Genomic DNA, 57,671 nt, shown 5'->3' on the forward strand with positions numbered 1-57,671 from the left:
TTGCCTTCTTAACTCCAGGAATTTGCCCTTTTAGTGCTAATTCTCGAAAATTCAGCCGCGACATCTTAAACTTTCGTAAATATCCATGCGGACGGCCATCAAGCTGATCACGATGATGCAGCCGAACAGGCGAACTATCTCGTGGTAACTTAGCTAATCCCTGATAATCACCGCTTACTTTCAAAGCTTGTCGTTGAGTTGCATATTTGGCTACTAAAGTTTCTTGACGTTTTAGTTTGGCTATTTTTGATTTTTTTGCCATAAATAAATTTCTCTCCTTTTAAATAGTAATGATTACTTTTTATAGTATAAACTCAATTCAAACAAATGTAAATAGTAATAATTACTTTTTAATTAAGTGAATAATTTGCCTGATAAAAGTTTTAAAACATTACTAATATGTAAAAAAGCGAGTTAATTTCAAATTAACCCACCTTCTGTGTTTGTTAGATTCATTAACTTTTGATCTTCGTGACATTTTCAAGCTAACCAATAGCAACATTTGAATTACTATTTAAAATTAATTTTTTGCTGCAAAGAAATCATTTCCAATAAGCCCAATGCACATTCGCTACCCTTATTTCCAGCTTTGCCGCCAGCTCGATTCAGTGCCTGTTCCATCGTGTCCGTCGTTAAAACACCAAACATTACCGGAACCGGACCATTTAAAGAAACCTCGGCAATTCCATTAGCTGCAGCTGAACAAACATAATCAAAATGAGCTGTCTCACCACGAACAACTGCGCCCAAAGCAATGATGCCAGTCACGCGTTGGGACTCACTTAATAATTTAACAACTCGTGGAATTTCAAAAGCCCCGGGTACCCAGAAAATTTCGATATTTTCAGTTGCTATCCCGGCTTGATTTAAAGTTTGACAAGCTCCTGCCAATAACCGCTTGGTAACCAAATCATTAAACTTGGCAACCACAATTCCCACTTTTTGTTTACGACCGATGTAATCTCCAGTATATTCGTTCATTAATTGACCTCCCTGAGTAAATGTCCCATCCGTTGTTTTTTTGTTCGTAAATACGATAAATTCTCTGGATAAACCTGTCCTTCTAGACCGATGCGTTGTCTAACCTTAATCCCAAAAGATTCAAGTTGTGCAATCTTATCAGGATTATTGGTTAACAAATCAACTGCTGCAACTCCTTTTTGATGTAAAATCGCGGCAGCAATCCCATAATTGCGTTCATCAGCGGCAAAGCCGAGAGCTAGATTAGCCGCAACCGTATCCAAACCTTCTTGTTGTTGCAGCTGATAAGCCTTTAATTTATTTAAAAGACCAATTCCCCGACCTTCTTGCCGTAAATAAAGAATTGCTCCGCTTTTTTCAGCAGCAATTTTTTTCAACGCCAAATCCAATTGATCACCACAATCACATCGCTTCGAGCCCAACAAATCTCCAGTCAGGCATTCTGAATGCAACCGGACTAACAAAGGCTGGCCAGCTTTAACTTCACCCTTAGAAATCAGCAAAGTTGGTTCTTGATTGTTATAAGTTGTAAAAGCTTCAACTAAGAAATTCCCATAACGTGTTGGCAAATTAACTTTTACAGCTGAATCAGCAACTCCAATATTTTTCAAATAACGATATTTTTTAAGATCAGCAATCGACAATAATGGCAGCTGCATCCCTTCTGCAAAAGCTTTTAAGTCTTTGCGGCGTGCCATTGTTCCATCCTTTTTCAAAATTTCCATAATATAAGCAACCGGCTGAGCTCCAGCTAATTTGGCTAAATCAACTGCTGCTTCAGTGTGACCACCACGTTCAAGTACGCCATTTTTTCTTGCTATTAAGGGAAATATATGCCCTGGCTGGTAAAAATCAGCCAACTGAGCATTAGGATCAGCTAATTTTTTGATAGTTGCTGCTCGGTCAAAAGCTGAAATTCCAGTTGAAGTCGTCTTAGCATCGACACTAACAGTAAAAGCGGTATGAAAAGCATCGGTCGAATCTGCACTCATCGGCAGCAAATTCAAGCGCTGGGCAACTTTTGGATCCATCGGAACGCACATTAACCCACGTGCTTTGGTAACCATTCGATTTACAGTTTTGGCGGTGGCAAATTCAGCTAAACCGATCATATCACCTTCAGCTTCCCGATTTTCATCATCAGTTACAATTACTAATCCACCTTTTTTTAACGTCGTCAAAGCTTGTTCTACACGCTGTATAATCTTATTTGATTTCATTTTTAAATGCCTCCTGTCTTAAAAGGTAACGGCTCAAAACATCTACCTCAATATTTACCTGATCCCCAATCTGCAAAGCTCCCAAATTAGTCATTTTTTGAGTCAATGGAATTAAACTGACACTAAAATTTTGTTGAACAGTCATGGTTACTGTTAAGCTAACGCCATTAACAGCAACTGAACCTTTTTCTGCTACATACGGCAAATATTTATTAGGTAACTGAAAAGTCAAAACCAGTGCTGTTTGCTCCATTTTTCTTTCCACCACCGTAGCGGTCGTATCAATATGCCCCAAGACAAAATGACCCGCTATTCTTGTTGTCGGCCGCAAAGCTGCTTCAAGATTTACTTTTTGACCCCTTTTTAGTTGCTGCAGGTTAGTTCGGCGTAAAGTTTCTGGCATTAAATCAACCTTGAATTCTGTTGCAGTTAAACTCGTGACAGTTAAACAAATACCGTTGACCGCAATACTATCTCCAACTTGCTCTGCCAGTTTTTTAGCAAGTGGTGTTTTAATTGTCATACGAATCTTTTCTTGCTGGTTGATCAAGTCAGCAATTTGTCCCTGACCACTGATAATTCCACTGAACATTTAATTCCTCCTTAATTCAAAGCGATAATCATTTCCCAGTTGTTGTTGTTTTACCAGCTGATAGTTTGCCAAAGATAGTGCCTTTTCACCATATACTGCCGGCAAACCACCACCGCCGTAAATTACCGGAGCGATATAGACAATAATTCGATCAACCAAACCGGCCGCTAAAAACGTCGCTTGAACCCGTGATCCGCCTTCAATCAATAGCGACTGAACACCACGTTGATAAAGCAATTGCATCACTTGTTTGGTAGACCAATCATAACCAGACTGAATTTCGACTTGCTGTGGCCACTGCCGAAAAGATCTTCTTCGACTGAGCAGCAAAATTGCTTCATTGGTCTGAAAAATCTGCTGCCTTAGGTCTAGTTGATCGGCATCATTAACCAGCACGATTCGTAATGGTGGGTATGCAGTCGCAATTGTTCTAACCGTTAATTGCGGATTATCAACCTTCAGTGTCTGTTCTCCGATTAGAATTGCCTGCTGCTGTGTTCGCAGCTGTTGGCTATCTTGGTAAGCCGCTTTACCCGTTAATTTACTGCGAATCCCAGTTTTGGCATTGATTTTGCCATCAAGGCTCATCGCGTATTTGAGTGTCACTAATGGTCGATGGTGACGATAAAAGAAATTGTAGCTGGGATTCAGCTGTTCTGTTTGCTGCAAAACGGTAACTTGAATACCCGCATGCCGTAATATTTGGCAGCCCTTGCCAGCAACCAAAGGATTGGGATCAAGCTGGCCGATTACTACTCGAGCAATACCTACTTTTGTTAGTTTTACTGCACACGGCGGTGTTTTACCATAGTGGCTGCATGGTTCTAAAGTCACATACATGGTTGCTCCACGAGCTAATTTAATATCGGCTAGTTGAGCTAAGGCATCGATTTCAGCATGCGCTTTGCCGAATTGATGGTGATAGCCACAAGCTAATATTTTGTCACCCTTAACAATTACTGCACCTACGATAGGATTAGTCCAAGTATGACCACGACCTTTTTGCGCCAGTTCGCTAGCCAACTGCAAATAATTTATGGTAGTAATTTAACTCACCTCACAAAAAAAGCCCCGCAACTAAATGCGGGGCAGAGTTTTATTTTTAAACCAAATAAGACTTCAACTGGGTAGAAATATTTAAAATATTCCCGCCAGTAAATCTCACCAGTAAATTAAAAATTTTCTTCTCTCATCCAGACTTTACTGTCGGTCCCAGACTCACACTGGGTCCACCGCAATACGCGGGTCACGGACTTCAACTTGCTAATAGTTGTCACCGTCGGTCGGGAATTTCACCCTGCCCCGAAGAAATCTATTCAGTTATCATGTTGAGAATACTATACTTAATTTAAAATTACAAGTGTTCTTCAACGTATTTCTTTAAAACAAGCGCCTGATTATGCTGTTGATCCTTGGCACCATACAAGAAAATTACAGCTTGTTGTTTTAATTGTTCAGCAACTAACTGCATAAAAATCGGTGTCTGCGGATTTTTCATCAATTCAGCCGTGTATCTTTTATTGAACTCGGCAAATTTAGCTGGATCATGCCCAAACCATTGCCGCAATTCATTACTTGGACCAATTTCTTTAAACCATTTATCCAAATGTGCATTCTTTTTAGAGATCCCTCGCGGCCACAATCGATCAACCAACAACCGATAACCAGTCAGGTCAGCTGGCTGCTGATAAATTCTTTCCAATTTGATTTCCATTCAGCTTTGCTCCTTGTTGTAAAAAATTATTTTAGTATCATTTTGATGCGCCGCTGCAAGTCTGGAACAACCTGTTCTTCAAACCAAGGATTCTTCTTTAACCAGCCATAGTTTAGTGGTGACGGATGAACTAAGGTAAAATATTTCGGCAAATATTTTTGATAATGCTTAACTGTCAAAGTCAATTTAGTTGAACTTGGTTGTTGCAGATAAAATCTTTGCGCATAACTTCCAACTAATAAAGTTAATTTGATATTTGGCAAAAAATCCCATAATTGCGGATGCCACTTAGCGGCAAAATCCATTCTTGGTGGTAGATCACCACTTTTACCCCGACCTGGATAATAAAAATCAAGCGGTAAAATCGCAATCTTAGTTGCACAGTAGAACTGTGCCGAACTGACTCCCATCCACTGACGCAGCCTTTGACCGCTGGCGTCGTTCCACATTTTTTGCGTTTTTTCCGCTTTAATTCCCGGTGCTTGGCCGACAATTAAAATTTCAGCTTGCGGATCAACTGAAAACAACGGCTTAACTGAACGCTGTGTATAAGTTCTGTTAGCCGGATCTTGTATAATTGCCTGTGTTAAATCATTAAGATCAGTTTTCACTTTCAGCCTGCTCCTTATTTCTAACTATCTTTATCACGTCAATTAAACCAAAATCTCCTATCGGGTGCAAGCCCATTCATAAAAAAATAAGACTGCAACAAAATTAAGATTTTGTCCAGTCCTATTTTTATGCATAAATACGTAATCTCTTTAACTGACTAATGTCTGATCAATTTAGCCTGTTTAACATCAGCAATTGTCTTAGTTCCGGCCAACTGCATATCAATTTTCAATTCATCATTTAAGTGGTTAACTACTGATGCAACTCCTTGCGCACCACCTAGCGCCAGCCCATAAATTATTGGACGAGCTAAGGCTACTAAGTCAGCACCATTGGCTAAAGCTTTAAAGACGTGCGATCCACGCCGAACACCGCTGTCAAAAATTACTGGTACTTGATGATCAACCGCTTGAGCAACTTCATGCAAAACATCAAAAGCTGCTGGCCCACCATTGAGCTGTCGACCACCATGATTAGATACATAAATTCCTTGTGCTCCGGCACCAATTGCTAATAAAGCATCTTCTGCACTTTCAATTCCTTTAACAATTACCGGCAAATTAGTGTATTCAGCAATTTTACGAACATCATCTGGACCGATCTTTTGTGCTGCTGCCGCATAGATTTCCATAATACCTTTACCCTTGCCGTCACCTTCAGAAAACTTAGCTAAGTTAGCCATTGGAATAGGAAATTGAAATTGGTTGATAATGTCGGCTTCGCGGTACCCATCTACTGTGGCATCAACCGTCAAAATAATTCCTTTAGCACCAGCTTTAACTGCTTCATCCAGCAAACTACGATTGAAATCCCAATCTTTACTCATATATAACTGGAAAAATTGCGGAGCTCCTTTTCCAGCTGCTGCTGTAGCAGCAATTGATGTTGAAGAGTAAGTACTTTGTGCCATCAACCCACCAGCTTGTGCCAAACCTTCAGCAGTAGCTTCTTCACCACGTGAATGAGCCAAACCTTGAGCTGCAGCAGGAGCCATCATGATCGGTGTCTTTAGCTTGATTCCAAAGACAGTTGTTTCCGTTGTCGGATGCTCCATTTCCGTCAAAGCCCGCGGAACGATTTGCACATGATTAAAAGCTTTGGTATTTTCGCGTAAAGTCCATTCATCTTCAGAACCACCGCTGATATAACCAAATCCACCCTTAGGGATAATCTTTTTTGCTTCAGCTTCTAAAGCCGGTAAATTTAAAATATTTAATTTTTGTTCACGATCACTTTGTTCATAGCCATTAATTGTTGTCATAATTTTTCCTCCTTATTTGTTACCTTTTTGATTACAAATACATCTTAGTTTCATTTCACTAACAAGTCAAGAACTTTTTTTAATAACTAAAAATCAGCAAATCAAATTCTTTTATTTGCACTATTAGAAGCGTATACTAAGCGTAAATTCAAAAAGGAGTGAAATATTATGTTAGAAATAAATTACCAAGCAAATGGTGAAAAGCGTACCATTTCATTCAAGTCTCCGGCTGATTTTGTGGCTGATGAACAATTAGAAGTTCCTTCATTGCAAGATTATTATCGTGTTATAGCAGTAAAAGTTGCTGGCAGCCAAGATGTTAACTTCAAAGGAACAACTATTGGTGACCTATACAACTACTTTTTAAATTAAAAGCAAGCGGCAGCATAAATAATCGAAAAAAAAATAGTCCTTATACCGGACTATAATGAATAGACTGTTTATCACGATTGTTAACTAAGACAATTAGGTGATTTCATTAATTATATCTCACGATTAGGTAGTTTAAACAAATGCGGTTTCCCATAATAATAACCTTGACGCAAAGGCAAAGCTAATTCGTCCAGCAATTCTTCATCAATTGGTGATTCAATTCCTTCAACGATTAAGCGCAAATTCTGTTTGCGCGCTTTTTGCCGCCAAAAAATTAATTGACCAGGAATTTCCGCTTCACGATGTTCTTGACGAAAATTCTGCAAAGGAACTTTTATCTCAGAAGCAATCGGCAGTAAAAACTTGATCTTCTCATAAGTGTTTTCTCCGGTGCTGACATCATCAATGCTTAATTCCATCCCATAATGAAGATACGTCATTGCTCGCCGTTTTAAAGCTTGCTGGCTAATTGTTCCCGCGGTCTGATCTTCAGTCAATTCAACTACCAAAGTTATTGGATAGATCTGTTGCTGTGCCTGACATAAAGCCTCAGCCATTTGATCATTCATAAACTGTTTTTGATTCAAGTTAAAAGAAATCGATTCAACTTTTAATGCCAATTCACTGCCGGCACGTTTAATCAAACTTATCTGTTCAGCTAATGGTATAGCCGCAAAACTTTGCGGCAATTGCCATCCTTGGTCGTTGCCTTCGCGAATCAGCATCTCATAACCAATCAATGATCTTGTTCGTGTATTGACTTGCGACTGTGCAAAAAAACGATACATGATCTTTCTTCCTTCCCTTACTATTGCCCTTAAAAAGATTTTATCACATCAAATCAGCTTAGCATATTTTGACTTTCTGAATATCAGCAAAAATTATATAATGAAAGCTGACCTAACTATTAAATTCAATTTTAAAAACGTGATTGGAGCAAAAATGAAAGTAATCATTATTGGTTGTACTCATGCCGGCCTTGTTGCCGCTAAAGAAATTTTAGCTATTCATCCTGAAACAGCAGTAACTATTTATGAACGGACCAATGGCTTTTCTTTCGCATCTGCTGGAATTTTTCTGTATCTGAACCATTCGATTAACCACTTAGCTGACACCTTTGCTTCTTCCCCTGAAAAACTGCGAGCATTGGGAATTAAGGTTTGTGATAATCACAATGTCTTACAGGTCGATCCAAAACAGCAAACAATTTTAGCTGCTGATATGGCTAAAGAAACCATTATCGCTGATCATTATGACCGGCTGATCATTGCAACTGGAGCCAATGTCCGGCTGCCGGCAATTAAGGGCATTGATAATCCGCATGTTTTATTATGTAAAAACTACCAGCAAATCAAACAGGTTATTAAATTAGCCCAAAATCGTCAACGAATCGCGATCGTTGGTGGTGGTTATGTCGGTATCGGCTTAGCAGAAAGTTTCATTAATAATGGACACCAAGTTCAACTTTTTCAATCTCATCAACAAATTTTAAATAATTACTTTAATCAATCTACCGCCTTGCGTATTACTCATTTATTAGAAGAACATGGCGTTAAAATTCAATTAAAGACCCAAGTTGCCAAGTTTTTTGAAGAAAAGGATCAGACGTTAAAAATCGAAACAGATAAAGGAACTTTTTTAGCAGACATGGTAGTCGTTTGTACTGGTTTTGTTCCGAACACCCGTTTACTTAAAGATCAGCTCAAAACAGATAGCCGTGGTGCCCTGCTGCTAAATAATTATTTGCAGACATCAGATTCTAAAATTTATGCCGCTGGCGATTGCGCGGCAGTTCATTTCAACCCAACCAATGAACTAACATATATTCCGTTGGCATCTAATGCAATTCGCCAAGGTAAAATCGTTGCTCACAATATTTTTAAAAATAGCTACCCATACGTTGGGACCCAAGCAACATCAGCTTTAGAACTTTTTGACCATTACTGGGCTACGACCGGTTTAACCATCGAAAATGCCAAACGTCATCAATTAAATGTCTTTGAGGCGACATTAACAACTAAATTATTGCCGAATTATTTGCATAGTGAAGCTGAACTTACTATTTCGTTAGTTTATAATCGTGATAATCGCCGAATTTTGGGGGCACAGCTTGACAGCAACACTAATTTGATTCAAGCAATCAACACGATATCTTTAGCTATCCAAAACCATAATACAATCGATGACCTGGCTTTTGTGGATATGTTTTTCCAACCGGTGTTTAACCAATCATTCAATTATCTTAATCAAGTTGCTCAAAAAGCAATCCGACAAGAAAGAGAAGCCGGCTTTGACCAATCACGCTTTACCTTTGATTTTTAAAAGCATGCGCATAATTTCTCAGCAATAACTAAAACGCAATAAGTTGAGGTTGCAGAAGCTGTACAAAATTTATTGCAGCTAGTATTATGACAATAATAATAATCAAACAAATTAAAACATTAAGAAAGGAAAAACTATATTTCTTCCTCAAACATGATTATTGCAAATAACCATGTCTGTTCACACTTTATATAGTAGGTGCGAATATGTATCATATTTTAAAATTGATTCGTGGGATTTTTTTACTACTACGAGATTTAACCTTGCATCGACCACTGATTTCAATTGTAATTGCACTTTTGCTAATCATAATTGCAATTTGGGGATTTTGGCGGCAAAAAAATCGTTTCTAAGTCTTTTGATAAGATTCTTTCAAGAAATTTTCGAATGCGTTTACAGCTTATCAAAAGTCACGGATAACTTTTAAATGTTTATTTATCAGCAGCTTTACTCAGCACAATTGTTAGCTTTATCCAGCCTTTAACTAGGCATATTTGAATAAAGAATATAGAATAGAAAAAAGGCTAGGTGAGTTTATGGCAACTACACGTTGGTGGAAAGATGAAATTGTTTATCAAGTTTATCCGCGATCATTTCAAGACACTAATAACGATGGAATTGGTGACCTTCAAGGTGTCATTCGACGACTGGATTATCTTAAAACATTAGGTATAACTATGATTTGGCTATCTCCTGTATATCGATCACCAATGGTTGATATGGGGTATGACATTTCTGACTATCAAGCCATTGATCCACAGTTTGGAACAATGGCTGATTTTGATGAGTTGCTGAAAGAAGCTAAAAAACGTGGGATTAAGCTGATTATGGATTTAGTTGTTAACCATACTTCTGACCAGCACACTTGGTTTAAACAAGCTTTAGCTGATTCCAACAGCCCTTACCGCAATTATTATATTTTCAAAAAGACCACTGATGGACAAGTTCCCAATAACTGGCGTAGTATTTTTGGCGGTTCAACTTGGACAGCCGTGCCCAATGAACCCGGAACTTATTATTTTCACACTTTTGCTCCCCAACAGCCTGATTTGAATTGGGAAAATCCGCAATTGCGGCAAGCCATTTATCGTATGATCAATTGGTGGCTGGATAAAGGCATTGCCGGCTATCGAATTGATGCCATTACCCATTTAAAAAAGGATCTCGACTGGGCTAGTTTGCCGCCTGATGGAAAGGATGGCTTGGTTTCTGTAATTAAAAAAGGCCAAAATCGGCCCGGCTTAAATAAATTTTTAGATGAATTAAAAACAGCAACTTTTAAGAAATATAATGCTGTAACAATTGGTGAAGCTTATGGCGTTCCTGCCGCCAACCTGCCACAATTTATCGGACCTGATGGCTATTTCTCAATGATCTTCGACTTTAGCTACCTTAATATCGATATCGCTAATGTTGATGAATGGTATCGTGGCAAGGCTGACTGGACTATCAAAGATTTGAAAAAAACTATTTTTTCAGCTCAAAAAGCAATCAAACAAGCGGGCGGTTGGACAGCTAATGTATTGGAAAATCATGATCAACCACGAGTACTTTCAAAATTAATCAAAAATTCAGCCGAACAGACTCCACAAGCCGCCAAAGCTTTAGCTGCTATGTATTATTTTTTACCTGGCGTCCCCTTTATCTATCAAGGCCAAGAAATCGGCATGAAAAATTTCCAGCGATCCAGTATTAAGCAATTTAATGACGTCTCTTCAATTAATAATTATCAAACGGCATTAAAAGCCGGGCTTCAACCTAAACAAGCATTAAAATTATTGAATGACCGTTCGCGTGATAATGCGCGAACACCGATGCAGTGGGATAATACGCAATTCGGTGGCTTTTCGCAAACCCAACCATGGTTAGAATTGGGCAACGACCGCCAAGGGATCAATGTCGCTGCTGAAGAACAAGACTCCGCATCAGTGCTAAATTTTTATCGTCGCATGGGAAAGCTGCGCCAAGACAAGCGCTATCACTCAACCTTTATTGACGGACAGTTGCGCGAACTGACGGTGCCTAACGAGGTCATCGGTTATCAACGCCGATCAGCTAATCAGACAATTACCGTTTTAGTTAATTTAGCAGCAACTGTTCAAAATGTGTCACGACCAGTTGGATCTGTTTTGCTGAACAGCCACACCAAGCTGCAGTTAAACCAAAACCAGTTGATATTAAAACCATATCAAGCAGTGGTTTTCGGCTAGTAATTAAGCAAGTATTCCGATAAAAGCTGCAAACCCTTTTTCAAGGTTGCTTTGTCTGTACAGTAACCTAAACGAACATGATTTAAGATAGCGAAACGATTTCCAGGTACCAGTAACACTCCCGTTTCTTGTAGCAACTTAACACAGAATGTTTCAATATCACCATTAATTTCAAACTTGGGAAATGCAAATGGGATGGCAGGAAAATGCTTTAATTCAACCTTGTCTTCCCTTTGAACCCAATTAGTTAATATCTCAGCATTTTCTTTAACAATTTGCTGATTGCGTGCTAAAACTTTAGCTTGATTGTTCAATAATGCCACTGCCAATGTATCATTTAATACCCCAGCACAAATCATCGTATAGTCACGGTATTTTCTAAAAATATCCGTGATTTTTTGATCGTTAGTCGCAATCCAGCCAACGCGAATTCCCGGAACCGAGTAAGTTTTTGAAAGTGAATTAGTTGAAATACCTTTTTCATACAAATCAACAATTGAAACAAATGATGCGTCCGCAGACAACGGTTGGTAAACTTCATCAACTAAAACATAAGCATTTACCTGCTTGGCCAGTTCGACCACTTCATTTAAAAAATCACGCTGCAATAAAGTACCAGTTGGATTATTAGCATTATTTAAACAAATCATTTTCGTTTTTGCTGTAATCAATTGTTTTAACCTGTTTAAATCCGGATACCAGTTATTTTGCGGATCTAAGCGCCAATAAACAGTTTCTATCCCAAAAGATTTGGGGATATCAGATAGTTGCTGATAAGATGGATATTCGGCAACTATCTGATCCCCCGGTTCAAGCAAAGCATAAAGTGCCAGATAATTGGCACCAGTTGCTCCATTTGTTTGTAAAACATTTTCCGGTTCAACTTGCTGATAAAGCTGCGCAACAGCTTGTTTAAAAGCCGGTGAGCCTTCGATCCAACCATAATCCAATTTTTGCTTACCAAATAACTCAGAAAGCGTTAAGCCGGTTAACTTCGAAATTTCCGCTAAACTCAATGATTCGATAGTACTTTGAGAAAGATCATAAACAGCACTTTTTTCATATTGATTTAGCCAAGCCTCAACTCCAAATCCAGCAATTTTCATCTCATCACCCCCCAAAAAATTATTCAAAAAAATCATTGTTAAAAATTGCACTTTAATGAATTCTATTGTTTTTTTGAAATAAAAGCAATCATTTTTGCTTTAGTTAGATTTATTTGCTTATCCCCCAAACTATGTTACTTTTATAGTGAAAACGGTTGTTTTGGTTAATATGTTGGATTTTACGCTGTTTTTCAATAGAAAAGAGGGACAAAATGATGACATCAATTTTAACTATTTTACAGCAACGATCAACAGCTATTCAAACGGAATTAATTCGTTTTCGCAATAACCCTTATGATCCCAATCGTGCTCATGATCTCCGAGTAGCTATCCGGACACTCCGCAGTTTACTGAAATTTTTGAAGCCTCAGCTGGATTCGGCAACATTTAATGAACTTGATCAAACGCTTAGTGAAGCTGCTCAAACTTTTGGCCCGCTGCGTGAACTTGACGTATTGTTAGCAGAAATCGGCAGTTACGCTTTTGAGCATCCGCAAGAAAACACCGTTTATTTTCAATTGTTGAAAAAACTACACCATAAACGAACAGCTGAAATGCAGCGAATCTTAACTCCCGCCGTTTGGCACAAATTGACTAGCGAACTGACTGCAGCTGATATTCAACTAAATCAGCTAAAGTTTAATCAAACAAAAAAATGGTCGCAATCAGTTAACTACGAATTAACCAGACGAAGCAAAAAGCTCAGTTGGCAATTCCGGCAAATCGATCCTGCACAGTATCAGCAAACCCATCAACTTCGTAAAAAAGCTAAAACACTGCGTTATGCTGCCATTTATTTTGTGAAATTTGCTTCAAAAAAAGCCAAAAAAAGCCGCCGACAAGCTGAAAAAATTCAAAATGTCTGCGGCGTGGTCACTGACGCTCACGTGAACGCAGCTTTACTGCAAAATCTGGCACAACAAACTGACAATTCTGCTGAAAAACAATTATTAGTTGAAATCAAACAAACACAGCAAAAAAGCTTCCACCTAAAAAAATAATCTATTTAATTGTAGTGGCTGCAGCAACCATTCAATTCTTTATCACTTTCTATTAATTAACCCTCAAGGTTGGATTTGATGTCCAATCTTGAGGGTTTTTCAATCCTGAAAAAAGATAACTTAAATATACAAGAACTATCCATTTCAATCTTTTCGAAAATTAATTTCCTATGCTATAGTTAAAAAATCGTGTAAAATTATTTTTTCTCGTCATACAGTAAACTGTCCTTAAAAATTCCATCACCCCAGATTTCTCTTTCGGATAATGTCGTTGCTATTAATTCAATTGGCTGTTGGTTTACTAAAATCATTGCACACTTATATCCTTTAAATGGTTCATATAAAGGCATGATGATTTCCTGATCAATCAATGCTTTTTCGATATTTTCACAGGTGAAGGCCACATGTGATTCTGTTTGAATTCGCAAGTCCAATGAACAGTCCTTACCAAAAGCATGCATCTGAACTGGCAAAGAAAACTTATTTGGCACATCTAACGTATACATATCATAAATTTTGGCATATCTTGTCTGAGGATTTGACTCAATTTCCGATAAAGGTACGGGTTTCCCAATATGATGAAACTGCAAATTTAACTTCACTGCTTTATTATTCATTCGTTTCTCCTTATCAAAGCTGTTCACAAGCAATCAATAAATCAGTTATCCAAAATATGCTTTCGTTCTGCTCTGGTATAAAAAATCCAAGCAACAATTCCAAAGAAAACTGGTCCAAATGCTGTCCAAAAAGCCGTCAAGTAATCTCCGCTAAGTAGCGGCTCGATACACGTAAAGACGATTCCAATCGCAATTACCAACCAAACAACAATGGAAACCGTCCAAGTCCATTTCATACTTCTGTAAAAAACAAACGGGCGATCTAAATTTTGTTTCATTTTAAAGAATGGAAATGCTCCCACCAAAAATAAGTATGGTGCTGAAGACGAAACATTCATCATATCGGTCAAAATTGTATAAAATTCATTAGCAGCATCTCCACCAAGGGCAATAAAAATTGTAATTAAGCTGACAATTACCGTCTGGGTCCACATAGCCGTTGCCGGCATATTAAATTTATTCATTTTCGTCAATTTTTTCGGCAATAATCGTGGGTCGCAACCTTCAATAAAAGATTTAATTGGTGAATATATCATAACAAAAGCTGCTCCCAAACCGCCCAAAACATCACTCAGCGCAGTAATTTGAGAAAAAATCCGCCCCAAGCCGATTGAACCGGCATGGCTCAACCCAAATTTAGCACCCACAGTCAATCCCATATTATTGATCAATACATATTCGACGTTAGCCAAATTAACATTCTTTTTCCCAAGAACTGCCTGCCAATTAGTACTGACTCCACAAAGAAAGATAGCTAACACATAAATCAAGGTCATCAACAACATAGCAACAATCAATGCTCGCGGAAATGTTTTTTCCGGTTTGTCTACTGAATCAATTACTCCCGCCATTGTTTCCAATCCACCATAAGCAAATAATGAATAAATAATAAATGAAATAATTGCAATTGGTGAAATAAAATCAGCATTTGGCGATTTAATCAAACTCATTTTAGTTAAAGGTTCAGCCAAAGTTCCATGGTTCAATAACCATATTAACAAACTGCAAACGATGAAAATCACTGATATTCCCAAGGTAAAAATTCCGCAAAAAGAAGCTATTTTTGCAATATTTTTAATTCCGCGACAAGCTATCAAGGTTACAATACATAAAAAAATAACTTCCAGCAACCCTAGCGTTTGGTCTGAGTTCAAACCAAACAAATGCCAAGTCTGAGTTTTATCTTGTCCTGAAATCATTGTTGAAACAGAAACCAGTAAAAATTGTGTTGACGATACCAACCAAACGACCCAAGCTGCTAACCAAATGAATGTACCAATAAATGCTGGCTTTTCTCCGATTGAACCGCGCAGCCATGAAAAAATACCTCCTTTGGCAGCTTTAAAGGAGGCTCCATATTCAGCAAACATTAGGGCTGAAGGTACAAAAAAGAGCAGTGCGGTAATGACATACCAAATAATACTGGAGTAGCCCATTTGATAAAATGCCGTCAATGAATTACTGAATCCAAAAATTGATGAAAAGATCATCAAAATTAAGCCGCTGAGTTTAATCTTAACGGCTACTTTTTTATCCATTTTAAATCCAACTTCTTTCTGAAAATTTAATAATAATTATACACGCCAAATATGTGGATAATTGTTATTAAAAAGTTAATTATTGATTAAAACGTTAAATAACAACAATAAAACTGAATAAAATTTTAATTTTATCCAGTCTCTGATTTGTAAAACATTATTTAATTTTCACATAGTTGGAATTCATCTGGGAGGGTACATCGCAACCGCACATCATCTGCCGGATTAAATATTAAGTTTATATCCAAAAAGAATGTTCATTTTCATTAATTTTCTCAAGCTTATTTAACCGGTGACCAATATTCGGAATATTTCTTGAAACATCACGCATTAATAAATTTATTAATGTTAACGGCGTACTGTAGACATCGAAAACTGAAGAAATAGTTATTGGGCTTATCAGTGACAACTGAGAATAATTAACGATTGGTGACAATCTACTGTCAGTAATTGCTACAATATTAAATCCTTTTTCACTTAGCTTTTTCATTTTTTCAAGTAATGAGCGTGAATAACGCGGAAATACCGTTGTAAAAATCAAACAATCTTCTGGCGCCTCTAACTCAACATTTTCCCATGCCGGTGTTCCATAAGCTAATTCAAAAACATTAGGCCTTAAACGACTCAAAATATAATACATGTACGGTAATAAAGTTGCGGACATGCGATTTGACATTAAAAACACTTTCTTTGTCTTTACTAGTAAATGTACAACACTTTGGTAATCCTGGGACTGAGATAATCCTTGAAGCTCCTTTAAATTATTAATTTCTTGATTTAATATATTGAGATTTCGATCATTATCTCCTTCTTTATCAATAATCGAATGCCGTTTTAAAATCGTCATTTCTGAACTAATAATTTTTTGCAAATATCTTAAAAAATCATTGTAGCCATAGTAGCCCATTTTAATACAAAACCTCGAAACGCTACCTTGGCTTACCCCAATTTCGCTACTAATTTTATCAGCCGTCATAAATACAATTGAATTATAATTTTTTTCAATATACATTGCTATTTTCTGATTAACTTCAGATGTTTTTCCCGCAACCATTAAACGATCAAATAATTCTTTTTTATCTCTTATTTCTTTAACTTTCTTATCCATAGGCTTTCCCTTTTTTCAATTTAAAAATTACGATCCGATTATTATTATCTAGCGAAAATTCAAGTAGCAGTTTTTCCATGCTAAAATTTTTAATCAACAAAAATTCTTTTTCCAAAAGCTTTACTCGTTCTTGATCAACCAAGACTTCATTACTTCCATTTAATGAAAATATACCTACAAATTCAGCAGTAGAAAATATTTTTGACGATTCTTTCATGACCTGCATACTTGCATGCCACTGTGATTGATATATTAAATTAACGTCTTCTGATTTTCCAATGGACGTTGTTTGCTCGCCGCCATTAAAATAGAAACTTTCTTCTAGTTTTAGATTATGCCTTTTAGAATTATTCAGCAACGTAATTCCCTGTTTAGTTGGGATAAGTATTCGATTAAAGCCCTTTAGCAATGTAAAAGTACTTTCAGCCAGCTCCACGCTAGCGTAGGAAAACCTAAATTCAAAGTTTCTTTTTTTATATTCTGTATTCTCAGGGTATATGTATACCTCCGAAGTTTTTCCTCCCTGCCAATTACTCAGATTATACAATTTTTTATTCTTTTTAATAAATTCAACCATAATCTCACCTTATTATTTTAAAACTCCTACTATTTAAAAAAACGGATAAATTATTACTTCTGGTATAATTTATCCGTTTTGTCATTTTAATTAACCTTCATAAACTAATTCACCATTTTTAATAACCTTAGAAACTAAATTGCCGCCCGTATTGTATAACAAGTAACGGAAATCAGGATATTTTAAAAATATAATATCACCGACTTTGCCTGGTTCAAGAGTTCCCTTCTTATTTGCTAAATCTAAAGCAGCTGCTCCATTTAAAGTAAGGGCCGTTAAAACTTCATTCATGGTCATTTTCATTTCAAAGGTTGCTAAAGCAATAATTAATGGAATTGAACATGTAAATGAACTTCCCGGATTATAGTCGGAAGCCAATGCTACCCCACAATTGCTATCAATTAAATCACGCGCTGGAGCGAAGTTCTCTTTTAAGCAAAATGCTGTACATGGCAACAAAGTAGCTACAGTATTTTCTTTTTTGCTTAATTCTTTAATTTCTTCTGGAGATATTTTTATAAGATGATCCGCTGAAACCGCATCTAGTTTTGCTGCTAAACTAACTCCATTTAAATTAGCGATCTCATCAGCATGCATTTTTAATTTAAAGCCCAGCTTTTTAGCTGCTTTTAACAACTGCTCAGCTCTTTTTAAATCAAATACGCCTTTATCACAAAATACGTCTACAAATTCTGCCAGTTCTTCATGTTTTATTTTAGGCAACAGTTTACTTATCATTAAATCAACGTAATCATCAGCTTTGTCCTGATATTCACGAGGAATAGCATGTGCTCCTAAATACGTCACTGAAATATCAACTGGTTGAATGAGATTTAACTCCCGGAAAACTTCTAATTGCTTCATTTCATTTTTTTCATCTAAGCCATAACCACTTTTTCCTTCAACTGTGGTAATTCCTTGCTGCAGCATTTCATTTAAACGTTGCATCCCGGAATCTCTTAATTCTGTAAACGATGCTTTGCGAGTTTCATCAACAGTTGCTTGAATTCCTCCACCGTTTTCCATAATCTTCATATAAGTGGATCCGCCAACTCTTTCGCAAAATTCCTCTAAGCGATAACCAGAAAAGAGAAAGTGAGTATGCGAGTCGATAAATCCCGGCAGAACTGCCGAACCAGCGGCATTTATAATTTGATCAAATTTGTTTATGTTATTCTTTTTTAATTTTTCTACTACATCATTGGTCTTACCTACTTCTTTAATTGTTCCATTTTCGACATAGATCGCACCATCTGATATACACTTAATTTGATCCATCTCTCGGCCATGCTTAATTGAATTTCCAGTCGGAGTGGCAATTTGACTTGCATGCAGTATTAATAAATTTTTCATTTAATCACTCTTTCGGAAAGGTATTTTCAATTGATTCATCTACCAAATTATCACTGACTAAATATGGCTCTGTAATATGTGCTTTACCTTGGAATTTCTGATTGAATTCTTGGGTCGTATCCATCGCGTTTTTATTTCTAGCCCAATTTCTTCGAGCAACGCCTCCCATAACATCCCAAAGAATCGCTTTTTTAATAATTTTATCAACTCTTTGACTGCCATCAAGAACTAAACCAAATCCGCCATTAATTGCGCGACCGATTCCAACACCCCCGCCATTATGAAGCGTAACTAAACTCATCCCGCGAGCTGCATTTCCGGCAAAACACTGAACAGCCATATCTGCCATAACGTTACTGCCATCATAAATATTGGATGTCTCTCTAAAAGGAGAATCTGTTCCACTAACATCATGGTGATCTCGACCGATCATTACTGGACCAATTGCTCCTTCACGTACTAATTCATTAAACTTCAAAGCAATTTTTATGCGGCCCTCAGCATCCTGATAAAGGATCCTAGCTTGTGTTCCTACAACTAACTTATTCTTTTCTGCATCTCGAATCCACTTATAGTTATCTAAGTCTTGGTAACGACGATGACGATCAATGCAATCCATTGCTGCTTGGTCAGTTTTAATCAAATCTGCTTTTTTACCTGATAAACATACCCAGCGAAATGGACCATAACCATAATCAAACAAGTGCGGACCCATAATATCTTCAACATAGGAAGGCAGGATAAATCCATCTTTATCATCCACACCATTCTTGGAAACTTTTTTGACGCCTGCATCATAAACTGCTTTTAAAAATGAGTTGCCATAATCAAAAAAGTAGGTTCCCCTTTGATGCAACTGTTTAACCAGTTCAAAATGCTTGCGCAATGACTGATCAACTAGTTCAACAAACTTTTGTCGATCATCTTTTAATAACTTTGTCCGTTCTGCAAAAGTAATCCCTTGTGGACAATAACCTCCTTCATACGCAGCATGACATGAAGTTTGATCAGATAACAATTCAACCTGGATATTGTTATCTATGACATATTGCAATAAATCGACAACATTCCCAAAATAGGCAATCGATAAAGCCTCGCCGCTTTTCTTAGCATTTTCGACTTTTTCTGCAATATAATCAAGATTATCTGAATAAGTATCTACCCATCCCTGATCTAATCTGGTTTTAATTCTTGAAAGATCAACTTCAGCAATTACTGAAACTGCATTAGCTATTTTAGCTGCTTTGGGTTGAGCACCACTCATTCCGCCAAGACCAGAACTTATAAATAATTTGCCAGTTAAATCACCTTCGAGCGGAATTCCTAGTTTTTGACGTCCGGCATTCAGTAGGGTGTTATAAGTTCCATGAACAATTCCTTGCGGTCCAATATACATCCAACCACCAGCTGTCATCTGTCCATAATTGGCAACGCCCATTTCCTCAGCGATTTCCCAGTCTTTAGGATTATCAAATTCACCAACCATCAAAGCGTTTGTAATAATAACTCTTGGGGCAGTCTTTTCAGAAGGAAAAAGTCCTACCGGATGTCCCGACTCAATTACTAAAGTCTGCTCATCAGTTAATCGCTGTAAATACTTTTTTATTAGACAATATTGCATCCAATTTTGGCAGACACTGCCCGTTTCACCGTAAGTTACCAGTTCATACGGATATAAACCTACTTCAAAATCCAGATTGTTATCGATCATAACCTGAAAAGCTTTTCCTTCAAGGCTATTTCCTTGATAACTATCAATTGGATGACCAAATATTCGGCCTTCTGGGCGAAAACGATAACCATAAATTCTCCCCCTGGTATATAATTCATCTAAAAATTCAGGGATCAACGTTTTATGAAATTTTGAAGGAATATATCTTAAAGCATTTTTTAAGGCTATTTTTGTTTGTGCCGGCGTTAAACGAAATCCACGGGAAGGGGCCCGCCGAATACCTTCGACAAACTTAGGGTATTGAGGTAACTCGCCGTCAGTAATCAAAGACAATTCAATCGGTTTTTCATGTAATTGCACTTTACTCAAAACATCTGAAATAGCTTCTTCGTTGTTTTTTACATTGCTCATAAAAATAAAACTCCTTCCATTAATCTAAAGTTGCAAAGTAATCCATTGTTTGATCAACTTTTCCCATCACTTTTTCTTCGCTAACTTTAACTAATTCACCGTCTTTTACTGTTTCTTCGCCGTTTACAATTACCGTTTTTATTGCATTTGGCTGCATTGAATAAACAATATTTGGTAATAGTTGTTCAAGATTCCCGCTCAGAGGTTTCATTGAAAAATCATTTAAGTTTATGCCAACAAAATCTGCCAGTGAACCTGCTTTTATTTCACCAATATCTAAATCAAGCTGTGCTCCACCATTGATCGTTCCCATATCAAAAGCCTGTTTGCATTTTACGCACAACGCATCGTGTGTGGTCGCTTTTTGTAACAAGGCAGTCATCCGCATTTCTTCAAAAACACTAATTCGATTATTCCCACAGGCACCATCACTGCCAAGTGCAATATTAATTTTATTTGCTGCCATTTTAGGAATATTGGTAACTCCATCTGCTAAAAACATATTACTTGATGGGCAATAATTCAAAGCTGCATGTCTTTGACCAAGTAATTCAATTTCTTCATCATTCAGCCAGACCCCATGGACTAAAACTAGTGAAGAATCAACTACTCCTAATTCGTTCAAGTATTCAACTGTCCTTTTGTTGTGTTTTCTTAATGTATCCTTTACTTCAAATGGTTCCTCGGCAACATGTATATGAAACTTGGTCCCCATCTCAATAGCTAATTTATGACCTGCTTGGATCATTTCTGGACTAGCACCATGTAAACTATGTGGTGCTGGAATAACAGTAACCATTGAATCACTTTGATATTTAGCAGCTAACTGTTTCGTATTCTTCACTGCTTCACTGACTGACTCTAAGTAACCCTTGGGTGCACCATCCCAGTCATACATCGTTCTTGCAAGCACTAAACGAATTCCAACATCTTTAGCCGCCTGAACGATGGCTTCATCAGATTCATTGCCATAATTATGCAAATAGAAAAAGTCGCAAACAGTCGTTACACCGCACTTCATCATTTCTGCATATGCGAAAAGAGCGCCATTATAAATGTCTTCCAGTCTCATTGCAGGTGAATACTTGTACAACGAATTATCTCGCCATTTTAAAAAAGGCTGATCAATAGCAATTCCACGTAACAGACTCTGAAAAGAATGATTATGCGTATTTACCGTTCCGGGCACAAAAACCATATCATCATAACGTTTGATTGGAACTTCAGGATACTTGTTTAAAAGTTCTTTTTGTTTTGCTACCTCTTTAACCAAATTACCTGATATTAGAATACCGAAATCTTTTTCAAATTTTTCATGAGTATATAAATATTTTGGCAATAATATTTTTTGCATTATTCAAGCTCCCTATCTAAATTCAACAATGTTTTCAGTAAAACATTCCCCGCTACCTCAATATCTTCAATCTTGGAATACTCTTCCTTACAATGGCTTTTCCCATCAATACTTTTAACAAAAAGCATCCCTGATTGACCAATTTTTGCCATATTAGCAGCATCATGTCCCGCCATACTTGTAAATACTTTCAAATTAAGCTTCGAGTCTTGCTCAATAGTTGTCGATAAAGCATTTATAATTCGCGAATTAAGATCAACCGGTTTTTGATTTAAAATTATCTTTCTAGTGGCAGCAATTCCCTTGTTTTTTAATTCAGAAAATAATGAGTCCAGATATTCAACGACCTTTTCCACTAAATTCCAATCACCAGATCGCAGATCAATATTAAAGCGTACACTACCAGGAATAATATTGGCCGCATTGGGAATTACCTCAGCAAAACCGATTGTTCCCACTACTGGTTCACTAATATTTATTTTTTTCAGATATTCACGTAATTTAATATTCAACCAACTCAATGCTAGAAGTGCATCTTTGCGGTGAAATACATCAGTAGTCCCGGCATGATTAGCCTGACCGTGAATAATTACCAACTCACGATAAATTCCCGTAATCTTTTTTACAACTGCAACAGGATCTCCACTATCAAATAATCTTCTTCCCTGCTCAATATGACATTCAATGAAAGCTGAAAAACTATCTTTGGGCCACTGAGCTTCCTCTAATTTTTCGAAGTTTCCACCCAAGCGATTAATTGCTTCTCCCAGTGATTCACCCGTTTCAATATGCTTAAATTGTGCTAAATATTGCTTACTGACAACGCCGGAAATAGCTTTGCTGCCCAATGTAGAAATTTGATATGGATTTGGTTCTTCACCAGTTAATGAAATTAGTTTTAAGGGATGTTTTAAATAAACATGATTTTCCACCAAAGTTTGAAAAATCTCTGTTGCCAGCAATACGCCTAATGCTCCATCATATTTTCCTCCCTCAGGCACACTATCATTATGGGATCCAATAATGATCGGTTTTAAATTTTTTTCATCAACATAAGGATAATCTCCCCATAAATTTGCTGCCGCATCAGTAAAAGTACCTATCTCACAATATTTTTTCCAGTAGGCTTTCAACCAATTTCGGGATTCAGCATCAGCTTGAGATGCTAATGAGCGGTTAACGCCTCCTTCTTCACTTAATCCAATTTCACCCAGTTCTTGTATATTGTTTTGAATTCGGCTTTTATTAATTTTTAACTCAAGCAACTCACCTTTTACCAAACTATCAACCTTCTTCATATGTTACTTAATTATCTTCTCCAAAAATTCCTTAGTTCTTTTTTCGCTAGGGTTATTAAAAATTTTTTCAGGTGTTCCTTCTTCGACCACATTTCCTTTTTCCATAAATATGACCTTATTGGCTACTTCTCGTGCAAATCCCATTTCATGGGTAACAACGATCATCGTCATTCCCTCATCAGCCAATTTTTTCATAACTTTTAAAACTTCACCAACAAGCTCTGGATCTAAAGCTGACGTTGGTTCATCGAACAACATTATATCTGGATTCATAGCTAATGCTCTGGCAATTGCCACTCGTTGTTGTTGACCACCTGACAATTGAGAAGGATAATAATCTCCTCTATCAGACAGGCCTACTTTAGCAAGTAAATTTTTTGCCTTTTCACTAATTATAGATTTATCAATTTTTTTCACTTTAATTGGTGCTATCATGACATTTTTTAAAACTGTCATATGGGGAAATAAATTAAAACTCTGAAAAACCATGCCCATCTTTTGTTGCACTTTTTTAACAGATTTTTTGTCGTCTGGGTTCAGCTCAATTCCTTCTACATTTACGGAACCCCCATCTCTTCTCTCGAGATTGATCAAACATCTTAAAAACGTACTTTTTCCTGCTCCAGATGGTCCAATTATTGCAACCACATCTCCCTTTTCAACACCTAAACTAATGTTTTTTAATACCGTTTGTGAATTGAAATTTTTCTTTAATTCTTTAATTTCCATTAAAGGCATATTTTCACTTCCTTAATAAATCGATAACTTACTTTCCATTTTGCTAAATACATATGAAAAAACTGATGTTAATAATAGATAAATTAAAGCTGCAGTAATATATACTTCGGTATATTTAAAAGTAGCTGAACCTACAAGCTGAGCTTGCCGCATAAGTTCGACCATCGCAATCGTTGAAACCAGCGATGTATCTTTGAGCATTCCAATAAACTGATTTCCCATGGCAGGTAAAATATTTCTTATAGTTTGTGGCAAAATAATCTCAAACATTGTCTGTCTATATGTCATTCCAAGTACATTTGCTGCTTCATACTGTCCTTCGTGAATAGAAATTATGCCACCTCTAACTATTTCAGCCGTATATGCAGCGCTGTTTAAGGACAATCCAATTACTGCAGCTGCAAAGGGGCTTAATGTTATTCCCCATGTTGGTAACGCATAGTAAAGAAAGAAAAGTTGAAGTATTAACGGTGTTCCTCTAAAGATCCAAAGATAAAATCTAGCAATATTTTTAATTAATTTATTCTTTGATATTCTCATAAACGCTATAATTACTGCTAAAATAGTTCCAAATATCAAAGAGAGAACCGTTAATTCTATAGTCATTAAACTGGCTGTCAACATGGTTGGAAGCTTGCTTAAAGTAAACTGTAAATTCATAAAGTAATTTCCTCACTTTCATTTATAAACATCATATTTAAACCATTTCTTTGAAATTTTTGAAAGAGTTCCATCTTTTTTCAGTGAATCCATCGCTTTTTGAACTGAATTCTGTAATTTTTTATCGTTCTTTCGGAATGCAATACCATAAGGCTCTTTTATATTCAAAACCTTTTTAGAATAGGTTCCCGGCACTTTCTGCATGTAGTAGTTAGCTACTTCAAAATCATCAACATATGCATAAATACGTTTATTAGCCAAATCCTGTAAAGCTAACGTTGCCGAATCATATTTTTTAACTTCTTTGACACCTGGTATCTTGCTAACTCGATCTACAATTGCCTGAGCTCCTGCTTGTACTCCAACTATTTTCCCTTTAAGACTATTTAAATCTTTAACATTTTTTATATTGCTAGTCTTTTTATTAAGAATGATCGTCACCCCACCATTAAAATATGGTTTAGAAAACGAAACTGATTTTGCTCTTTCTTTTGTAATTCCCATAGCCGACAAAATCATGTCAAATTTTTTTGATTGCAAAGATGGAATAATTCCATCCCAATCTGTCGGTGTATTTTTTATTTTTACTCCTAATCTGGCTGCCAAGGCTTTATCCACATCAATATCAAAACCTGTTAAATTTCCATTTCCATCTTTAAAGTCCATTGGGGGATAAGCATCATCAATTCCATTCTTTATTTCACCAGCATCTTTTATTCTTTTTGGCAATAATGCATGTAATTTTTTATTTTCTTTTACACTACCTACCTTTTTTATTGAAACTGTAGAATCTTGGCGGCTACTCTTAGAACTGCATCCGGCTACAAAAATGGTTAGCAGACACATGGCAACCATAACGATCAGAATTCGCTTTTTTTTCATACGCATTTTCTCTCCTTCTAAATACCCTTAATCATTTTCAATCTCACTAGTCACGAGATCTATAATTTTAGAGTTACTCAACATCACTTTTAATCGCTCAATGTCTTCATAAAATAATCTATCATTCTTTATTGGAGACACTTTTTCTGCCATCAAACCCAAAACTTTTTGAATTATTGGAGCTAAACTTTTTTCATCCATAAACGATAAACCTTGTTTACAAATCAAGAACCATATTGCTGTTATGTACTCCAACTTTTCAGTCATTTTATAAAATCTTTTAGCAACTGAATATGCAAAAGTTACAACATCTTCTTGATCAGCAGACATAGTATTATTTGAAATATTGCTTGGTGTAGCCAAGGCCTTCATATCATTTAATAAACCCGCTAATGTGTAATGAACAATCATTAATCCATTATTTAAACCAGGATTATTAATTAAAAAAGCTGGAAATCCACTTAGCTCAGTATCTAAAAAACGATTTGAAATTCTTTCGATATAATTTGTCAGATAAACTGTTGCAATCGATAAGGCATTTAAATGCAAAGAAACATATGAAGCATCAAAATTACCGTTCATTCTGACGTAATACTTATTTTCTTTTGAGATTATAACTGGATTATCGCTGACACTTGTTAGTTCTTCATAAACGCTTTGAATAGTTTCTTTAAAAATCCTGTCAAAAGCACCTAATACTTGCGGAAGGGTTCTCAAAGATAACGGATCCTGAGTTCTTTTATTTTTCGTTTTAGTCAAGTTGGAACTTCCATGTAGTAATTTAGTTATAAAACTGGCAACTTCAACTTGTTCAGCATGATTTTTTAGACTAAGCACATCAACATCCAACTCATTAACAGAACCTTGCAACCCTTCAAAACTTAGAGCCGAACCAATTTTAATATTTTCAAAATTAATATACATATTGTAAATGGACAAAATAGCAATACCAGTTACAGAAGTAGTTCCGCTTACTAACGAAAGAGCTTCCTTTCGCTTTAATGAGGAAAGCTTAATTTTATTTCTTTCAAAAACTGTTTTACTGTTTACCAACTTCCCTTTAACATAAATTTTTCCTTCCCCAATCAATGTCAAAAACATATGCGCTTCAACTGATAAATAGCCGACAGAACCTTCCGAAGGTGCGTATGGATATATACCTTTATTCAACATATCTTTTATTACTAGCAAAGTTTCAATCGATACTCCTGAATATCCCCTTCCAAGGTTTAGTAGAACCATTAGCATAATTGCTCTAGTTTCTAGAAAACTTAATGGTTCACCAATTGCAACAGCATGGGATCTTAAAATGTTTTTTTGAAATGTCTCCTCTTGTTTACTTGTTATTATTTCTTCGCAATTATCTCCTAAACCCGTGTTAATACCATAAAGTTTTTCTTTTCTTCCTACTTTCTCTAATGCTCTATAAGAACTATTTACTTTTTCGATGTATTCATCCGAAAAAGATACTTTTGCCTTATATTTAGCCACCGCTATGAATTCAGTTAATGAAATATTTGAATTTTTTAAAATTACTTCTTTTAAATTCTTTTCTTGTCCATCAAAAAGTGACTGAAACTCCAAGTTACCACTCCTTTGCTGTTTCACAACTGTCTTCAACAATCTTAGATAATTCATTAATGAAGTTATCATTTATAGAGCTTGATTAATGCTTTCATTCTTTGATTATTGATCATAATCTACTTTTATACTTAAATCAATCCAATGATTTGATTTTGATTAAAAAGAAATTAAATATGCATTTGCTGTTAATTAAAAAAAGTAATATTGACATATACTTACTAAAAGAAACATCAAAAATATCATTTACTAGCAATTAAAAGCTTTTATTATTTAATCCAACACTTAGCAATTGTTCTTTGTTAGCTTGCTGAATCAGCTTAATTCAAGCCTCTTTGCATAAAAATTGCCCAGTAACTTTAATTAATTACTGGACAATCCTTCAAAAGAGTTATTTTTCTATTTCTAAAATTGAAGTAAACTATGAAGACTTTGTATAATCCACAGTGTCACATGCACATATCTCTAACGATCTTACTATTGTTAATATCAAAAAACTCGTTTCAGAAAAGTCTTGTTTGACTTTGACTGAAGCGAGTTCTCCTTATAAAATTAAATTTTTATGCTGAACTTGAAAATAGCTTAATTAACGCTAGATCTGTTCCGATCAGAAAATAATAATTAAAAGCAACATCAAGACCACCGCTAATTATAAAAGCAATACTACTGATTTTTAATGGACATTATTAAAACTGACACCGTATTTTTAATCGTAATGTTTTTTGCTTGTCATTATGAAAAGACACATTTTACTTTGACATTATCCCTTGCAAACATTTGCGTTAATGTTTTCCTGGCACTTGACTTGGCTGATGCAATTACATCCGGTTTAGCCAAAATATCTTTTTTCACTTCATCAGCAGCTTGCTGTTCAACTTTCAGCCCTTTATCATCACTGTCTTTAACAAAAATCGAGTTATGAACTTTATAATAATCATAATTCATATGATATTTAGAATCCTTCAATAATAATTTAATTTCAGGCTGGGGCATCTGAACAGTTAGCGTTTTATCAGCCGCATTGTAATTGCTGTGAGCCTTATCCAAATCATAGTAAACCTGGGCCTTAAAATGAAATATATACAATGAGGTTTCTTTGCCAACCTTGATTCCTAAAAACGAACCACTTTCAGCTTGATTCACCGTTTTATCATAGAAGACATTTTCAACATCTAATTGACCAATATCTTTTACTGAATAATTAGCAGTAGATGTTTGTTCTTCAACAGCTGCATGCTGATGCTGATAAAATAGATACCCGCCTCCAAAAATAACAATAGCTAATAATATCCAAAAGATAATCTGCTGAATTTTTTTCATTATTTTCCTCTCAACGTTCATTTAATAGTAAGTTCCTAGTTTATAAGCCTAAATTGCCGTATAACTAAAGTCAAATTTCAATTGGAAAGCGGCACGGTGATAAATTAGTAAAAATCAAGCAGTTTCCATTTTAATACTTTTAGTTGCTTTTTCCAATCACTTAAATACCTTTACTTACATTTAAAGATACTCAAAAACACAAATTTCAGCTAATATAGAACAAATATCCGAAATTTGAATTTTAATTTTTTAGTACAATTTTTGTTGAATCATAATATAATAAATTATGTAAGAGACTAGATTCATATATTCCGACATTTCAAAGGAGTAGCAATATAAAATGGCACAATTTTATGCAATGAGTGATATCCATGGACATTATACTGAGTTGCTGAGCTCTCTAGAAAATGTAAATTTAAATCCCAAAAATAATAAATTAATTTTCCTTGGAGATTATGTTGATAATGGAAAATATTCCTACCAAGTTCTGAATAAGCTTAGACAACTGGAAATGAAATATCCACAACAAGTTACTACACTATTAGGTAATCACGACGAATGGTTTTATGATTGGTTATTTACCCCAAATTCGAGTTTCAATTTTAACGATTTTTTTGAAACTATTAATAGTTTTATTGGCATTGAAAGATATTCAGAATTATTCTTTACTACACAAGAAGATGAGTCACCAAAATTGGATAATTTAATTCGCCATGATATTTTACAAGCTGAAAAGAATCATTTATTACTTAACTGGTTTAAACAAAAGTATCAAGATAAACGTTATTTTGTTACTGAAAGTCAAATTTTTGTTCATGCTGGAATTGACGAGGAGATGGGTAAATTTTGGGAAACTGGAACAGCCGAGGAAATTTTCACTAATAAATATCCATCAACTACCGGTGAATTTTTTAAAACTATTATTTCCGGTCACGTCCATTCTGATGAAGTTGCTCAAAATGCCGCTTACTTAGGGAAAGTATTTTGGGATAAACAAAGTCATTTTTTCATCGATGGAAATACTGACAATAGCAATGTTATACCAATATTAAAATATGATACTGAGGAAAAAAGTTACTCTAGTTATAAATTAGGGAATAATAATTCATGGACGGAATATCGCATCAAATAATTGGAAATTACTTAACTATGTAAATTTTTACCAACCACACTATTACAAAATGTCAATAATTGTTGATACGCTCACAATTATCGACATTTTTTCTTTATTAAATTTTCAAACCGTAACCTAGCCTAACTAATTTTTAGAATTACGCTCAATAGTTAAACTGACTATTTACTTAATATCCCTAAACCACCTAAAATTATACCTACTATCATAGTTAAGACGATTAATCTAGTTGAATTCATTTTCTTTTTACCTAACAACCAGTAACTGAGCAAAACCAACACTATCGGAACTAACGACGGCATAATTTCATCAAGTACTGTCTGTGCCTTCAAAGTAACTTTTCCCATTTCAAAAACAAGCGGAACTTTAGTTGAAACAACATTAGGAATTAATCCCCCAACAACAGTAACACCTAATAAAATGGCAGCATCTGTAATTCGATTTAATTTATTTTCTGTTGAAGAAATTAATTTTTCTCCTTGAAGATATCCTAATGGCATCAAACCAAATCTTAGGAATAAAACCATAAAATTAACGAATAACCATAGTAAAGCTCCGACTGGATTTCCTTTCAAACCCATATAAGATCCAATTGATCCAAAAATTGTGGGAAGAATCACTCCAATGATTGTGTCACCGACACCTGCAAATGGTCCCATTAAGCCAGTTTTTAACCCGATAACAGCATTTTTAGCTTTAATTCCACTTTTTTTTCTAAAGCAATATCCATTCCAACGATAAAGCCACCCACATAAGCATTAGTATTAAAAAATTGGTTATGAATTGACATCATTTCAATAAAATCATCTTTTTCAGGATATATTTTTTTCAAAATTGGCAACATTGTATATAAATATCCCGTTGACATCATTCGTTCATAATTCCAACAAATCTGACTAGACCATAGCCATCTCCAATTAGTACGAAAAATATCTTTCTTGGTTATTAAAGGTTCGTTAATCTTCGTATTCTCCATTGTCATATTCGTTTTCCTCCTTTAAACTTTTTTTCTTGGTTGCAACATTTTCATTATTTTCAATTTGAGACGTTGCATCACGATTATAATAAATAAGTGCCATTGCAGCTCCGACCAAAGCTATCCCTAACATTGGAATCTTTAAATAAGCAGCGGCTACAAAACCAATTATAAAATAGGCAAGAAAACGTTTTGTAGGTAAAAATCTAAGTAAAATTGCTATTCCGACTACTGGTAAAATACCACCAGCTGTAGAAAGTCCTGTAGTCAACCATTGAGGTAATGCGTTTACAACTGATTTGACAAATTTACTGCCAACAATTAACATGATGAATACTGGAATCGCTCTTGATAATCCCCAAGGGAAAACACCATAAACTATATTATGAGCAACTTTTTTATCATTCCCCTGTTGAATATACTTATCAACTCGATGTAAGAAGAAAGTATTAATAAATCTGGCTAAAACATCTAATTGAACCATTAATAATCCTACCGGAACTGCTAGACCAATCGCAAAATCAATGCCTTTGTTAGTCATCACAGCATAAGCAGTTCCAATAATTGCACCTGTCATAAAGTCAGGCATACTTGCTCCACCATACGTGCCAACTCCTAAAACCATCAACTGTAATGTCGCACCTACAACTAATCCTGTTTTTAAATCACCCATAATTATTCCTGCTACAAATCCAATCAGCAAAGGATAATTACATAGAATTCCAACTGTTATTTGGTCAATAATCATCCAGAAAGCAAGCATCGTTAATAATAATATTTGCCACCATGCTATAGTCATTGAATATTACTTCCTTTCATATTCTTTTTATTAAATCCTCTCTGCTGTCGGATGGTACCATTTGATGAAAGATTTTAATTCCCCTTGAATTAAAATCGCGAAAAATTTTTTCGTCTTCACTTGTCAAAGCAACGCTCTTAAAAACCTGCTTTGCTTCAGCTGTCATTGAAAGATTGCCTACATTTATTTCAGAAAAGTTAACTCCAAAATTAATTAAGTTTTTAAGCATAAGCGGATCCTTAACTAATACTAAAACTCTCTGATCTGCATATAAATTTTTTTTAATTCGTTCAGCTGCTCCCGCAGAAGTCAATATACTCAGATGTACTCCTGCAGGTCGAGCAGTTCTTAACGCCAATTTTTGAATATTGTCCTTTACTATTCCGTCATCTACAACCATAATTCTGTCCAGATTTAATTCATGAGCCCACATTGTAGCCACTTGTCCATGAATCAAACGAGAATCAATTCTAACGTAAAACTTGCCTTTACTATTTTTATTTGATTCCTTATTTTTATTAGAAATTATCACTTCCTCAATCGGATCATTTGCATCAATTTCTTTTAAAAAACTTCGATTTTGTTTTAAAGCATCTGTTATTTCAGTTCCTGTTGCTAAAGTTAAAATCAAACTTAATGAAAGTCCTGCGAAAATTCGCACAAATCGATACTTTTGCTTAAAAATTAAAGCTGCATTCGCCGGAGTACCGTTAAAAATATCAGTAATTATCATAATGGATTCATCTTTAGGCACTTGCTCACAAATGTCTTGATAAGCTTTTACTACATCTTCAACACCCATCGGATCTTCAAAAGAAACTATTTTAAAATCACTTAGTTTCCCCGTAATTAGCTCACAATTATGCAGTGTTGCCGCTGCATAATTACCATGACTTGCAAAATGTACATAAATATCATCTCCCATTTTTATACTTAACGTGTTAACCTTAGGGACAACTAAATATTAGCATTCAATTATTGTAAAATCAATAAATATATAAAACAAAATAAGCACGATAGATTCCTTTAATACCAGCATTAATCCAAAAAAGATTGTTTAACAAAATCTGAAAATCAATATACTAATTTAATGATTAATAATAGCAATTTAAAACTTAACGTGTTAATATAATAAAAGAAAATTAGGAAGTGAAATAAATGACTTTACAAAGAATTACAGACTATGAAAATCTTGGTATTGGACTATTTATTCATTGGGGACTTTATTCTCAACTTGGTATGGGTGAATGGACTGAATTATTGCACAAAAGAGATAAAAAATCCTACGAAAAATTAAAAGAGTCCTTTACTGCTGAGGAATTCAATCCTAAAGAAATTGTTAATACTGCTAAAAAGCTTGGTGCTAAATACATTGTTTTAACAACAAAACATCATGAAGGATTTTATTTATATGACACAAAAGGATTAAGTAACTTTGATGCATTGCACTCACCTGCCAAGAGAGACTTAATTCGCGAATTCATTGAAGCATGCAATGATGCAAAGATAAAACCATTTCTTTATGTAGCAACCTATGATTGGCACTCTGAATTATATGAAAAAGATTTTAATAAGTATCTGGATTACCTTCAAAGTTCAGTCGAAATTCTATGTAAAAATTATGGAAAAATTGGTGGGTTTTGGTTTGATGGTAACTGGAATAAAAAAGAAGCTGATTGGCATTTAAATGACCTCTACGGCATGATTCGACACTATCAACCTAATGCTATAATTATTAATAATACTGGGCTTAAAAATCGTGGTAAAGTAAGTAATCCAGAAATCGATGCTGTTACTTATGAGCGCGGTTTTCCCCCAAAAATTAATCATAGTGGGCAAAAAAAATATGTTGCCGGGGAAATGTCTTTAACACTTAATAAACATTGGGGAATAGCACTCAATGATTTAGATTACAAGGCTCCGCGAGAGATCATAGAAAGTATTGCACATGCTAGACAGGTTGGAGCAAATATTCTCATTAATGTTGGCCTAACAGGAACTGGTAAAATACCAGCACTATGCGAAAATTATTTAATTTTAATTGGTAAGTGGACGTCAATGGTTGGTAATGTGTTATATTATGGTAAGATTGTTGATGTAAAGGCAAGACACCCTAAAGATTTCGCACTCAAAATGAATGACAGTCTTTATCTGTTTATTTTTGATCTTCAAATTCGAGGAAATGAAAATGTTGTTTTAGGTGGTGAAAAATCCAGCACACGAATTTTCGATAATATAAATAAGAAAATCAATAAAATAACCTGGCTGGATAATAATGAAACCTTAAAGTTTTCTCAAAACATTTCACATCAAACATTAGCTGTAGATGCCTCTGGGTTTGATTATGGAACAAATTGGGTCGTTAGAGTTGCCAAACTAACTTAAATTTTTATTAGGTGAGGAAACTAAATGTTGGTGGCAAAATATAAAGAAATTTCTGAAATTTTAGTTGAAGAATTAAAAAAAGGTCAATTAAGACCAGGTGATCGTTTTTATAGTGAAGCTGAATTAAAAAAAAGATTTAACGTCAGCTCAACAACAGCAGTGAAAGTATTAAATTACCTCGAAAGTAAAAACATAGTAACTAGAGTCCAAGGGAAAGGAACTTTTGTTGCTAAAGAAAGTCATAAAAACATTGTCTTACTAACCGATTTAAATTTAGCAAATGGGAAACCGGAAAATGTCAAAGTACTATCTGTAAAAATTGATAATAATTCAAAAATTAAAAAAATTATGTCACTAAAAGCTGATGATAACTACGTTAAAATTAGAAGATTACGTTTTTTTAGTGAAAAAGTAGTGCAGTACTCAATTAGTTTTATTAATCAAAACTTTATTGATTTAAGCTTAATAAACAAATTGGAAGCTTTTACTTCAATATATCAAAGAATACGAAACGATAGCGGCATTGACCCTTATTTGTTAATTTATTCGCAAAAAACGGTTGGAAAAATTGTTGAAGACGAGGATATCTTAAAATACTTTCCAGATCAAAAATCACCTTCTACTTTCATTAAACAAGAACGATCGACCTATCTTCCTTTTGCCCAATCTGCACTTTTAGAATATACAATTAGTTATAAGCTACCTGAATTTTGGGGAATCCAAGTTGATGCATCAACACTTTCTAATAATACTAAACTTTAGATCTACAAATATTTATTATAAAAAACGGTCGTGATTAATCGAAATAATGACTAATTCCGGCCGTTTTAATTTGCATTTCTCTAAAGTTAAATATGACCCACTGAGGGTACTATGAAAACTGCATTTACATTCTTTTAAAGTTAGATACGATTCATTCTTAATAAATAAAAACAATTACCAGCTACTTAATAGTATAATAGAACTTATTTAATCTACCGAGACGTAATTAGTTTCTTACTAAATATCTCCTTAGAATCCCCGTTAGCTAATATCTCTTCCACGGAAATGCTTTTAACCTTTGCGGTAATACTGTTACCTCTTTTATTTAACTCCTTTGCTAGGGAAAAAGCTCTTTCTCGCTGTAATCCTTGCGCAACAGTAATATGTGGGATATATTTTTTACTTTTCAGTTCATACGAAGAAAATAGCTCATTATCATAAAGTCTTCGGTGAAGTTCCCTTATATCACGCTCATTTTTCCCAATTTCTAACCAAACATACCCATTTTTATAATCACCAGATACTCTAGAAATATCAATCGAAAACGATGACATATTCTGACTAGTTTTACAAAGCACATCAAATATTAAGCTATTCTGTAAAGTACTTTTAAATGGAAAAACTAAAGAAATATGCGGTCTTATGTGCATATATAGCGAATCATACTTTTGTCGAATTTCCTGCACTAGCTTTATATTATCAAATTCAGGAAATATTAGAATTGAACGCTCCAACTACCTCACCTCTGTATAATAATTAATTAGTTCCGAAGGATTTATTAACAATGGTACCTTCACACTTGACTTACACCTTTCAGAAATACTAATAATACTATTGACTAAATAAAATGAACTAACATTCAAAAAAATAATCTTTGGTGTTTTGTCAATAACTTTCTTCTCCTCTACATCAATATCTGCAGAACTTGATTTACATTCCTCTAAAGTTAAATATGATCAGCATCCCTTGAAAATAGCATAAGATCAGTACTTCTTGCCACGCTTTCTGTCTATCACATTTTTTCGTCTCCACATTTATATAGTACTTTTTTCTATATCTACTTTCAAAACTGTCAACATAGGGTTTTTAACATCTGTCGCGGTAATAATGCACTATGACAGGTCGACAGACCTATTATCTTAAAAAAATTAGAAGTAGCTGCTGATGTATCCATTCCAATGAATTGTTTTGTCAACCAATTTTTATTTCTGTTTTTAAAGATAATTACAGAGTCTTTATCATCTCTAATCCAGTTATTGAATTCTACTGTTAATTTTTGGAGTTGAGATTTTGTCAATTCACCCTCAAAAACTGAAGGCATTATTTTGCTCACCCAAAATTACAGTACTGCGCGAAAATTTTGCCTGCGGGAAATAGACTGATAGTGTTTTTCTTATATAGCTGATTAAAGATGTCTGCGTCAACAGGTGATAAGCCAGATTTAAGTAGATATAAAAACGCAGCATGATAATCTATGTTTAATTTTACAGGGTCATGTTGTTGTGAAATAAACTTCAATCGAATAGAAAATTTCATAACTTTAATATCGCCTCCTTAATATAAATTTATTATATAATCATGTTTTAATTTTATCATAAAATATCCTCGCTAAGTATTACCTTAAAGTGAAAAAATTATTTAAAACATTGTCTTTCGAATTCTAATTAGGCACAAAAATAGCCCTGATTTGCTAAAATCATCAGAGCTATTTTCAATAATTATCTATTGAATTTTCTTCGATATAGTACAACTACCAAGCATTGTAAAGCAACTAACACTATAGCTACAATAATATCGTATTTGATTAATGTTTTTTGCCACGGTAATTTCAAACTATCACCTTTTTGATAATTTTTATATGCGCTACTATTAACCACTGTATACAAAATATTATGCGAAGCATTTCTCATAGCCTTAACAGTACCTGATTTTTTAGTATTCACAATTGCTGATCCACTTTCACCAGTGGTTGAGAGCATGAGATCATTGCCGTTTTTAATTGCATTATTACCACTCATATACCCATATCCACCAAAATAATCAGTTTCAACCATCCCATGAAATCCCCATTCTCCACGAAGTACTTTTTGCAACAATACATCATTTGCGCCACTCCATTTATCTCCAATATAATTAAATGATGACATTGCTGCTGATGCTTTTCCATCTTTAACCGCAATTTCAAATGGTTTTAGATAGATTTCACGAATTGCTTGTTCAGAAGACCATGTTAACAATTTATTAAGACGATTTGTTTCTTGATCATTCATTGCAAAATGTTTCATATATGCATAAACACCATAATGTTTTGCTCCAAGAATTTCATTAGCGGCCATATCACCAGACAAGGTACTGTCTTCAGAATAGTACTCAAAGTTCCTTCCTGCTAAAGCATTACGATGAATATTCATTGCTGGACCATACCAACCTGAAACTCCTAGTTCATTCCCCTGTTTCCCCATTACCTTGCCACGACTATTTGCAAGTTTCGTATTCCACGTAGCTGCAATCATTGTCGCTACCGGGAATGTCGTTGCTTTAATAGGGATAATAAAACTGGTAAAACCAGAAGGTCCATCAAAATCATAGGTATGAGCCTTTTTAATCGATCCAATAGAAACTGTTTGATACCCTCCATAAGTTATTAATCTATTCATGTCTTTAATAGATAATTGATCTAACAGTTTATCCCAATTCTTGTCATTATAACTTTTTCCTCGAAGATCTGCTAATTCAAGAGAACCTTTTTTACCTGTAACAGGCATCTTTTCATTAGTACCATTGTCTTTCGCAGTAGATAAAGCAACCAAATTTGATTTTTGTTTGTTAGTTAACTTTTCTGTTTTAGGTGCAGCTGTAGCTTGTTTATAATTAGCAAAATTATCTTTGCGGCTTAAATAATTAACATCACCACTAGCATCCGCAAATTTATTTGTTGCTACTTTTTTATCAGAAGATCTTTTATTATTCTTATTATACACAACAGTTTGCGCCACATTATAATCTTTTGAGTCTAATACTTTATGTGAATTTTCCTTGATTTGAATTTGATAATCACCTTGATCTAAAACATAAGCGCCACCATTTTTTTCACTATATGATGACATATCAGAGCGTTTAAGCTTAAAATTCAAAGTTTGACTAGCACCCGGCTGTAATTTTTTAGTCTTCTTGAAACTCAATAAATTAGTCGCTGCCTTTTCGGTATCATTATTATTATATGGAGCTGTATAGTAAGCTTGAACTACATCTTTACCCGCAGTTTTCCCAGTGTTTTTAACCGTTACGGTAAATTTTATACTTCCATCCATTGATTGTTTTAAATTACTCATCTTCTGTGTAAAAGTAGTGTAACTCATACCATAGCCAAATGGATACTGCACAGCCTGTTCATATCCTTTTTCGTTACCTTTATAATACGTTTCATAAAATTTATACCCTACATAAATATTCTCAGAGTAATTTACAAAACTATACTTTCCGTTTGAATACTTAAAGTCTCCAAAATTATTAAAAGATGGTGAATTTTTTATATTATATGCATAAGTATCAACGGTACGTCCTGACGGATTAACTTTTCCTCGCAAAACTTGACCCAGAGCTGAAAAACCTTTTTCCCCCGGTCCTGCCATCCACAAGGCACTTTTTATATGATCATACTTATTCAGCCAGCCAAGTTCCATTGGATTTGCAGAATTAACTAAAACAATTACATTCTTAAAATTTGAATTAACCATTTTTAACATATCACGCTCTGATTTGGTTAATTGTAGGTATGTATCACCTTTTTTAAAATCCCCCTTATTTCCCTTGTACGTAACTCCTTTAGCCTTAACGTCTTTAGGTAAATCTGCTCCTTCTCCCCCTGGGCGTGCGATTACAACTAAAGCGGTATTTGAAAATGCCTTTGAATTGGCTATTAGTTTTTTAGAATATTGACTACGCGCAGGTTCTGGCAGTGTCCAGTCTTGAGCCATCATTGAAAGTGTTGGTCGCTTAGTCCTATACTTGGTATAGAATTTGTTTAAAGAATTATTAGTTTTAAACCCCGATGATTTCAAGCCTTGATAAATATTAACTGAATTAGCAGAAGCTGAACCCCCAGATCCAGTGCCACCATAAATTGGATTAGTAGATGCCCATCCAAAAACATTAATATTTTTTTGGCTTTTAAGTGGCAAGTAATTATTTGTGTTTTTTAATAAAACAGTTCCTTCTTCACTAATATCTTGTGCAACATTATCACCTTGCTTAAGAGTTGCTTCACTTACTGACCCCATCCTTGCGTAATTCAAATTAATTAAGCTTGATAGCGGTTCCAAAAGAACGATATTTAAAGTTAAAACTATCGCCACTAAAAGAATAATACCAGATTCCCATTTTAACCAAAATTTAAATTGGGGATCGCGCTTTCTAAATACAATCAACAAAATTATAATTACTACTAATAGTAGTAATATGGGAATAAGATACTTAGCAACTTTATTCACGGTCACCATAATATCTGCCATTGTAACTACTCCGCCAGAAAGTAATCCGTGTAAATACCAACCTCCACCACCAATTATCACTATTGCTATAATAAGAGAAATAATAAGACCACGATGTTTTTTCATTTTTTCTTGTCCTTCCCTATAAATTGTAAATGTAACTGCTTACTTTTTTATTTTAAGCAAAAAACAATAAACTTTGGTGCTTTTTTCATAACCTGTCGTTTTTGCTTCACACTTTGTCCTTAATATTATCTAATAACTAAAATTCGCTTAATTAAAACCATAAACTTTTCGCGCTATACGATAAATACTCATCGCTGTTTTTCTTCCAACTTCTCCTGGTAAATTAACACCAATTCCAAATACCCGATGTCGCATTTTTTTATACAACACTTCATCTTTCCGCTTAATAAAATTCCAGAGAGATTTTTTAAGTTGTAAACTTCGTAAGGAATTCTCTTTTAGTAAAAGTATTGATGAAATTGTTGTTATAATTTCAACATATCTCCCCATGTATTTTCCAACAGAAGTATCAGGATCCACATTGTCCGTATAGAAATTTATCATTTGCCGATTAATAGCCAATTGTTGATCAATTTTACCAATCATTACTTGCTCATTAACCGATTGATCTTCACGCCCAATAAAATAGTGATATAAATTCAGATCAAGGTAATATATTTTTTTTACATAAATTAAAGGCTCAAATACATAAATATTATCAACGTAAAAACTATGTTGTGGCAATTTCAATTTGGCTTTATTCTTTAAAATATCAGTTCTATAAATAACCGAATGCATTAAAAGATATTTACCAACCGAAAAATGTAAATTGTCCCATGATAATATTTGATTAGTTGGAATCCTAGGATAATTAATAATTTTTTTATGCTTACTTCCTTGTTTGTCATAAATATAATTACTGATTATCATATCGATACTTTTTATCCTTGAAATATTAGATCGAAGAAAATTTAATACTTGATGCAAAGCTTGAATATCAAGCCAATCATCACTATCAACTATTTTTACATATGTTGCCACTACTTTTTTTAACCCATTGTTAATGGCCTCTCCATGCCCACCATTTTTTTGGTGAATTGCAGTTACAATTTGTGGAAATTCTTTTGCATACCAATCAATTATTTTTCCAGTTTTATCAATCGAACCATCATCTACCAAGATAATTTGAATTTCATTACCACCTAAAATAAGCGAATTAATGCAACGTTCCATAAAATCTTCTGCATTATAACAAGGAACAATGACACTTAATAATTTCATATTCTCCCCTACTTCATAATCACAAATTTCATCATTGGATAATTAATAACAACTTGGACGATAATATTAACAATATTTGCCACTGTTGGTGCCCATCCCCCCATAATTGGTGCTAACTGTTTAATAACATAGGGTGGCAACCAGACTGATATAATTCCAGCAACTATAACTGTTAAAACATACCAAAAAATAACTTTACGAATTTGGACGGTTGCACCAAAAACTACTTTGCGTTGAACGAAAAAATTAACAAATTGTGCGCAAATATATGCCAGTAAAAAACTCAAAAAACCACCTAAACCGCCTTGAGCAGTACCATAATCAAAAATCCACCAATGAAAATATCCATCTACTTTTTTGAATAAAAGCCCTGTACTTATCCATAACATTAAAAAATTTGTAATAGTTGCAACATTACTCATAATATTAAATACTATAAATTCATATAAATCTGGATGGTTATTTTTGAATTTTTTTACTGCACTCACAATATTTGTCACATACATCACCTTCCTAAATAGTCGTATTTTTAATCCTTTTTCTATTTATACGAAATTCCTGTAATAATTTTTTCAATCCATGCCAAAAATGACCGTTAACCATCTCTAAAATTCCATCAACCATCTGGGAACTAATTGTTCCATTAGTCATTTTACTAATTGCACGAAACGGCATATTATAAATAAATAAAATATTTAAATCTGGTTTTCCTTTGTTCTCGCTTCTTTTTAGTAATTTTTTTAAAAATTTGCTTATAATTCTAGCAATCCAATTTTTAGCATATTTCATTTCTGAAATTGTATTGTTTTGTCTTAACATTAAAAAACCTGTATTATTTTCTTTACTAACCTCTTTACCGTAAAGATCACTAAAATCTGTTAATGTTATCTCAGAAATTCTATGTGAAAAATATTTAGGAAATAATAGTGCTTGATTTTGAGCCTTCGTACCATCAACATGAATTTCTGTAAAAAGTCGAATATCGTTAACATTGCCACAGATATAGATCTGATAGATTCCATCTTCTATCGCAAAAGTATGTGAATCAGTATTATAGTATCTAAATGTTTTATCATCAAAATAAATTGTAACTTCACGTGATTCACCAGAATTTAAATATACTTTAGCAAATCCTTTCAATTCCTTTGCTGGTCTAATAAGAGATGAATTTTTATTACCGACATACAATTGAACAATTTCTGAACCAGCAACTGCCCCCGTATTTGTAATTGTTAAACTAACTTTTTCTTGATCGACTTTTAAATTTTCATAGCTAAAAGTTGTGTAACTTAAACCATATCCAAATGGGAAACGGACCTTTTTATTAATAGTGTTATAGTAACGATATCCAACAAATGGTCCTTCTTTGTAAAAGGAATCTTTACCCTTAGCAGGGAATTCATTAGCAAATGGCGTATCGATATATTTCATCGGATAAGTTTCAGCTAACTTACCTGAAGGATTATGCTTGCCTGTTAAAACATCAAGCATTGCACTTGCTCCAGCTTCACCGCCTAAGTATCCATGAACTAAAGCTGTAGCTTGATCTGCCCATGGCATTTCAACTGGGGAACCTGCAGACAAAACTATTACAATAGGAGTAGTCGTTTTAAATAGCTCAGCTAATAAACTCTCTTGTGCACCAGGAAGCCGCATATTCTGTCGGTCCGCTCCCTCACTTTCAGAAATTTCATCTAAACCAACACAAACGATTGCTACGTCACTTTTTTCAGCTAATTTAATTGCTTCATTTCTTAATTGTTCTTTATCACTTTGTTTATTAGCACGTGTATATCCTTGTGCAAAGCCAATTGTTGTTAGCGGATAATTCTTAATACACTCAGTAATTGTTTCCAAATTTTTGGTATTAACTAATGAAGAACCCGCCCCTTGATAACGTGGTCTTTGTGCAAAATCCCCAATTAAAGCAACTTTGCTTTCCTTATTTAAGGGCAAAACTCCATTATCATTTTTTAGTAGTACAATACTTTCTACTGCAGCATCATGAGCAACTTGATGTTGGTGACGCCAATTAATTACTTGTTTTTGTTTATCAGTAGCTGTAGATTCTAAAATAACAGATAATAGCTCATCAACACGTTTATCAATAACTTCTTCCTTTAATTTGCCACTATTAACAGCATTGATTAATTCTAGAGGACCATTAATTCCAAGGGTAGGCATTGCTAAATTACTTCCATTAATAACTCCTGCAACATGATCATTGTCTCCTCCCCAATCCGTCACAACAAATCCATCAAATTTCCATTCATTGCGTAAAATCTGTTTTAAAAGATAATGATTTTCATTAGCATAAACTCCATTAACTTGATTATATGATGACATGATAACCTTTGGATTTCCTTCTTTTATAGCAATCTCAAAGTTTGTAGTATATAATTCCCTTAACGTTCGCTCATCAATTACAGAATTAGATGCCATCCTTCTATATTCCTGATTATTGGCGGCAAAATGTTTAGGACTAGCGAATGTCCCAGTACTTTGAATTCCTCGAATAATTGCAGCACCTAATTTCCCAGTTAAATATGGATCTTCACTATAATATTCAAAATTACGTCCGCCTAATGGGTTCCTTTTAATATTTAGACCTGGTCCCAGTATTACCTGCACACCTAAACTTTTCGCTTCATTTCCTAATGCAACTCCTACTTCGCCAATAATTTCGGGATCCCAACTATTAGCAAGAGTTGCTGCAGTTGGAAAACATGTTGCTGGTTCACTCGCATTTAACCCCAAATGATCCGTCGCTCCCGACTGCTTTCTTAATCCATGTGGTCCATCTGATAAAAATATGCTAGGGATTAAACCACCAACTGCAAGAGTTTCCCAAGTAGTCTTCCCTGACAGGAGTCCTGCTTTTTGTTCTAATGATAATTTACTGATTAAGTCTGTATTTTTTAACATAATTCTTCACCACCAATTTTAAATTACCAAAAATGCAAGCGCTTAGAAATGAAACTATCATAATTTGACTATTTTAATGCATAATCTGTAAAAACAAATTATAAATATATTCATTTAAAGGCAACATAAAAACATTATTCAATCATAAATTGCTGATTTCATGTAATTCTTTACGTGCATTGGGAAAATATTTTTTTATAGTAGATTATTTTTACTTTATAGAATTTTAATTTAGTAAACATTATTTTAGAAAAAATTTATATTGATCATATCAATAAAATTAAATTTCTTACAACAAGTGCACAATAAAAAAGTCAATAATTATCAAAAAAGCTGCATGAATTATTAAAATATGTATAATTCAGTCTTTAACAAATTTTTTTAAGTTGCTATAATAATTTTATACAACACTACTTGGGAGGCAGATTAAACATGCGAATTGCAATTGTTGATGATAAAAAAGAAGTGCAACAACAGTTGGGAGAATTTCTAAAAAAATATGGTGCAGAACAACAAGTATCGATTGATGTTGCTTTCTTTTCCAATGGATTAGAAATAGTAGATAGTTACCGTTCCAATTTTGATGTAATCTACCTCGATGTACAGATGCCTATCATGGACGGAATGACTGCCGCAAAAAAAATACGTCAAAATGATGAAAATGTTATAATAGTGTTTTTAACTAATTATGTTCAATGGGCAGTAGAAGGCTATTCTGTCAATGCTTTTGATTTTATTTTGAAACCGCTATCTTATTTTAGTTTTGCTGAGCACTTTAAAAAAATTCAACATAAAATTGCAGAAAACAGCAAATCTATTTTAATCAAAGAAAAAAATGGGATAAGTCGAATTTTCCTAGATAGTCTTTACTTCATAGAAAGTGAAGGTCATTACCTAATATTTCACACTACTGAAAGAGATATAGAGACTATGGGGCCAATGAAGAGAATTGAAAGCAAATTAGAATCAGAAAATTTTTTTCGTTGTAATAATGGCTATTTAATAAATTTAAATCATGTTAAAAATTTTACTAATAACATCGTTCAAGTTGGCAAATATAAGTTGCAAATTAGTCGACCGCGAAAAAAATTGTTTATTCAAGCACTTACTAATTATTTAGGAAGGGTAGGAGGACATTAAGATGAGCACTATTTTGCCTAATATTCCTCGTGCTTTTACAGGTTTTGCTGAAGTTTTAGCTGTTTTTTTAATGATAATTCAACTTCCGACAAGTAAAAGAAAAGATCTTTGGGCTATTAAATTAATATTACTTAGCATAGGACAAATATTTTTTCAACTTTTAGCCGGAAAATTACCTTTATGGATGTGGATACCTGGAATGTTACTTAATATTTGCTATATGTTTTTCACACTACGGCTAATAGAAAAAGTTCCCTTCCAAATTTCTTTTTACCATCTTTGTAAAGCTTTTATTTTGGCAGAATTTTGGGCTTCTATTACTTGGCAACTATTTTGTTGGCTAATTTTACCATTTACAAAGCTTCGAACAATCGAAACTTTTTTCGTAGTAACAAGTTATGTATTTTTATTTCTGTTTTTCTACCGTATGGAAAAACGTCCAAATTATCGTTATTCACTTAATAACGTCTCTTTACGAGATTCTTACAGTGCGGCTATTACTGCTGCTATTATTTTTTTCATCAGTAATTTAGGATTTATTCTTAATGGAACTTTTTTTAATTTGGGTGATTCACTTACAATTTTTATACTACGCACTTCAATTGATATTTGTGGTGTTCTTCTGCTTTCTTTACAGGAAAATCAGCGTTATGAAATTTTCTTAAATCAGGATCTAACTGAAATGAACAATATGTTTCAATCTCAATATGAACAATATCAAACATTTCGTGAAAATACAGAATTGGTTAATCAGCGATTCCATGATTTAAAACATCAACTTGCAATAATTTCGCTTGAAGAAAATATCGATAAACGAATTAAGTACGCGCATCAAATTGAAAAAGACATTCAACAATATAAAGCCTACGTCAAAACTGGAAACCCAATTGCTGATGTAATTTTGACTCATAAAAATTTTCAATGTATCAAAAATAAGATTACTTTTACTTGCATTGCTAATGGAAAATTACTAAATCGGATTGACACTATGGATCTCTGTAGTTTATTAGGAAACGCGCTAGATAATGCTATCGAATCAAGTTTACAGCTTGTAGAAGAAGAAAAAAGATTAATCAATGTCCGACTGAACAAACAATCTGGTTTTATCATTTTTTGCGTTGAAAATTACACAGAGAATATTATCCAAACAACTGAAGGATTACCACACTCAACTAAAAAAAATAGCAAAAACCATGGCTATGGTTTAAGAAGTATTAACTATATTGCTCAAAAATATAACGGGAAAATGATAATCAATCTGAAAGAAAATTGGTTCACTCTAAAAGTTTTATTACCTTTAAAAGAATAATAAAGTTATCAAATGCTTAAAGTGATTAATCATCTTCGATTTAATTAGATTAAAAAAACTTTACACACGCAATCAATCATATCTAAAACTCTGACTCAGATCTAACGATCATCTGTACTATCAACCACAACCTTACTTTGGGCATAAAAAAGGTACCAAAATTGTCATACAATTTCGGCACCTCTTACCTTAAGATCTTTGGCAATGAATCATTATCAATTTAACGTGCAGCAGTATATTCAATTGCCATATTTAGTCAAAATTAATTATTCAATAAACTCAATGGCATCCAACGTGAATTTCCCATCGGTAACCATTACTGTAACCTGATGTTTTCCCGCCAATAATCCAATAATTCGCGTGTTTTCACTGCGATCACTTCCACTCTGAGGATGATAATTCCAGTTAATAACTTGATGATCGATCGTAATTTGCAAACTTGATGTTGTGTTTTGCTTACCAATTAATGAGAACCCCGTTCCTACAAAGCAGAAACTCAGTATCGGTGTCTTTTCAGCATCAGCTGTCCCATACGAAAGAGTACGATTCCACTTTGTATTGTCCAAACCGCAGACATGCAACCAATTTCCAGTGTATACTAAGCGATCGTCAAGATTATCCAAACGTTCACTGATCAACGCTGTGTCACGATTAACCCTTTTAACTTCAATCCAATTAATTCTAGTGTGGAAATAACCACTACCAAGTTTAACTCGACCACTAAAGTGCGGATTGCCAGTATCTACGAAATCAATAATGTGCTGATTATCAACACTGGCAGTTAAATGATTGCCTTCAGCTTGAAAGATTAACTGATGGTCAATGCTTAAATCAAAATTATCAATATAGGTTAATTTCACAATTTGATCTTCTTTAATAAGCTGGCACGATCCGTCCGAAAAAATTTTAAAAACATATGGTGCGCTTTCTAACCGACCCTTCACATCAGTAAGCTCCCGAAGCCCAATGCCAAAATAGTTCCCAGTTGGGCTATTTTGTTGAGTGTGATTGTCAAACTTAACCGAAACCATTACTGCATAATCAGTCCAATGATCATCCCCAAATGTCAGATTAGGAGCGTAAGAATACTCCCAGTCCAAAGCACGCTGCTTTTCAGAAATCATTTGCTGCAAAAAATTACGATCATTTTCACGCACTACTTCAAATGCTCCGCCTTGATCAGTCATATATCGTGGCGTGCCACCTCGACTCATAAGATAATCACTGGAGTAATCAGCATAGGAAAAATCATCCATATACAGCATGTCGCCAGTTCCCTTTAAAACTTTATCAGTACAAGGTGCCGCCAACCGATGATAGACAACTTCCTGATCATTTCGTAGTCTGAGAGTTGTTGCAGTCACAATTGAGTGCGGATAAACCAAAATATCAGCTTTTCCATCAATTGGTTGGATCGTCTCACGAATTCTCTTCATCCGACTATCATAGCCGTCTTCAACTGACTTTGGTCCAATACTTTCCCACACATCTAATTGCTGAGATTGATTCACAGCCACATTCTGAATCGTTACATGATACATTCGAGGTTGTGCACTGTCATTCACAAAAATTACTGAATAATTTTGTTTATCCGGTGCCATCAAGGTCAGATAACTAGGTGCTTCTTGGTTATGATCAAGATTCTCAGTTCCACCTACACCGCTATCGCAGGCACTTGTTAAATAGCGCCAAGCACCTTCATCATCCCACCCAGCCTTGGCAAAATCACTAAAATGCTTCATGCATTGCAAACCAACGTTATCTACTTCAAAAAAACCAGACCACGGACGACTGGCGGCAATTAATTCTTTATGACTGTAATTAACTCCCGGATAATAGGCAGAAACTGCCGGCTGGAACAAATACAGACTCCGTCGGGATTTAACATAACTCTTGATAAGCCGATTTGCGATGTCCAACCCACTTTGAGTACCACCAATTCCTTCACCATTACTGGCGTGAACGCGATATTTGCCATTAGTCATTGGAGCAATTCCTTCACTGTACCAAACCTCGTGTTGATATTCATCGGCTAATTTGGTAAATGACTGAGTTGCGCTATCGTCAGTATTATAATGAAAACCAACCGCCGGCACTTTCACGCGAAGGTCCTGATCAGCTACCATCTGATCTCCAAAATCACGTTCATAATTCTGATCGGCTGCGATAAGTTTAATGTCATTGTATTTTTCAACTGGAAAGCCCTCTGGAAATTCAGATTTATCAGTCTTCAATCGGGTGGCAAACCACTTGATCCAGCGATACATCGGGTGTTTAGTTTCGTTACGATCCGGATCTACATAATCGATTAAATAACCATATGTTTCGTAAGCCGCGATAATTGTTTTTTTATACCATTGATACATCGGCTCGTAGGCAGCTTCGAGCACATCCTGATCAGGATTATCGGTTTTAACATTAGCCCATAATTTTCGCAAAAAACCCGGTTCACCCCATCGTAAAATAGCTGTTTTCAATGTCGGCTGCAGCTGCCTAGCATCAGCAATCAATTGAAAACCAGCCCCTCGACAGACATTTGCGGCTTCATCAGCTGTTCGCATGGTGGCTGGCTCAGTCCCAGACGATGTATTGGCATCAATTCCCATTTCAACCTTCAGCATTCGCATTAATGGATGCGCTCCGCCAAATAAAATCGTTAAAATTTGTTGATAGCTTTCTGGATGTTCCCATTTGTAATCAAGTAACAATCTTGAAGAATTGTTACAGCTGATATAGCCAAATCCTTTGAATGTATTAGCATTCATAGCATTCAAATCTAATTTTTCTCCATCAATAATAAAACTTGTCTTGTTCATTATTATCCTCCGAATTCAAAAAAAGGCTTGGTCTACCAACAACACAGTAAACTTCAACCTTTTCTCATCCTCATTATTGACCTGCTTTATAATCGCTTCTTAGATAAAAGGCTGTAGATTGCGGATAAAAAGTCCCTTTTTGTTTCAATATCGAACTTTTACTATTTATCTAAGTTCTGCTAGCAAATCGGCTTCATCATCATGAATTTCATGACCTTACCTATGATATCAGCCAAGTACGATTTAATATAAAAGAATCAGGAAACTGCTTGTGTTTTAATTTTTTTAAAATACCATTTTCATTCAGGGTAAACGTCCATGTTTGTTTTTTTGAATCTAAATTTACAAAGTCATTGAATAGCCTTGTAAATTAAAGCAAACAATCTGATCATCACTTACATCGTAGGTGGTCGAATAGTCGGCAATACTCTCTTTTGGTAATGTCAATAAATATACGTTACGATTTAGAATAGTCATAGAAGCCAAAAAAGTTTAACTACTTTTTATTAGCATCCGTATGGAAAGGTTATATTTAGTTAACACCTTTGCGCAATCACTTTTTGACTAAAAAGATTTAATTTTATGGAGAAAGTGCAATTCCCCTTCTATACAAACTTCTTGATATTTTCAAAAATCAGAACTGGATGGACACGTGAACTGAATGATTATAACCGAAGTATATATCTTCGATCATAGCTTTTTCTAAGTAATTTTAATATTCTAGAATTCAGAAAAAGCAGTCCTAACTTCATGGTCACTAAACGCAATAGTCAACCGATTACCGTTCAATTTAACATCTGGAATAATTAATTTACCATCATCACCGATGCTTTCTAGTTCACGATCCCCAAGATAAAGTGAAACCAAGGTATATTGACCAGGTTGCAAAATTCCGGTTTGCATTGGTATCTTAGTTTTTGGGAAATACAAATTAGTGTTTGGTTCAGGAACCGAAAGCTGAGCAGTTAACTCCTTTGATAAGCCAACAATCCCCGTAATACCGACTTCAGTTTTGTAGAAAACAGCATTATCCACACCGCTTTGGAACTCTTGTTGATAAGCCTTACCATAATCAGGTGCTGAGAAGCTTCCTTCAGCTAAATGCAAGGTCCGTTTAGTATTAATTTGGTGAACCCGAACATGCCATGGCATTGCTGGTACAATATAGTTCTTAATCCTAACATCACTCCACGGTTTCCACTCAGAGTACACATAATTATCATGAATTGCATAGTCATCATACTTAAAAGCTGTTCGCCAGAAATAATCACTTTCCGAAACTGCTAACGTATTGTCAAACGCACACTGCTTCAACAAAGTTCTAGCTTTAGCTGTACTAAAACCAAAAGTAGTTGAGTAAACATACTTTTCGTATTTATCTTCACCATGAGCGTGTTCGTGTGAATGCTGGCCTGCAGTAAATGATTGAACTTCTAAGCCATTTTGACTATGTGCAATTAGCATTCTTGGTTCAGATTGCTTTTTAAGGGATACAAACTTAAAGTCATCACTTTCCTTAGTTGTCCAGAACAAATCATCATCTGGTAAGGCAAAGAAAATAAACGTTTTGAGAGCCCAATATGCTGATGCGGGACCATTATATCCTTCTGCAAAATTCATATTTGGATACGCATAACCAATTGGAATTAGACCATCACTTTGAAAAATATTTTGTTTGAACCACCAACGTAGATTATTTAATAACAAATGTTTAATGTCACCAAGAGTATAACCTTCTGGAAGACTAATATGTGCATATGCACAAGCTGCCCAGAAAGCTGACTGAGCAAATCGATAATCCAAACTGCGACCATAAGGTAATGCAGCTCCATCGGCTGCAAACCAATTAGCATAGCTTGGCACAAATGCTTTAGCACGTTCTTTAAGTAATCTGGATTGTTCATTATCTGTATGAGCTAAACCAACTGTTAGAATAGTAAAGAACTGGTAGGCAAATGGAATATAGTTATCAATTTGATTAACATAACCATCGTACGACCATCCATTGCCTAAATATTGTTTGTTAGTAATTGCGTAATCTTTGGTAATTAATTCCGAATTATCCATATATCCTGAATCGGTAATGAATTGATTAACCATTGCCCGGAAAAACAGCCAATTAGTCTTGGGAATTGTTTTATGATTAACCTGATCCATCCACTTAACGATAGTTTTCTGCTTGGGAACCGATAAAGTATCCCAAAAGGTTGCTTTGGTTTCATATAGAAAAGCCGTTAAAGCCCCCATTTCAACAAAAACCTGATCGTAGTCACCAAGATCACTCCCCCAGTAATCAGGAGATTGTGGATCGGTACCTGCAAGAATTCCTTGAGTTGTCAACTCATACCATCCGGGCCATTCGTAAATCCGTTTTTTATCACTAAAAAAAGGTCCAAGTCCCCAAAGTAAACGCATAAAACCTTCCACTTCGGTTTTGTCTTGAATATAAACTGCCCCACTGTCGCTCATTCGGAAGCGTCCTTTTCGTTTTTGCTGACCCAACACACTCATTGCTGGAGTCAGAATATCGATTAAGGCAGCCTCTACATCTGCCTTGCTGCGCAATGGATTATCTTTAATTTGTTCGTTAAATAATTTTTGTTTCAATTAACATGCACCTCGTTCAACATTTTGTAAGCGTTTCTACAAGTTTAGAATACCCTTAATTTTAGTAAAAAGCTTCTGAAATAGATTGCAAACTAAACATGCACAAGTTTTCTTCCAAATTAAAAAAAAGGCCTGGTCTACCAATCACACAGTAAACTTCAACCTTTCTCATCCTCATTATTGACCTGCTTTATAATTCAATGGCAATTTATTCCAACGTTTTCTTAGATAAAAGGCTGCTGCTTTGGGTTGGCGATCACGAGTAAAGAGTCCCTTCTTGTTCCCATTAACTCGCATGTTACCTTCAACAGTTTGAAAGTCAGCAAGGTTCCACGGCTGCTCTCCACGAATAAAATCGTAAGAATCAAATACTCGGTTGAACATTTCTAATAATTCAATTTGATATTCCTCACTCCACATGATCGATGGCAGTTTATGCAAACCTGGTTCCGTATCGGCACCATATTCTGAAAAGACAACGGGTTTATCAATATCGGATTTTTTCCATTCATCAAGTTCTGCTCGTAAACCCGCTTCACCATCAGAAATTTCATAACCCCACTTATGGTACCAGCCAGGATAACGGTTTAATAAAAAGAAGTCCGGAAACTGCTTGCATTTTGATTTTTCAAAAGTATCATCTTCATTCAGGGTAAATGTCCGTGGTCGTTTTTCTGGATCTAAATTTACAGAATCGTTGAATAACTTCGTAAAGTAAGGCACAGCAGCGTCAGTTGATGTATCCGGTTCATTACACAGACTCCAAGCCAAGACACTTGGATGATTCTTATCTCGTTTGATCATATCTCGTACCTGATCAATATGCTTTTTGTACAACTCAGTAACCCATTCACCATCAAAAAACGATTGATCCAAACCACCCAAGAAACTGGCTGCAGCCATTTTAAATCCAACCGCCGGTACTTCATCAATCACTAAAATACCTTCCCGATCCGCAAACTTATAAACTTGTTCGTCATAAGGATAGTGTGAACTTCTAAATGAATTGGCACCAATCCATTTCATTAAATTCATGTCGCGCCGTTCAACATTAAGATCAAAAGCACGTCCAGCATAAATGCTGTCCTCATGGCGGCCAAATCCCCGTAAATATACGGATTTATGGTTAACCAAAATTTCGTGACCTTTAATTTCGATAGTCCGCAAACCAATTTCATCTGAATATTCATCCAGTGTTTGCCCGTCCTTAACCAAATCAATCATAATCGTGTACAGATGAGCATCACGTACATTCCAAAGAATTGGATTTGTAACGGTAAGATCACCGGATTGACCTTCACTGGTTGCAGCCACTTTACCATTTTCGTCCACTAAATTAACCTTAAAGTCAGCCTCTGTATTAGCCGTTATGTTGTAATGGACGGTAGCTTGATCATCACTTACATCGTAGGTGGTTGAATAATCAGTAATGTGATCTTTCGGCAATGCCAATAAATGTACACTACGATTTAAACCAGAATAATTATAGAAATCAAAAAAAGGGTTGACTGCTCGTTTACCGTTTTTTAACTTTAGTGTATCCCCTGCTGGGAGCGCATCTCGATGAAGTTCATTATTAATTTTAATTGACACAACATTTTCTTTGCCAAATTTCACTGCATCACTAACTTCAGCAGTAAAAGGTAAAAAACCTCCCTCGTGGCTGCGAATCTCTTGACCATTCACAAAAACAACAGCTCGATGTGTTGCGGCACCAAATCTAATTTGGATATCCTGACCTTCAAAATAGGTTGGTAAGAAAAAACTCTTAGAATACCAGAAATCACCAGTATATTCCCGAGCATCTTTATCAGTAAAGAAATCATTGAAGCTAGCCGGAACAGGCATCTCAATGCCATCGCTGAACCCATTCTGCCATCCTTTTTGCCCACCAACTGAAGTCGGATCAAATTTAAAATTCCATAAGCCGTCCAATTTTTGATCAGATCGGTAGTTATTAATGACTGGGTATAGTAAGCTATCTTCCATTCTAGTACCTCCATTTAGTAATGTTTCATTTAATTAATAAGTGTAGCGCAAGCGTTTTCTTTATATCCAAGATAATTTTACTATAATCAGAGAAATAATCAATACTTTTTAGTAAAACTTTTCTGATTTTCAAATTTAAAATTGTCTTAATTATTATTCAACTGATAAGTATTATTCCTTGAAATTCTTATCTGTAATGGTCAAAAAGCATCAGCATAAGTTGTTTACTCATGCTGATGCTTTTCATGTGTATTCGTTAATTATTAACTTTATGAAGTATTACGTACTGCTATTTTAAAGCTAATCGTTAAAGACTGCTTTCCCGCTCCATCAGCTCAGTTCCAATAATAACAAGTTCTGGAACCTTTTTAGGATTTTTTATCCGCTGTAGTAATAATTCAATCGCCCGCTCACCTATTAATTCAGTGTGTACATGGACCGTTGTCAAGGCCGGACTGGTATATTTGGCAATTGCCACATCGTTAAAACTAATGATACTGGTACGTTTCGGCACATCAATGTTATGCTGCTGAAGAGATCGCAACGCACCAACAGCCATTGAATCACTACCAATCATGAATCCATGGGGTAAAGAATCACCCAGATCAGCAATTGCTTGAGACATTAAGGCAAATCCAGAGTCCGGTCCGAATGCTCCTTGATAAACAAAACTCTTATTATAGAGATTTTTACTGGATAAATATTGGTTAAAAGTTTCCACTCGGGGATCACGAACTTTTTGTTTCTCAGTAACTGTTATTTCCCGCCCTGCAATCATACCAATATCCTCGATACCGTTTTGAATAAACCGATCAATAATTTTACGAACCGGTGTTTCAAAATCGCTGCGGATACAATCAAGATTATATCTCAAATAATTTTCACCAATACAAATCATCGGCAACCCAAATGACTTTAAATGAGTAACTTCAGTATGATCAAATTTTCCAATTGCAATAATTCCATCAAAACTTTTAATGTGACTCTTATCAATTGACTCATAAGTTATTCGTTCAATTGATGCACCCATGCTGGATGCTTTATTTTCAATTCCATATTGAATTTGTAAATAATACAAATCTGACAATTCTTCTTTATCGGTGTGCCATTGAACAATCGCAATCTGATTACTAAGTTTGGGTTTGCGTTTATTCCGTTTCTTATATTCAAGCTTCTCTGCAACTTCAAGTACCCGTCTCCTAGTGTCATCCCCTACTGAAAGGGTATCATCAAAATTCAGGATACGTGAAACCGTTGAGATTGACACCCCAGCTTCGTTTGCAACATCTTTAATTGTTGCCATTGTTACCACCCACAATACACTAATTTGTTAATTATCTTTCCAACTTACTTTTCCAGATAGTCATCACTTGGTATGTACTATTTCAGTTTACCACTTGTAAATAAATTCAAGAACCCCTTAGCCTACAAAATAAAAAACAGAAACTGATGTGAATAATTCGAGAGTGTCAAGAAATTCGTATAAATGGAAGCTCCCTTTCCCTGTAAAAAATTAATTTTCTAATCGAAAAGTGATTCTAACTGAAACTTGAAAGCTCTTATTTAGACTATCATTATGCAATGTCAGCCTTGTTTTTGCGAGAAATAAAATACAAGTTACTCCTGCGAAGTATACTTGAATTGTTTAAGATTATTCGAAAGCTCAACTATCACCGGCATTCTGAAATTTCTTCAATAGCCATTTTATCATGGCTCATGGCATCTATTTTTCAGCAACGATCACTAAACGAAATGGTTCACCTCCCGTATGGCACGCAGTATTATGAATGACGTCAAGAACTGGCAACGCTTGACCTGTCTCTTAGCCGGGTGCATCATTGATTATTTACACCACATCAAAACTTGGATAGTTGTCGTAAGCTTGACTTTATTTTGAATGATATGTTGATCAAAACGTTCATTCTCAAGGAAATAGATCATTAGCGAAAACTTACGATCAGGAAGGCTGAAATGATGGATGAACACTTTGAAAATTCAGAAAATATCGTGCAAGCGATGTGTGAATGGATTGAATTTTATAATAATAATAGAATCAGGACAAAGCTAAAAAGCAAGTCACCGGTAAAATACCGAGAACTTGCCAATCAATTAACAGCTTAATTTAGTTGTATAAACTTGTGGATTCACTTTATTCTTCTAGCTATAATAAATTTTTTTAATATGCATTAGAAGATTTGCCGTTATCCACAACTGCTTGAGTTGAAAAAATAAGTGGTACTTCATTCTCATCTCCATTTGTTGTTTCGTATTTTTGAGTACCTCCCCCTAATCCATTTATTATTACTTCATCATCTTCTAAAATATTCCCATTAGTAGGCAAATAAGATTTGCCTACTTCTACCATTACCAACGAATCTGAATCATCATTCATCCATAAAAGAATAACAGTTCCTTTTTTCGAGTTTTGAACTTGCATAACTTGCCCTTGAATCTTAACACCTTTAGCTTCATAATCATCTGGGGTACGAGCCAATTGGTCGAAAGTCACAGACTGATAATCAATTGAACTGTTTGAAGCTGAGCTTGAGTCATCATCAACATCTGATTCATATGAATCGCCAGAATCGCTATTATCATCAGATGTTGAATCACTATCGTAATCATCTTCATAATCATCAAGACTATTAATATAAGACACTTGTTTTGATGTCAAAGTAAGTGTATCAGCTTGAAAATTTTTTTTGAAGTTCTTAATAATTTCAGATGGAATTTCACTATCATTATCTTTTTTATAGTTTGAAATACCCATAATATCAACTTTTACTTTTTTCCCTTTTTTATATGTTGTTCCATCCACAGCTGTAATTGCATCTACATGCATTTTGAATTTTCCGTTCTTTGCTTTTGGCCATTTATCAGAATCAGAAGTAGCAGATGCATTTTCTTTATCTGAGCTTGTAGCTGAAACAGCAATTATTTTAGTTCCATCAGGAGCACTAGTTGTGCCACTTACAATCCAATCGCCATCAGAAGTAGATCTAACTTTTGTAATTTTAGTACTGTATATCGTACGATCGCCAGATTTTGTACTTTTTGAACTGCATGCTGCAATAAATAAACTAGAAAACAAAACGAATAAAATAACAGTAAAACTTTTCTTCAAAAAAATTACCCCCAAATTTAAGATAATCTTAATATATCATATTCCCCTTTTAAAAAAAATACCGTTTCCATTAAAAATATTTCATCCCCTTTAAAATCTTATTTTTTTGTTTTTTTACTTAAAATGTAAATAAAAAAGCACTCTAACAATCCCTATTAAAAGTACTTTTTTAAAAAATTATAATTAAAATGTTATCAAGTTGCAGATAAACTGCTTATATAAACTTCTACAAAAAATCAACTTGCGTCTTAGAATCATATCTGGTTGTTTCCAATGGCTTTTCAGCTGCTTTCCCAATAGCAACTCCCATAATCGGAATATAGCGTTTAGGATCAAGTCTTAGCGTTGAGATGATTGCTTTAAAGTCAACACCCGAAAAAGCATTGGCATCATAACCATGGGCGCGCGCTAATAATAATAATTGCATTGCGACAATTGAACCATCAATCGTTGCATCCAATTGTAAAAACTCAGGAGTAGCATTTTCATACATTGGTAAAAATGTTCCAAAAATTTGGTCCAGTTTTTCCTTAGTTATCTTATGATCATCGTAAACTTTTTGCCAAACTTCCCGATAAACCGTATGTGATTGTGTATCACCAACTACAAAAATAATTGCTGATGCTGTATTAACTTGAGGATAATTAAATTTCAAAACTGCTTTCTTAAACTTTTCTTTTGCTTCTGGAGTATCAATAACCACAAAATGCCATGATTGAAGATTGCAAGCCGACGGAGCAGTTGTTGCCTGGGCAATCATTTCCTGCAGCTCATCTCGATATATCTTTACTTGGGGATCAAAAAGCCGAACTGAATGGCGATTAAAAATTACGTCTGAAAAATTATTGTTGGCCAATTCCTTTTTAAATGTCATTATAGTTTTCCTCCATTTATGATACTTTTAGTTTATTGTGAATATATTAACAAAACAAAATAGTACTATTTAAGGACAACTTCATTATACCCTGACTAGCTTTAAAACGATATTAATTAATTTGATTAGATTTTTTTGAAACAATTAATAACTTTTCGGGATTGAAAACTATTCCAAGCTTGTAGCAAAATTCACAAAAAAGGCGAATACTTTTGAATTGGACAATTTAATTCGCCAAGAAATATTACAAAAGCCCGTAAATAGGCCTTTATTGAGCTGATTTACTCAAAAATATCAAGCTAGTATTATATATAATTGATATTTAAATTTTTGTTCATGCCGGCATAGATGAAGATGCTGGCGGCTATTGGAAATAGTATAGCTACCCTAGAAACACTTACTAACAAGTCTTCGCCGCCGACTGGTAAATTTTTTAAAATAATTATTTATGAATATGTCTACTCTAACGAAGTTGCACAAAATTCTAACTATCTAGAAAAATATTCTGGGATAAAGAAAATCATTTTTTCATTGATGGACATACTGATCAGAACCA

48 protein-coding genes, 1 pseudogene and 1 riboswitch (1 of these 50 cut by a window edge) are annotated in these 57,671 nt (G+C 34.7%); of the genes and pseudogenes, 11 read left to right on the top strand and 38 right to left on the bottom strand.

Annotation, left to right across the window (positions count from 1 at the left end; all coding sequences use genetic code 11):
* The 8 genes from rpsN to FC89_RS03685 form a co-directional block, all read right to left on the bottom strand.
* Positions 1-262, bottom strand: the 5' portion of a protein-coding gene (rpsN, locus tag FC89_RS03650; protein WP_057871191.1) for a 30S ribosomal protein S14. It extends 8 nt beyond the left edge of the window; 262 of the gene's 270 nt are visible here — the first part of the coding sequence; its start codon is at positions 260-262; its stop codon lies off the left edge, out of view.
* A 248-nt stretch (positions 263-510) separates the two neighbouring features.
* Positions 511-981: a 6,7-dimethyl-8-ribityllumazine synthase gene (gene ribH, locus FC89_RS03655; protein ID WP_057871192.1), complete on the bottom strand. Its 471-nt coding sequence runs from the start codon at positions 979-981 to the stop codon at positions 511-513.
* Positions 981-2,201: a bifunctional 3,4-dihydroxy-2-butanone-4-phosphate synthase/GTP cyclohydrolase II gene (locus FC89_RS03660; protein ID WP_057871193.1), complete on the bottom strand. Its 1,221-nt coding sequence runs from the start codon at positions 2,199-2,201 to the stop codon at positions 981-983. Before FC89_RS03660 ends, ribH begins: the two co-directional genes overlap by 1 nt.
* Entirely contained in the window at positions 2,188-2,793 is a 606-nt protein-coding gene (locus FC89_RS03665) for a riboflavin synthase (protein WP_057871194.1), read from the bottom strand. Before FC89_RS03665 ends, FC89_RS03660 begins: the two co-directional genes overlap by 14 nt.
* Positions 2,794-3,816, bottom strand: coding sequence for a bifunctional diaminohydroxyphosphoribosylaminopyrimidine deaminase/5-amino-6-(5-phosphoribosylamino)uracil reductase RibD (gene ribD / locus FC89_RS03670; RefSeq protein WP_235804372.1), 1,023 nt, complete (start codon positions 3,814-3,816; stop codon positions 2,794-2,796).
* 154 nt (positions 3,817-3,970) lie between these two features.
* Positions 3,971-4,107, bottom strand: a riboswitch (FMN riboswitch).
* 40 nt (positions 4,108-4,147) lie between these two features.
* Positions 4,148-4,507 carry a DUF488 domain-containing protein gene (locus FC89_RS03675; protein ID WP_057871196.1) on the bottom strand — a complete coding sequence of 120 codons (360 nt, stop codon included), beginning with the start codon at positions 4,505-4,507 and terminating at the stop codon, positions 4,148-4,150.
* Between the two features lie 26 nt (positions 4,508-4,533).
* Complete coding sequence (locus FC89_RS03680; protein ID WP_057871197.1) at positions 4,534-5,118, bottom strand: uracil-DNA glycosylase family protein; 585 nt, start codon at positions 5,116-5,118, stop codon at positions 4,534-4,536.
* Between the two features lie 158 nt (positions 5,119-5,276).
* The gene (locus FC89_RS03685) at positions 5,277-6,380 is read right to left on the bottom strand and encodes a lactate oxidase (protein ID WP_057871198.1); all 1,104 of its coding nucleotides are present in this window, start codon (positions 6,378-6,380) and stop codon (positions 5,277-5,279) included.
* Between the two features lie 168 nt (positions 6,381-6,548).
* On the opposite strand from FC89_RS03685, the gene FC89_RS03690 reads away from it, so the two are divergent.
* Positions 6,549-6,752, top strand: coding sequence for a DUF4649 family protein (locus FC89_RS03690; protein ID WP_057871199.1), 204 nt, complete (start codon positions 6,549-6,551; stop codon positions 6,750-6,752).
* A gap of 110 nt (positions 6,753-6,862) precedes the next feature.
* Here the strand turns inward: FC89_RS03690 and FC89_RS03695 are convergent, their stop codons facing one another.
* Entirely contained in the window at positions 6,863-7,540 is a 678-nt protein-coding gene (locus tag FC89_RS03695; protein ID WP_057871200.1) for an EAL domain-containing protein, read from the bottom strand.
* A gap of 154 nt (positions 7,541-7,694) precedes the next feature.
* Between FC89_RS03695 and FC89_RS03700 the strand changes: the two genes are divergently transcribed.
* The 3 genes from FC89_RS03700 (at position 7,695) to FC89_RS03705 (ending at position 11,284) form a co-directional block, all read left to right on the top strand.
* On the top strand, positions 7,695-9,074 hold the full coding sequence (locus FC89_RS03700; RefSeq protein ID WP_057871265.1) for an FAD-dependent oxidoreductase: 1,380 nt from the start codon (positions 7,695-7,697) through the stop codon (positions 9,072-9,074).
* Positions 9,075-9,280: 206 nt separating this feature from the next.
* Positions 9,281-9,427: a hypothetical protein gene (locus FC89_RS12540; RefSeq protein WP_157060645.1), complete on the top strand. Its 147-nt coding sequence runs from the start codon at positions 9,281-9,283 to the stop codon at positions 9,425-9,427.
* A 183-nt stretch (positions 9,428-9,610) separates the two neighbouring features.
* Positions 9,611-11,284 (top strand): alpha-glucosidase, encoded by a 1,674-nt coding sequence (locus FC89_RS03705; protein ID WP_057871201.1) that lies wholly within the window; start codon positions 9,611-9,613, stop codon positions 11,282-11,284.
* Here FC89_RS03705 and FC89_RS03710 read toward each other — a convergent pair.
* The gene (locus FC89_RS03710) at positions 11,281-12,390 is read right to left on the bottom strand and encodes an aminotransferase (protein ID WP_057871202.1); all 1,110 of its coding nucleotides are present in this window, start codon (positions 12,388-12,390) and stop codon (positions 11,281-11,283) included. The two genes, FC89_RS03705 and FC89_RS03710, sit on opposite strands and share 4 nt — an antisense overlap.
* Before the next feature lie 212 nt (positions 12,391-12,602).
* Here FC89_RS03710 and FC89_RS03715 point away from each other — a divergent pair, with 212 nt between their 5' ends.
* Complete coding sequence (locus FC89_RS03715) at positions 12,603-13,391, top strand: CHAD domain-containing protein (protein WP_057871203.1); 789 nt, start codon at positions 12,603-12,605, stop codon at positions 13,389-13,391.
* A 197-nt stretch (positions 13,392-13,588) separates the two neighbouring features.
* Here FC89_RS03715 and FC89_RS03720 read toward each other — a convergent pair whose 3' ends face one another.
* The 13 genes from FC89_RS03720 to FC89_RS03780 all read right to left on the bottom strand — a co-directional run bounded on the left by FC89_RS03720 (position 13,589) and on the right by FC89_RS03780 (position 28,500).
* Positions 13,589-14,008, bottom strand: a complete 420-nt coding sequence (locus FC89_RS03720; protein ID WP_057871204.1) for a hypothetical protein — start codon at positions 14,006-14,008, stop codon at positions 13,589-13,591.
* 41 nt (positions 14,009-14,049) lie between these two features.
* A complete protein-coding gene (gene yjeM, locus FC89_RS03725) occupies positions 14,050-15,546 on the bottom strand; it encodes a glutamate/gamma-aminobutyrate family transporter YjeM (protein WP_057871205.1) in 1,497 nt (498 codons plus the stop codon).
* Between the two features lie 238 nt (positions 15,547-15,784).
* On the bottom strand, positions 15,785-16,654 hold the full coding sequence (locus FC89_RS03730) for a MurR/RpiR family transcriptional regulator (protein WP_057871206.1): 870 nt from the start codon (positions 16,652-16,654) through the stop codon (positions 15,785-15,787).
* Entirely contained in the window at positions 16,647-17,231 is a 585-nt protein-coding gene (locus FC89_RS03735; protein WP_057871207.1) for a HutD family protein, read from the bottom strand. The genes FC89_RS03730 and FC89_RS03735 overlap by 8 nt, the downstream gene beginning before the upstream one ends.
* A gap of 90 nt (positions 17,232-17,321) precedes the next feature.
* Positions 17,322-18,584: an imidazolonepropionase gene (gene hutI, locus FC89_RS03740; RefSeq protein ID WP_057871208.1), complete on the bottom strand. Its 1,263-nt coding sequence runs from the start codon at positions 18,582-18,584 to the stop codon at positions 17,322-17,324.
* Between the two features lie 4 nt (positions 18,585-18,588).
* On the bottom strand, positions 18,589-20,625 hold the full coding sequence (locus FC89_RS03745; RefSeq protein ID WP_420864999.1) for a urocanate hydratase: 2,037 nt from the start codon (positions 20,623-20,625) through the stop codon (positions 18,589-18,591).
* A 61-nt stretch (positions 20,626-20,686) separates the two neighbouring features.
* Complete coding sequence (locus FC89_RS03750; protein WP_057871210.1) at positions 20,687-22,021, bottom strand: amidohydrolase family protein; 1,335 nt, start codon at positions 22,019-22,021, stop codon at positions 20,687-20,689.
* Entirely contained in the window at positions 22,021-23,301 is a 1,281-nt protein-coding gene (locus FC89_RS03755; protein ID WP_157060646.1) for a hydantoinase/carbamoylase family amidase, read from the bottom strand. Before FC89_RS03755 ends, FC89_RS03750 begins: the two co-directional genes overlap by 1 nt.
* A 21-nt stretch (positions 23,302-23,322) precedes the next feature.
* Positions 23,323-24,057, bottom strand: coding sequence for an amino acid ABC transporter ATP-binding protein (locus FC89_RS12775; RefSeq protein WP_057871212.1), 735 nt, complete (start codon positions 24,055-24,057; stop codon positions 23,323-23,325).
* Positions 24,058-24,069: 12 nt separating this feature from the next.
* Positions 24,070-24,717 carry an amino acid ABC transporter permease gene (locus FC89_RS12780; RefSeq protein WP_057871213.1) on the bottom strand — a complete coding sequence of 216 codons (648 nt, stop codon included), beginning with the start codon at positions 24,715-24,717 and terminating at the stop codon, positions 24,070-24,072.
* Positions 24,718-24,735: 18 nt separating this feature from the next.
* Positions 24,736-25,599: an ABC transporter substrate-binding protein gene (locus FC89_RS03770; RefSeq protein ID WP_057871214.1), complete on the bottom strand. Its 864-nt coding sequence runs from the start codon at positions 25,597-25,599 to the stop codon at positions 24,736-24,738.
* A 27-nt stretch (positions 25,600-25,626) separates the two neighbouring features.
* A complete protein-coding gene (locus tag FC89_RS03775) occupies positions 25,627-27,183 on the bottom strand; it encodes an HAL/PAL/TAL family ammonia-lyase (RefSeq protein ID WP_057871215.1) in 1,557 nt (518 codons plus the stop codon).
* Between the two features lie 729 nt (positions 27,184-27,912).
* Positions 27,913-28,500: a DUF4230 domain-containing protein gene (locus tag FC89_RS03780; protein ID WP_057871216.1), complete on the bottom strand. Its 588-nt coding sequence runs from the start codon at positions 28,498-28,500 to the stop codon at positions 27,913-27,915.
* 340 nt (positions 28,501-28,840) lie between these two features.
* Here FC89_RS03780 and FC89_RS03785 point away from each other — a divergent pair, with 340 nt between their 5' ends.
* On the top strand, positions 28,841-29,632 hold the full coding sequence (locus FC89_RS03785) for a metallophosphoesterase (RefSeq protein ID WP_057871217.1): 792 nt from the start codon (positions 28,841-28,843) through the stop codon (positions 29,630-29,632).
* Between the two features lie 161 nt (positions 29,633-29,793).
* Here FC89_RS03785 and FC89_RS03790 read toward each other — a convergent pair.
* The 3 genes and pseudogenes from FC89_RS03790 to FC89_RS03800 all read right to left on the bottom strand — a co-directional run bounded on the left by FC89_RS03790 (position 29,794) and on the right by FC89_RS03800 (position 32,332).
* Positions 29,794-30,614, bottom strand: a pseudogene (locus FC89_RS03790) (PTS system mannose/fructose/sorbose family transporter subunit IID).
* Positions 30,589-31,407: a PTS sugar transporter subunit IIC gene (locus FC89_RS03795; protein WP_057871218.1), complete on the bottom strand. Its 819-nt coding sequence runs from the start codon at positions 31,405-31,407 to the stop codon at positions 30,589-30,591. The pseudogene FC89_RS03790 and the gene FC89_RS03795 overlap by 26 nt, the downstream one beginning before the upstream one ends.
* A 16-nt stretch (positions 31,408-31,423) precedes the next feature.
* Positions 31,424-32,332 carry a PTS sugar transporter subunit IIAB gene (locus tag FC89_RS03800; RefSeq protein WP_235804373.1) on the bottom strand — a complete coding sequence of 303 codons (909 nt, stop codon included), beginning with the start codon at positions 32,330-32,332 and terminating at the stop codon, positions 31,424-31,426.
* Positions 32,333-32,565: 233 nt separating this feature from the next.
* Here FC89_RS03800 and FC89_RS03805 point away from each other — a divergent pair, with 233 nt between their 5' ends.
* Together FC89_RS03805 and FC89_RS03810 are read left to right on the top strand one after the other, a co-directional pair.
* A complete protein-coding gene (locus FC89_RS03805; protein ID WP_057871219.1) occupies positions 32,566-33,792 on the top strand; it encodes an alpha-L-fucosidase in 1,227 nt (408 codons plus the stop codon).
* Between the two features lie 24 nt (positions 33,793-33,816).
* On the top strand, positions 33,817-34,554 hold the full coding sequence (locus FC89_RS03810; RefSeq protein WP_057871220.1) for a GntR family transcriptional regulator: 738 nt from the start codon (positions 33,817-33,819) through the stop codon (positions 34,552-34,554).
* Between the two features lie 212 nt (positions 34,555-34,766).
* On the opposite strand, the gene FC89_RS03815 is transcribed toward FC89_RS03810, so the two are convergent.
* From FC89_RS03815 to FC89_RS03845, 6 genes are all read right to left on the bottom strand, one after another.
* On the bottom strand, positions 34,767-35,288 hold the full coding sequence (locus tag FC89_RS03815) for a 2'-5' RNA ligase family protein (protein WP_057871221.1): 522 nt from the start codon (positions 35,286-35,288) through the stop codon (positions 34,767-34,769).
* A 338-nt stretch (positions 35,289-35,626) separates the two neighbouring features.
* Positions 35,627-35,875, bottom strand: coding sequence for a CRISPR-associated endonuclease Cas2 (locus FC89_RS12990; protein WP_057871222.1), 249 nt, complete (start codon positions 35,873-35,875; stop codon positions 35,627-35,629).
* A gap of 397 nt (positions 35,876-36,272) precedes the next feature.
* Positions 36,273-39,170 carry a glycoside hydrolase family 3 C-terminal domain-containing protein gene (locus FC89_RS03830; RefSeq protein ID WP_057871224.1) on the bottom strand — a complete coding sequence of 966 codons (2,898 nt, stop codon included), beginning with the start codon at positions 39,168-39,170 and terminating at the stop codon, positions 36,273-36,275.
* A 147-nt stretch (positions 39,171-39,317) separates the two neighbouring features.
* A complete protein-coding gene (locus FC89_RS03835) occupies positions 39,318-40,331 on the bottom strand; it encodes a glycosyltransferase family 2 protein (protein WP_057871225.1) in 1,014 nt (337 codons plus the stop codon).
* Positions 40,332-40,339: 8 nt separating this feature from the next.
* Complete coding sequence (locus tag FC89_RS03840) at positions 40,340-40,753, bottom strand: hypothetical protein (protein ID WP_235804377.1); 414 nt, start codon at positions 40,751-40,753, stop codon at positions 40,340-40,342.
* Between the two features lie 91 nt (positions 40,754-40,844).
* Complete coding sequence (locus FC89_RS03845; RefSeq protein ID WP_057871227.1) at positions 40,845-43,256, bottom strand: beta-glucosidase; 2,412 nt, start codon at positions 43,254-43,256, stop codon at positions 40,845-40,847.
* A gap of 432 nt (positions 43,257-43,688) precedes the next feature.
* On the opposite strand from FC89_RS03845, the gene FC89_RS03850 reads away from it, so the two are divergent.
* Both FC89_RS03850 and FC89_RS03855 read left to right on the top strand, forming a co-directional pair.
* Positions 43,689-44,396, top strand: coding sequence for a LytR/AlgR family response regulator transcription factor (locus tag FC89_RS03850; RefSeq protein WP_057871228.1), 708 nt, complete (start codon positions 43,689-43,691; stop codon positions 44,394-44,396).
* Position 44,397: 1 nt separating this feature from the next.
* Positions 44,398-45,705, top strand: coding sequence for a sensor histidine kinase (locus FC89_RS03855; RefSeq protein WP_057871229.1), 1,308 nt, complete (start codon positions 44,398-44,400; stop codon positions 45,703-45,705).
* A 266-nt stretch (positions 45,706-45,971) separates the two neighbouring features.
* On the opposite strand, the gene FC89_RS03860 is transcribed toward FC89_RS03855, so the two are convergent.
* The 4 genes from FC89_RS03860 to FC89_RS03875 all read right to left on the bottom strand — a co-directional run bounded on the left by FC89_RS03860 (position 45,972) and on the right by FC89_RS03875 (position 54,420).
* Positions 45,972-48,521, bottom strand: coding sequence for a glycoside hydrolase family 30 protein (locus FC89_RS03860; RefSeq protein ID WP_057871230.1), 2,550 nt, complete (start codon positions 48,519-48,521; stop codon positions 45,972-45,974).
* A 720-nt stretch (positions 48,522-49,241) separates the two neighbouring features.
* Complete coding sequence (locus FC89_RS03865; protein WP_057871231.1) at positions 49,242-51,128, bottom strand: DUF2264 domain-containing protein; 1,887 nt, start codon at positions 51,126-51,128, stop codon at positions 49,242-49,244.
* Between the two features lie 177 nt (positions 51,129-51,305).
* Entirely contained in the window at positions 51,306-53,117 is a 1,812-nt protein-coding gene (gene uidA / locus FC89_RS03870) for a beta-glucuronidase (protein ID WP_057871232.1), read from the bottom strand.
* 307 nt (positions 53,118-53,424) lie between these two features.
* Entirely contained in the window at positions 53,425-54,420 is a 996-nt protein-coding gene (locus FC89_RS03875) for a LacI family DNA-binding transcriptional regulator (protein WP_057871233.1), read from the bottom strand.
* 668 nt (positions 54,421-55,088) lie between these two features.
* Here FC89_RS03875 and FC89_RS03880 point away from each other — a divergent pair.
* Entirely contained in the window at positions 55,089-55,238 is a 150-nt protein-coding gene (locus FC89_RS03880; RefSeq protein WP_057871234.1) for an IS3 family transposase, read from the top strand.
* Positions 55,239-55,293: 55 nt separating this feature from the next.
* Here the strand turns inward: FC89_RS03880 and FC89_RS03885 are convergent, their stop codons facing one another.
* Together FC89_RS03885 and FC89_RS03890 are read right to left on the bottom strand one after the other, a co-directional pair.
* Complete coding sequence (locus FC89_RS03885; protein ID WP_057871235.1) at positions 55,294-56,241, bottom strand: hypothetical protein; 948 nt, start codon at positions 56,239-56,241, stop codon at positions 55,294-55,296.
* Between the two features lie 226 nt (positions 56,242-56,467).
* Positions 56,468-57,115: a nitroreductase family protein gene (locus tag FC89_RS03890; RefSeq protein WP_057871236.1), complete on the bottom strand. Its 648-nt coding sequence runs from the start codon at positions 57,113-57,115 to the stop codon at positions 56,468-56,470.
* Positions 57,116-57,671: the final 556 nt, after the last annotated feature.

The organism is Liquorilactobacillus ghanensis DSM 18630, from assembly GCF_001435235.1.
In the GTDB taxonomy this organism is placed as follows: Bacteria; Bacillota; Bacilli; order Lactobacillales; family Lactobacillaceae; genus Liquorilactobacillus; species Liquorilactobacillus ghanensis.

Excerpts from the sequence above, each read along its gene's own strand:
- ribH (WP_057871192.1), bottom strand. The coding sequence starts at position 981 with ATGAACGAATATACTGGAGATTACATCGGTCGTAAACAAAAAGTGGGA.
- FC89_RS03660 (WP_057871193.1), bottom strand. The coding sequence starts at position 2,201 with ATGAAATCAAATAAGATTATACAGCGTGTAGAACAAGCTTTGACGACG.
- FC89_RS03665 (WP_057871194.1), bottom strand. The coding sequence starts at position 2,793 with ATGTTCAGTGGAATTATCAGTGGTCAGGGACAAATTGCTGACTTGATC.
- FC89_RS03675 (WP_057871196.1), bottom strand. The coding sequence starts at position 4,507 with ATGGAAATCAAATTGGAAAGAATTTATCAGCAGCCAGCTGACCTGACT.
- FC89_RS03685 (WP_057871198.1), bottom strand. The coding sequence starts at position 6,380 with ATGACAACAATTAATGGCTATGAACAAAGTGATCGTGAACAAAAATTA.
- FC89_RS03690 (WP_057871199.1), top strand. The coding sequence starts at position 6,549 with ATGTTAGAAATAAATTACCAAGCAAATGGTGAAAAGCGTACCATTTCA.
- FC89_RS03695 (WP_057871200.1), bottom strand. The coding sequence starts at position 7,540 with ATGTATCGTTTTTTTGCACAGTCGCAAGTCAATACACGAACAAGATCA.
- FC89_RS03700 (WP_057871265.1), top strand. The coding sequence starts at position 7,695 with ATGAAAGTAATCATTATTGGTTGTACTCATGCCGGCCTTGTTGCCGCT.
- FC89_RS12540 (WP_157060645.1), top strand. The coding sequence starts at position 9,281 with ATGTATCATATTTTAAAATTGATTCGTGGGATTTTTTTACTACTACGA.
- FC89_RS03705 (WP_057871201.1), top strand. The coding sequence starts at position 9,611 with ATGGCAACTACACGTTGGTGGAAAGATGAAATTGTTTATCAAGTTTAT.
- FC89_RS03710 (WP_057871202.1), bottom strand. The coding sequence starts at position 12,390 with ATGAAAATTGCTGGATTTGGAGTTGAGGCTTGGCTAAATCAATATGAA.
- FC89_RS03715 (WP_057871203.1), top strand. The coding sequence starts at position 12,603 with ATGATGACATCAATTTTAACTATTTTACAGCAACGATCAACAGCTATT.
- FC89_RS03720 (WP_057871204.1), bottom strand. The coding sequence starts at position 14,008 with ATGAATAATAAAGCAGTGAAGTTAAATTTGCAGTTTCATCATATTGGG.
- yjeM (WP_057871205.1), bottom strand. The coding sequence starts at position 15,546 with ATGGATAAAAAAGTAGCCGTTAAGATTAAACTCAGCGGCTTAATTTTG.
- FC89_RS03730 (WP_057871206.1), bottom strand. The coding sequence starts at position 16,654 with ATGGATAAGAAAGTTAAAGAAATAAGAGATAAAAAAGAATTATTTGAT.
- FC89_RS03735 (WP_057871207.1), bottom strand. The coding sequence starts at position 17,231 with ATGGTTGAATTTATTAAAAAGAATAAAAAATTGTATAATCTGAGTAAT.
- hutI (WP_057871208.1), bottom strand. The coding sequence starts at position 18,584 with ATGAAAAATTTATTAATACTGCATGCAAGTCAAATTGCCACTCCGACT.
- FC89_RS03750 (WP_057871210.1), bottom strand. The coding sequence starts at position 22,021 with ATGCAAAAAATATTATTGCCAAAATATTTATATACTCATGAAAAATTT.
- FC89_RS12775 (WP_057871212.1), bottom strand. The coding sequence starts at position 24,057 with ATGCCTTTAATGGAAATTAAAGAATTAAAGAAAAATTTCAATTCACAA.
- FC89_RS12780 (WP_057871213.1), bottom strand. The coding sequence starts at position 24,717 with ATGAATTTACAGTTTACTTTAAGCAAGCTTCCAACCATGTTGACAGCC.
- FC89_RS03770 (WP_057871214.1), bottom strand. The coding sequence starts at position 25,599 with ATGAAAAAAAAGCGAATTCTGATCGTTATGGTTGCCATGTGTCTGCTA.
- FC89_RS03780 (WP_057871216.1), bottom strand. The coding sequence starts at position 28,500 with ATGAAAAAAATTCAGCAGATTATCTTTTGGATATTATTAGCTATTGTT.
- FC89_RS03785 (WP_057871217.1), top strand. The coding sequence starts at position 28,841 with ATGGCACAATTTTATGCAATGAGTGATATCCATGGACATTATACTGAG.
- FC89_RS03795 (WP_057871218.1), bottom strand. The coding sequence starts at position 31,407 with ATGACTATAGCATGGTGGCAAATATTATTATTAACGATGCTTGCTTTC.
- FC89_RS03800 (WP_235804373.1), bottom strand. The coding sequence starts at position 32,332 with ATGGGAGATGATATTTATGTACATTTTGCAAGTCATGGTAATTATGCA.
- FC89_RS03805 (WP_057871219.1), top strand. The coding sequence starts at position 32,566 with ATGACTTTACAAAGAATTACAGACTATGAAAATCTTGGTATTGGACTA.
- FC89_RS03810 (WP_057871220.1), top strand. The coding sequence starts at position 33,817 with ATGTTGGTGGCAAAATATAAAGAAATTTCTGAAATTTTAGTTGAAGAA.
- FC89_RS12990 (WP_057871222.1), bottom strand. The coding sequence starts at position 35,875 with ATGCCTTCAGTTTTTGAGGGTGAATTGACAAAATCTCAACTCCAAAAA.
- FC89_RS03830 (WP_057871224.1), bottom strand. The coding sequence starts at position 39,170 with ATGAAAAAACATCGTGGTCTTATTATTTCTCTTATTATAGCAATAGTG.
- FC89_RS03835 (WP_057871225.1), bottom strand. The coding sequence starts at position 40,331 with ATGAAATTATTAAGTGTCATTGTTCCTTGTTATAATGCAGAAGATTTT.
- FC89_RS03840 (WP_235804377.1), bottom strand. The coding sequence starts at position 40,753 with ATGAGTAATGTTGCAACTATTACAAATTTTTTAATGTTATGGATAAGT.
- FC89_RS03845 (WP_057871227.1), bottom strand. The coding sequence starts at position 43,256 with ATGTTAAAAAATACAGACTTAATCAGTAAATTATCATTAGAACAAAAA.
- FC89_RS03850 (WP_057871228.1), top strand. The coding sequence starts at position 43,689 with ATGCGAATTGCAATTGTTGATGATAAAAAAGAAGTGCAACAACAGTTG.
- FC89_RS03855 (WP_057871229.1), top strand. The coding sequence starts at position 44,398 with ATGAGCACTATTTTGCCTAATATTCCTCGTGCTTTTACAGGTTTTGCT.
- FC89_RS03860 (WP_057871230.1), bottom strand. The coding sequence starts at position 48,521 with ATGAACAAGACAAGTTTTATTATTGATGGAGAAAAATTAGATTTGAAT.
- uidA (WP_057871232.1), bottom strand. The coding sequence starts at position 53,117 with ATGGAAGATAGCTTACTATACCCAGTCATTAATAACTACCGATCTGAT.
- FC89_RS03875 (WP_057871233.1), bottom strand. The coding sequence starts at position 54,420 with ATGGCAACAATTAAAGATGTTGCAAACGAAGCTGGGGTGTCAATCTCA.
- FC89_RS03880 (WP_057871234.1), top strand. The coding sequence starts at position 55,089 with ATGATGGATGAACACTTTGAAAATTCAGAAAATATCGTGCAAGCGATG.
- FC89_RS03890 (WP_057871236.1), bottom strand. The coding sequence starts at position 57,115 with ATGACATTTAAAAAGGAATTGGCCAACAATAATTTTTCAGACGTAATT.